Origin of the sequence: Pseudonocardia cypriaca (genome assembly GCF_006717045.1) — a bacterium.
In the GTDB taxonomy this organism is placed as follows: domain Bacteria; phylum Actinomycetota; class Actinomycetes; order Mycobacteriales; family Pseudonocardiaceae; genus Pseudonocardia; species Pseudonocardia cypriaca.
Window position 1 is genome coordinate 2,449,239 of the sequence record NZ_VFPH01000002.1, and the last position, 55,254, is coordinate 2,504,492.

General features: G+C 72.8%; 60 protein-coding genes (2 of these 60 running past the window's edge). 26 read left to right on the forward strand and 34 right to left on the reverse strand.

The genetic code is table 11. The features are described from left to right. A protein-coding gene (gene sigE / locus FB388_RS29260; RefSeq protein WP_142105327.1) for an RNA polymerase sigma factor SigE crosses the window boundary here: on the reverse strand, positions 1-459 show its 5' portion. Its footprint begins 141 nt before the window's first position; the window shows 459 of its 600 coding nt (coding positions 1-459); its start codon is at positions 457-459; the stop codon falls past the left edge of the window. A gap of 187 nt (positions 460-646) precedes the next feature. On the opposite strand from sigE, the gene FB388_RS29265 reads away from it, so the two are divergent. Then, a complete protein-coding gene (locus tag FB388_RS29265; RefSeq protein WP_142105328.1) occupies positions 647-1,297 on the forward strand; it encodes an O-methyltransferase in 651 nt (216 codons plus the stop codon). Between the two features lie 332 nt (positions 1,298-1,629). Here FB388_RS29265 and glgC read toward each other — a convergent pair whose 3' ends face one another. Continuing rightward, positions 1,630-2,889: a glucose-1-phosphate adenylyltransferase gene (glgC, locus tag FB388_RS29270; RefSeq protein WP_142105329.1), complete on the reverse strand. Its 1,260-nt coding sequence runs from the start codon at positions 2,887-2,889 to the stop codon at positions 1,630-1,632. A gap of 150 nt (positions 2,890-3,039) precedes the next feature. On the opposite strand from glgC, the gene glgA reads away from it, so the two are divergent. Further along, positions 3,040-4,197, forward strand: coding sequence for a glycogen synthase (gene glgA, locus FB388_RS29275; protein WP_142105330.1), 1,158 nt, complete (start codon positions 3,040-3,042; stop codon positions 4,195-4,197). Here the strand turns inward: glgA and FB388_RS29280 are convergent. Next, complete coding sequence (locus FB388_RS29280) at positions 4,179-4,733, reverse strand: CGNR zinc finger domain-containing protein (protein ID WP_142105331.1); 555 nt, start codon at positions 4,731-4,733, stop codon at positions 4,179-4,181. The two genes, glgA and FB388_RS29280, sit on opposite strands and share 19 nt — an antisense overlap. A 116-nt stretch (positions 4,734-4,849) precedes the next feature. Here FB388_RS29280 and FB388_RS39675 point away from each other — a divergent pair, with 116 nt between their 5' ends. After that, positions 4,850-4,996, forward strand: a complete 147-nt coding sequence (locus FB388_RS39675) for a hypothetical protein (protein ID WP_170225880.1) — start codon at positions 4,850-4,852, stop codon at positions 4,994-4,996. A gap of 772 nt (positions 4,997-5,768) precedes the next feature. Here FB388_RS39675 and FB388_RS29285 read toward each other — a convergent pair. The 8 genes from FB388_RS29285 to dapE form a co-directional block, all read right to left on the reverse strand. Next, a complete protein-coding gene (locus tag FB388_RS29285; RefSeq protein ID WP_084211001.1) occupies positions 5,769-5,936 on the reverse strand; it encodes a DUF3117 domain-containing protein in 168 nt (55 codons plus the stop codon). A 167-nt stretch (positions 5,937-6,103) separates the two neighbouring features. Then, complete coding sequence (locus tag FB388_RS29290) at positions 6,104-6,676, reverse strand: DNA-3-methyladenine glycosylase I (RefSeq protein WP_142105332.1); 573 nt, start codon at positions 6,674-6,676, stop codon at positions 6,104-6,106. Beyond that, positions 6,669-7,133, reverse strand: a complete 465-nt coding sequence (locus tag FB388_RS29295) for an SRPBCC family protein (protein WP_142105333.1) — start codon at positions 7,131-7,133, stop codon at positions 6,669-6,671. Before FB388_RS29295 ends, FB388_RS29290 begins: the two co-directional genes overlap by 8 nt. Beyond that, a complete protein-coding gene (locus FB388_RS29300) occupies positions 7,130-7,486 on the reverse strand; it encodes a DivIVA domain-containing protein (RefSeq protein ID WP_142105334.1) in 357 nt (118 codons plus the stop codon). Before FB388_RS29300 ends, FB388_RS29295 begins: the two co-directional genes overlap by 4 nt. 27 nt (positions 7,487-7,513) lie before the next feature. Beyond that, positions 7,514-8,443 carry a glucosyl-3-phosphoglycerate synthase gene (locus FB388_RS29305; RefSeq protein WP_142105335.1) on the reverse strand — a complete coding sequence of 310 codons (930 nt, stop codon included), beginning with the start codon at positions 8,441-8,443 and terminating at the stop codon, positions 7,514-7,516. Between the two features lie 112 nt (positions 8,444-8,555). Further along, positions 8,556-9,113, reverse strand: a complete 558-nt coding sequence (locus FB388_RS29310; protein WP_246122489.1) for an LOG family protein — start codon at positions 9,111-9,113, stop codon at positions 8,556-8,558. Further along, positions 9,110-9,874 carry an LOG family protein gene (locus FB388_RS29315; RefSeq protein ID WP_142105336.1) on the reverse strand — a complete coding sequence of 255 codons (765 nt, stop codon included), beginning with the start codon at positions 9,872-9,874 and terminating at the stop codon, positions 9,110-9,112. Before FB388_RS29315 ends, FB388_RS29310 begins: the two co-directional genes overlap by 4 nt. 25 nt (positions 9,875-9,899) lie before the next feature. After that, a complete protein-coding gene (gene dapE, locus FB388_RS29320) occupies positions 9,900-10,961 on the reverse strand; it encodes a succinyl-diaminopimelate desuccinylase (protein WP_142105337.1) in 1,062 nt (353 codons plus the stop codon). 141 nt (positions 10,962-11,102) lie between these two features. Here dapE and dapD point away from each other — a divergent pair, with 141 nt between their 5' ends. Further along, positions 11,103-12,038, forward strand: coding sequence for a 2,3,4,5-tetrahydropyridine-2,6-dicarboxylate N-succinyltransferase (dapD, locus tag FB388_RS29325; protein WP_246122490.1), 936 nt, complete (start codon positions 11,103-11,105; stop codon positions 12,036-12,038). 95 nt (positions 12,039-12,133) lie between these two features. Here dapD and dapC read toward each other — a convergent pair whose 3' ends face one another. Both dapC and fdxA read right to left on the reverse strand, forming a co-directional pair. Further along, a complete protein-coding gene (gene dapC, locus FB388_RS29330; RefSeq protein WP_142105338.1) occupies positions 12,134-13,216 on the reverse strand; it encodes a succinyldiaminopimelate transaminase in 1,083 nt (360 codons plus the stop codon). Then, positions 13,213-13,539: a ferredoxin gene (gene fdxA, locus FB388_RS29335; protein ID WP_142105339.1), complete on the reverse strand. Its 327-nt coding sequence runs from the start codon at positions 13,537-13,539 to the stop codon at positions 13,213-13,215. Before fdxA ends, dapC begins: the two co-directional genes overlap by 4 nt. Before the next feature lie 114 nt (positions 13,540-13,653). Between fdxA and FB388_RS29340 the strand changes: the two genes are divergently transcribed. After that, positions 13,654-14,610: a GNAT family N-acetyltransferase gene (locus FB388_RS29340; RefSeq protein ID WP_246122492.1), complete on the forward strand. Its 957-nt coding sequence runs from the start codon at positions 13,654-13,656 to the stop codon at positions 14,608-14,610. Between the two features lie 137 nt (positions 14,611-14,747). On the opposite strand, the gene FB388_RS29345 is transcribed toward FB388_RS29340, so the two are convergent. The 3 genes from FB388_RS29345 to mshB are packed head-to-tail and all read right to left on the reverse strand — an operon-like array spanning position 14,748 to position 16,804. Continuing rightward, the gene (locus tag FB388_RS29345; RefSeq protein ID WP_142105341.1) at positions 14,748-15,512 is read right to left on the reverse strand and encodes a hypothetical protein; all 765 of its coding nucleotides are present in this window, start codon (positions 15,510-15,512) and stop codon (positions 14,748-14,750) included. Next, the gene (locus tag FB388_RS29350; RefSeq protein WP_246122494.1) at positions 15,505-15,939 is read right to left on the reverse strand and encodes a hypothetical protein; all 435 of its coding nucleotides are present in this window, start codon (positions 15,937-15,939) and stop codon (positions 15,505-15,507) included. The genes FB388_RS29345 and FB388_RS29350 overlap by 8 nt, the downstream gene beginning before the upstream one ends. Then, positions 15,932-16,804: an N-acetyl-1-D-myo-inositol-2-amino-2-deoxy-alpha-D-glucopyranoside deacetylase gene (gene mshB, locus FB388_RS29355; protein WP_142106374.1), complete on the reverse strand. Its 873-nt coding sequence runs from the start codon at positions 16,802-16,804 to the stop codon at positions 15,932-15,934. The genes FB388_RS29350 and mshB overlap by 8 nt, the downstream gene beginning before the upstream one ends. A gap of 173 nt (positions 16,805-16,977) precedes the next feature. Between mshB and FB388_RS29360 the strand changes: the two genes are divergently transcribed. The 5 genes from FB388_RS29360 to FB388_RS29380 are packed head-to-tail and all read left to right on the forward strand — an operon-like array spanning position 16,978 to position 22,473. Then, positions 16,978-18,627: a peptide ABC transporter substrate-binding protein gene (locus FB388_RS29360; RefSeq protein WP_142105342.1), complete on the forward strand. Its 1,650-nt coding sequence runs from the start codon at positions 16,978-16,980 to the stop codon at positions 18,625-18,627. Further along, positions 18,627-19,553, forward strand: a complete 927-nt coding sequence (locus FB388_RS29365; RefSeq protein WP_142105343.1) for an ABC transporter permease — start codon at positions 18,627-18,629, stop codon at positions 19,551-19,553. Before FB388_RS29360 ends, FB388_RS29365 begins: the two co-directional genes overlap by 1 nt. After that, entirely contained in the window at positions 19,546-20,451 is a 906-nt protein-coding gene (locus tag FB388_RS29370; RefSeq protein WP_142105344.1) for an ABC transporter permease, read from the forward strand. The genes FB388_RS29365 and FB388_RS29370 overlap by 8 nt, the downstream gene beginning before the upstream one ends. Beyond that, entirely contained in the window at positions 20,451-21,434 is a 984-nt protein-coding gene (locus FB388_RS29375; RefSeq protein ID WP_142105345.1) for an ABC transporter ATP-binding protein, read from the forward strand. The genes FB388_RS29370 and FB388_RS29375 overlap by 1 nt, the downstream gene beginning before the upstream one ends. Positions 21,435-21,468: 34 nt before the next feature. Next, on the forward strand, positions 21,469-22,473 hold the full coding sequence (locus FB388_RS29380) for an ABC transporter ATP-binding protein (RefSeq protein WP_142105346.1): 1,005 nt from the start codon (positions 21,469-21,471) through the stop codon (positions 22,471-22,473). A gap of 16 nt (positions 22,474-22,489) precedes the next feature. On the opposite strand, the gene FB388_RS29385 is transcribed toward FB388_RS29380, so the two are convergent. The 9 genes from FB388_RS29385 to FB388_RS40960 all read right to left on the reverse strand — a co-directional run bounded on the left by FB388_RS29385 (position 22,490) and on the right by FB388_RS40960 (position 34,026). Then, positions 22,490-23,521, reverse strand: coding sequence for an ABC transporter ATP-binding protein (locus FB388_RS29385; RefSeq protein WP_142105347.1), 1,032 nt, complete (start codon positions 23,519-23,521; stop codon positions 22,490-22,492). Next, entirely contained in the window at positions 23,518-24,660 is a 1,143-nt protein-coding gene (locus FB388_RS29390) for an ABC transporter ATP-binding protein (protein ID WP_142105348.1), read from the reverse strand. The genes FB388_RS29385 and FB388_RS29390 overlap by 4 nt, the downstream gene beginning before the upstream one ends. Beyond that, a complete protein-coding gene (locus tag FB388_RS29395) occupies positions 24,657-25,595 on the reverse strand; it encodes an ABC transporter permease (protein ID WP_142105349.1) in 939 nt (312 codons plus the stop codon). The genes FB388_RS29390 and FB388_RS29395 overlap by 4 nt, the downstream gene beginning before the upstream one ends. Then, positions 25,588-26,568 (reverse strand): ABC transporter permease, encoded by a 981-nt coding sequence (locus FB388_RS29400; protein WP_142105350.1) that lies wholly within the window; start codon positions 26,566-26,568, stop codon positions 25,588-25,590. The genes FB388_RS29395 and FB388_RS29400 overlap by 8 nt, the downstream gene beginning before the upstream one ends. 98 nt (positions 26,569-26,666) lie before the next feature. After that, positions 26,667-28,418 (reverse strand): ABC transporter family substrate-binding protein, encoded by a 1,752-nt coding sequence (locus FB388_RS29405; RefSeq protein WP_142105351.1) that lies wholly within the window; start codon positions 28,416-28,418, stop codon positions 26,667-26,669. 219 nt (positions 28,419-28,637) lie between these two features. Continuing rightward, the gene (locus FB388_RS29410) at positions 28,638-30,461 is read right to left on the reverse strand and encodes an ABC transporter substrate-binding protein (RefSeq protein ID WP_211362262.1); all 1,824 of its coding nucleotides are present in this window, start codon (positions 30,459-30,461) and stop codon (positions 28,638-28,640) included. Between the two features lie 34 nt (positions 30,462-30,495). Beyond that, complete coding sequence (gene typA / locus FB388_RS29415; protein WP_142105352.1) at positions 30,496-32,424, reverse strand: translational GTPase TypA; 1,929 nt, start codon at positions 32,422-32,424, stop codon at positions 30,496-30,498. A gap of 53 nt (positions 32,425-32,477) precedes the next feature. Further along, positions 32,478-33,092: a type IV toxin-antitoxin system AbiEi family antitoxin domain-containing protein gene (locus FB388_RS29420; RefSeq protein WP_142105353.1), complete on the reverse strand. Its 615-nt coding sequence runs from the start codon at positions 33,090-33,092 to the stop codon at positions 32,478-32,480. A gap of 70 nt (positions 33,093-33,162) precedes the next feature. Next, positions 33,163-34,026 carry an NUDIX domain-containing protein gene (locus FB388_RS40960; RefSeq protein ID WP_281290490.1) on the reverse strand — a complete coding sequence of 288 codons (864 nt, stop codon included), beginning with the start codon at positions 34,024-34,026 and terminating at the stop codon, positions 33,163-33,165. 130 nt (positions 34,027-34,156) lie between these two features. On the opposite strand from FB388_RS40960, the gene FB388_RS29430 reads away from it, so the two are divergent. Next, on the forward strand, positions 34,157-35,530 hold the full coding sequence (locus tag FB388_RS29430; RefSeq protein WP_142105354.1) for a hypothetical protein: 1,374 nt from the start codon (positions 34,157-34,159) through the stop codon (positions 35,528-35,530). Between the two features lie 142 nt (positions 35,531-35,672). Here FB388_RS29430 and FB388_RS29435 read toward each other — a convergent pair whose 3' ends face one another. Both FB388_RS29435 and FB388_RS29440 read right to left on the reverse strand, forming a co-directional pair. Then, positions 35,673-36,944: a sensor histidine kinase gene (locus FB388_RS29435; protein WP_142105355.1), complete on the reverse strand. Its 1,272-nt coding sequence runs from the start codon at positions 36,942-36,944 to the stop codon at positions 35,673-35,675. 80 nt (positions 36,945-37,024) lie between these two features. Beyond that, positions 37,025-37,699, reverse strand: a complete 675-nt coding sequence (locus tag FB388_RS29440) for a response regulator transcription factor (protein WP_170225936.1) — start codon at positions 37,697-37,699, stop codon at positions 37,025-37,027. An 83-nt stretch (positions 37,700-37,782) separates the two neighbouring features. On the opposite strand from FB388_RS29440, the gene FB388_RS29445 reads away from it, so the two are divergent. Genes FB388_RS29445 through FB388_RS29455 form a run of 3 tightly spaced genes read left to right on the forward strand, consistent with a single transcriptional unit; the run spans position 37,783 to position 40,618 of the window. Next, the gene (locus FB388_RS29445; RefSeq protein WP_142105357.1) at positions 37,783-38,787 is read left to right on the forward strand and encodes a LolA family protein; all 1,005 of its coding nucleotides are present in this window, start codon (positions 37,783-37,785) and stop codon (positions 38,785-38,787) included. A gap of 5 nt (positions 38,788-38,792) precedes the next feature. Continuing rightward, a complete protein-coding gene (locus FB388_RS29450; RefSeq protein WP_246122619.1) occupies positions 38,793-39,773 on the forward strand; it encodes an ABC transporter ATP-binding protein in 981 nt (326 codons plus the stop codon). After that, positions 39,770-40,618, forward strand: coding sequence for an ABC transporter permease subunit (locus FB388_RS29455; RefSeq protein WP_142105359.1), 849 nt, complete (start codon positions 39,770-39,772; stop codon positions 40,616-40,618). Before FB388_RS29450 ends, FB388_RS29455 begins: the two co-directional genes overlap by 4 nt. Before the next feature lie 10 nt (positions 40,619-40,628). On the opposite strand, the gene FB388_RS29460 is transcribed toward FB388_RS29455, so the two are convergent. Continuing rightward, complete coding sequence (locus tag FB388_RS29460; RefSeq protein ID WP_142105360.1) at positions 40,629-41,492, reverse strand: alpha/beta fold hydrolase; 864 nt, start codon at positions 41,490-41,492, stop codon at positions 40,629-40,631. 29 nt (positions 41,493-41,521) lie between these two features. On the opposite strand from FB388_RS29460, the gene FB388_RS29465 reads away from it, so the two are divergent. Further along, on the forward strand, positions 41,522-41,818 hold the full coding sequence (locus FB388_RS29465; protein ID WP_142105361.1) for a 4a-hydroxytetrahydrobiopterin dehydratase: 297 nt from the start codon (positions 41,522-41,524) through the stop codon (positions 41,816-41,818). Between the two features lie 3 nt (positions 41,819-41,821). Here FB388_RS29465 and FB388_RS29470 read toward each other — a convergent pair whose 3' ends face one another. Continuing rightward, on the reverse strand, positions 41,822-42,982 hold the full coding sequence (locus FB388_RS29470; protein WP_142105362.1) for an MFS transporter: 1,161 nt from the start codon (positions 42,980-42,982) through the stop codon (positions 41,822-41,824). Positions 42,983-43,068: 86 nt separating this feature from the next. Between FB388_RS29470 and FB388_RS29475 the strand changes: the two genes are divergently transcribed. Then, positions 43,069-43,392 carry an ArsR/SmtB family transcription factor gene (locus FB388_RS29475; RefSeq protein ID WP_142105363.1) on the forward strand — a complete coding sequence of 108 codons (324 nt, stop codon included), beginning with the start codon at positions 43,069-43,071 and terminating at the stop codon, positions 43,390-43,392. 32 nt (positions 43,393-43,424) lie between these two features. Here the strand turns inward: FB388_RS29475 and FB388_RS29480 are convergent, their stop codons facing one another. After that, positions 43,425-44,213 carry a carbon-nitrogen hydrolase family protein gene (locus FB388_RS29480; protein ID WP_142105364.1) on the reverse strand — a complete coding sequence of 263 codons (789 nt, stop codon included), beginning with the start codon at positions 44,211-44,213 and terminating at the stop codon, positions 43,425-43,427. Between the two features lie 29 nt (positions 44,214-44,242). Between FB388_RS29480 and FB388_RS29485 the strand changes: the two genes are divergently transcribed. Then, the gene (locus tag FB388_RS29485; protein ID WP_142105365.1) at positions 44,243-44,881 is read left to right on the forward strand and encodes a GntR family transcriptional regulator; all 639 of its coding nucleotides are present in this window, start codon (positions 44,243-44,245) and stop codon (positions 44,879-44,881) included. Here the strand turns inward: FB388_RS29485 and FB388_RS29490 are convergent. Then, complete coding sequence (locus FB388_RS29490) at positions 44,853-46,172, reverse strand: MFS transporter (protein WP_246122496.1); 1,320 nt, start codon at positions 46,170-46,172, stop codon at positions 44,853-44,855. The two genes, FB388_RS29485 and FB388_RS29490, sit on opposite strands and share 29 nt — an antisense overlap. 68 nt (positions 46,173-46,240) lie before the next feature. On the opposite strand from FB388_RS29490, the gene FB388_RS29495 reads away from it, so the two are divergent. From FB388_RS29495 to FB388_RS29505, 3 genes are all read left to right on the forward strand, one after another. After that, positions 46,241-46,930, forward strand: coding sequence for a DUF2848 domain-containing protein (locus FB388_RS29495; protein WP_142106377.1), 690 nt, complete (start codon positions 46,241-46,243; stop codon positions 46,928-46,930). Then, a complete protein-coding gene (locus FB388_RS29500; protein WP_142105367.1) occupies positions 46,930-47,274 on the forward strand; it encodes a cupin domain-containing protein in 345 nt (114 codons plus the stop codon). The genes FB388_RS29495 and FB388_RS29500 overlap by 1 nt, the downstream gene beginning before the upstream one ends. A 170-nt stretch (positions 47,275-47,444) precedes the next feature. Then, positions 47,445-48,506 carry a 3-deoxy-7-phosphoheptulonate synthase gene (locus FB388_RS29505; RefSeq protein WP_142105368.1) on the forward strand — a complete coding sequence of 354 codons (1,062 nt, stop codon included), beginning with the start codon at positions 47,445-47,447 and terminating at the stop codon, positions 48,504-48,506. Positions 48,507-48,588: 82 nt separating this feature from the next. Here the strand turns inward: FB388_RS29505 and FB388_RS29510 are convergent, their stop codons facing one another. Together FB388_RS29510 and FB388_RS29515 are read right to left on the reverse strand one after the other, a co-directional pair. Next, a complete protein-coding gene (locus tag FB388_RS29510; RefSeq protein ID WP_142105369.1) occupies positions 48,589-49,815 on the reverse strand; it encodes an RNA polymerase sigma factor in 1,227 nt (408 codons plus the stop codon). After that, positions 49,812-50,156 carry a YciI family protein gene (locus FB388_RS29515; protein WP_142105370.1) on the reverse strand — a complete coding sequence of 115 codons (345 nt, stop codon included), beginning with the start codon at positions 50,154-50,156 and terminating at the stop codon, positions 49,812-49,814. The genes FB388_RS29510 and FB388_RS29515 overlap by 4 nt, the downstream gene beginning before the upstream one ends. A gap of 118 nt (positions 50,157-50,274) precedes the next feature. On the opposite strand from FB388_RS29515, the gene FB388_RS29520 reads away from it, so the two are divergent. The 4 genes from FB388_RS29520 (at position 50,275) to FB388_RS29535 (ending at position 52,777) form a co-directional block, all read left to right on the forward strand. After that, positions 50,275-50,553 (forward strand): ArsR/SmtB family transcription factor, encoded by a 279-nt coding sequence (locus FB388_RS29520; protein WP_142105371.1) that lies wholly within the window; start codon positions 50,275-50,277, stop codon positions 50,551-50,553. Between the two features lie 10 nt (positions 50,554-50,563). Then, positions 50,564-50,956 carry a VOC family protein gene (locus FB388_RS29525; RefSeq protein WP_142105372.1) on the forward strand — a complete coding sequence of 131 codons (393 nt, stop codon included), beginning with the start codon at positions 50,564-50,566 and terminating at the stop codon, positions 50,954-50,956. A 141-nt stretch (positions 50,957-51,097) separates the two neighbouring features. Beyond that, positions 51,098-51,406 carry a hypothetical protein gene (locus FB388_RS29530; RefSeq protein ID WP_142105373.1) on the forward strand — a complete coding sequence of 103 codons (309 nt, stop codon included), beginning with the start codon at positions 51,098-51,100 and terminating at the stop codon, positions 51,404-51,406. A 105-nt stretch (positions 51,407-51,511) separates the two neighbouring features. After that, a complete protein-coding gene (locus FB388_RS29535) occupies positions 51,512-52,777 on the forward strand; it encodes an MFS transporter (protein ID WP_142105374.1) in 1,266 nt (421 codons plus the stop codon). A gap of 26 nt (positions 52,778-52,803) precedes the next feature. Here the strand turns inward: FB388_RS29535 and FB388_RS40965 are convergent, their stop codons facing one another. Further along, positions 52,804-52,929, reverse strand: a complete 126-nt coding sequence (locus tag FB388_RS40965; RefSeq protein WP_281290491.1) for a hypothetical protein — start codon at positions 52,927-52,929, stop codon at positions 52,804-52,806. Positions 52,930-53,114: 185 nt separating this feature from the next. Here FB388_RS40965 and FB388_RS39680 point away from each other — a divergent pair, with 185 nt between their 5' ends. Both FB388_RS39680 and FB388_RS29545 read left to right on the forward strand, forming a co-directional pair. Beyond that, on the forward strand, positions 53,115-54,170 hold the full coding sequence (locus FB388_RS39680) for a hypothetical protein (RefSeq protein ID WP_170225881.1): 1,056 nt from the start codon (positions 53,115-53,117) through the stop codon (positions 54,168-54,170). Between the two features lie 94 nt (positions 54,171-54,264). Then, on the forward strand, positions 54,265-55,254 hold the 5' portion of the coding sequence (locus FB388_RS29545) for a dynamin family protein (RefSeq protein ID WP_142105375.1). The gene runs 816 nt beyond the window's last position; 990 of the gene's 1,806 nt are visible here — the first part of the coding sequence; it begins with the start codon at positions 54,265-54,267; its stop codon lies beyond the right edge, outside the window.

Consider the following 55,254-nt stretch of genomic DNA (forward strand, 5'->3'; position numbering starts at 1 on the left):
GTAGGACAGGCCCTCGACGTCGCACAGCACGACCGCGGCGCGGAACTCCGGCGGCAGCTCGTCGAGCGCGGCCTGCAGCTGGGGGTCGAGGTGCGTGTCGGAGAACACCTGCTCCGGCTGCGGCCCGGTGCCGGGGAGCCGGTCGGTGTCCTCGGGCAGCGCCTCCATCCGGATGCGGGAGCGGCGACGCACCATGTCCAGGAACAGGTTCGTGGTGATGCGGTGCAGCCAGCCCTCGAACGTGCCCGGCTTGTAGGAGGCGAGGGACCGGAACACCCGGACGAACGTCTCCTGCGTGAGGTCTTCCGCGTCGTGCGGGTTGCCGGTGAGCCGGTAGGCGAGGCGGTAGACCCGGTCCGCGTGCTCGCGGACGACGTCGTCCCAGCTCGGCGGCGTCCACTCGGCCCCATCGCCGGGCAGCACGGCGCTGCTCGCGATCGCGGCTGAGCTGTCGCTCATGGTCGGGTCGCACCTCCTGCGGCGGGTCGTGCCTCTGGCCAACGGAGCGCCGGACCTCTGAGTTCCCGGTACTCCCCCCGGCCGACGACCCCGACCGTTGGAACATACGGTGCCCGACGCCGGTGAAACAGTGGTGAGAACCGGCTGAGAGGAGCCTGATAGATCGAGGCAAGTAGCCTTGCGCATCATGTGGGTGCCGGACGCCGCCACGGATCTGTGGGCGCTGCGCGACCACGTCGAATCCTATCTCGCCGAGGACGACGTGCTCGCGTCCGCACGGGCGGCCGCCGCACGCTCGGGCTGCGTCCCCGTCGGCCCCGATGCGGGCGCCGGCCTGCGGTTCCTCGCCGCCTCGATCGGCGCGCGGGCCGTGGTGGAGATCGGCACCGGCACCGGCGTGAGCGGGCTGTGGCTCCTGCGCGGCATGGCGCCCGGCGGCACCCTCACCTCGATCGACATCGACCCCGAGCACCAGCGCGCCGCCCGGGGTGTGTTCCTCGCCGCAGGCTACGGCCCGGCCAGCCTCCGGCTCATCAACGGGATGGCGCTCGAGGTGCTGCCCCGGCTCACCGACGCCGGCTACGACCTGGTGTTCGTCGACGCGAGCCCGCCCGACTACCCGCGCTACCTCGAAGAGGCCGTCCGCCTGCTGCGCGACGGCGGCATCGTGGTGTTCGCCGGCGTGCTCGGCGCGGGCGTGGTGGATCCCGGCGCGTCCGACGCGAGCACGGCGGGCCTGCGCGAGGTGGCCCGCCAGGTGCGGGACGACGACCGCCTGGTGCCGGTGCTGCTCCCGCTGGGTGACGGCCTCCTGGCCGCGCTCAAGCCCGCTCCCTGACCGGCCTCTGACACCGGCTCATGACCACGAGCCTCCGGCCCCTTCCGAGGCGATGATCAGCGTTTCGGCGCGAAACCCGACGCCTCCCGTCGGGAAACGCACCCATCTGGCGATCATGCCCGGGAGACACCGCCTCCTGGCGGCGCCGCGCGCCAAGAGGGCAGGCCCCCGGCCTGCCCCGACGCTTGCCCGGAGGGGCCGCAGAGGCTCACAGGTCAGGGGTCGCGAAGCGATCGCGAAGCGACGCCGAAGGCGCCCTTGAGCTGTGAGGGGCGGCCCCGCACGATGCGCGGCGCCGCCAGGAGGCCCACCCGCCCGCCCTACAGCTGGATCTACAGGGCAGTTGCGCCCTTGCCCAGCACGACGACGCCGCCCTGGCTCACCGTGTAGCGAGCGCGGTCCAGGCCGAGGTCGACGCCGACCAGCGCGCCGTCCGGGATCACGACGTTCTTGTCGAGGATCGCGCCGCGAACCACCGCGCCGCGCCCGACCGTGGTGCCGGGTAGCACCACCGAGTCGGAGACCTCAGCACCGGCGTCGATGCGGACGTTCGGGCTGATCACCGATCGGCGGACGATGGCGCCGGAGATGATCGTGCCTGCGCCGACGATCGAGTCCTGCGCGATCCCGCCCTCCACGAACTTGGCGGGCGGCAGCGGCGGCGTCGCGGTGCGGATGGGCCAGCGCTGGTTGTACAGGTTGAAGATCGGGTGCACCGACACGAGATCGGTGTGGGCCTCGTAGTACGCGTCGATCGTGCCGACGTCCCGCCAGTAGCCGGCGTCGCGGTCGGTGGCGCCGGGCACGACGTTGTCGGCGAAGTCGTACACGGCGGCGTCACCCTGCCCGACCAGGCGCGGGATGATGTCGCCACCCATGTCGTGGTCGGAGTCGCCGTCCTCGGCGTCGGCCCGCAAGGCCTCGAGCAGCACCTCGGTGGTGAAGACGTAGTTGCCCATCGAGGCGAACGTGACGTCCGGGTCGTCGGGCACCGACGGCGGGTCGGACGGCTTCTCCAGGAAGTCGATGATCCGGCCGCCGGGATCGGAGTTGATCACCCCGAACGCCTTGGCCTCCGCCCGCGGCACCCGGATGCCCGCGACGGTGACACCGGCACCGCTCTCGATGTGGCGGGCGATCATCTGGCCCGGGTCCATCCGGTAGACGTGGTCGGCGCCGAACACCGCGATGTAGTCGGGCCGCTCGTCGTAGACGAGGTTGAGGCTCTGGAAGATCGCGTCGGCGCTGCCGGTGTACCAGCGCCTGCCGAGCCGCTGCTGCGCCGGGACCGTGGTGATGTACTGCCCGAGCACGCTGGACAGCCGCCACGTGGTGGAGATGTGGCGGTCCAGGGAGTGCGACTTGTACTGCGTGAGCACGCAGATGCGGTGCATCCCGGCGTTGACCAGGTTGGACAGCACGAAGTCGATCAGGCGGTAGTTGCCGCCGAACGGCACGGCCGGCTTCGCGCGGTCGGCGGTGAGCGGCCAGAGCCTCTTGCCCTCACCGCCGGCGAGCACCACTCCCAGGACGTTGGCCCCGAGCGCGACCGGCGCGCTGGGGGAGGCAAGGGACGCCCGCGCCCCCGTCATGGCGTCGCCCCGATCCGGGCCGGACCTACCGGCAGCGTCGTCACAAGTTCCGACCCTAGTGCCCAATCGGAGGACCGGGCCAGCGGAAGCGCGGGTAACACGTGTGATCCGCACGCCCCGCGCCGCCCGCGGATGGCCTACCGTTCGCCCGTGCGCATCGGCCTGCTCACCCGCGAGTACCCCCCGGACGTCTACGGCGGGGCCGGCGTGCACGTCGAGTACCTGGCTCCGGCGCTGCGCGAGCTGGTGGACGTCGACGTGCACTGCTTCGGCGAACCGCGGCAGGTGCCGGACACCTACGCCCACCAGCCGCCGCCGTCGCTCCGGGAGGCGAACCCGGCGCTGCAGACGCTCGGCGCGGACCTGTCGATGGTTGCCGCGCTCGGCGGGGTCGACCTCGCCCACTCCCACACCTGGTACGCGAACATGGCGGGGCACCTGGCGAAGGTGCTGCACGGGATACCGCACGTCGTCACCGCGCACTCGCTCGAACCGCGCAGGCCGTGGAAGGCCGAGCAGCTCGGCGGCGGGTACCGGCTCTCGTCGTGGGTGGAGCGCACCGCGTACGAGGCGGCGGACGCCGTGATCGCGGTGAGCGCAGGCATGCGCCGAGACGTACTGGAGTGCTACCCGGCCCTGGACACCGCCCGCGTCCACGTCGTGCACAACGGGATCGATACCGCCTTCTACCAGCCGGATCCGGCGCGGGACGCCGTTCGCGCCGCCGGCATCGACCCGGACCGTCCGAGCGTGGTCTTCGTCGGGCGGATCACCCGGCAGAAGGGGCTGTCCCACCTGATCGCGGCGGCCCACCACATCGACCGGGACGCGCAGATCGTCCTGTGCGCGGGCGCCCCGGACACCCCGGAGATCGCCGCCGAGACCGAGGCCGCCGTCGCCGAGCTCAGCGCCGCCCGCTCCGGCGTGGTGTGGGTGCGCGGCATGCTGCCCACCACGGCCGTGCGCCAGATCCTCTCCGCCGCCACCGTGTTCGTCTGCCCGTCGGTCTACGAGCCGCTCGGCATCGTCAACCTCGAGGCCATGGCGTGCGGCACCGCGGTGGTGGCCTCCGACGTCGGCGGGATCCCCGAGGTCGTCGCCGACGACGAGACCGGGCTGCTCGCCCACTTCGACGAGCACGAGGTGGACGCGTTCCGCGCCGATCTCGCCGAGGCCGTGAACGCGCTGCTCGCCGACCCGGACCGCGCCGCGGCGATGGGCGAGGCGGGGCGGGCGCGGGCGGAGCGGGAGTTCAGCTGGCAGCAGGCGGCCGCCCGGACCGTGGAGATCTACCGGGCGCTCGCCTGAGACCGGGCCCGGACGCGGGCGCGGTGGGCCGCCACCGCGGAGCGGTTGGCGCAGGCCGACGAGCAGTAGCGGCGCGCGGCGTTGCGCGAGGTGTCGGCGAACACCTTCGCGCAGCCGTCCGCCGCACAGCGGCCGTGGCGGGTGACGCCGTACTCGGACACGAGCATCGCCAGCGCGAACGCGGTGGTGGCCCGGATCCGGTCGACGAGCCCGGCCTCCGGGGGCGTGTAGTGCAGGTGCCAGCCCTCGCCGTCGTGGTTGGTGAGGTGCGGCTCGATCCGGACGTCGACGAGCAGGGCGTTGACCGCGGCAGCCGCCTCGTCGTCGCTGGTGACGTCGAAGACGGTGCGTAGCCGCCGGGCCCAGGCCCGCAGCGCCGGCTCGACGCTGTCCGGGGCATCGATGGCGCGGTACGAGTGCGCGACCAGCACCGCCCGCAGCTGGTCGGGCACCCGGCCCTCGGGGTCCTCGATCACGCTGTTCACCAGGTCGACGGCGGCGCCGAGGGCGTCGCTGCGGTAACCGATGAAGTCCATTGGGTTATTACTACCACAGGCCTCCCATGTAAGATGTGAAGCGACGACGGTTATTACCGAGGGGAGGCGCGACCATGCGGTGCGCGCGCTGTGGGTGGCCGAGCGAGGAGGCGACGGTGCTGTCGACGCACCACACCTCGCAGGGATGGGTGCGGTACCGACGGTGCGTGTGCGGGGACGTCACGATCCAGCTCGTGACGCTCGGCCAGGCCGCGGGCACGCAGGTGGAGCCGGTGCGCGAACCGGCGGAGAGCGCGCTCTAGCGCGGCGCTCGTACGAGGCCTCCCAGCGGCATCGCGCACGCTTCAGGCCCGCTCCCACCAGGCCTTCAGTGGCGCCACGCATCGTCCAGGCCAACCTCCACCAGGCCTTCGGTGGCGCCGCGCATCGTGCGGGGCCGCTTCGCGGGCAGGCCCACGAGCCTGCCCCTTTCGGCGCGCGGCACCACCGAAGGCAGGCCTCCCCACCATGATCAAGGCTTCGGCGCGAAAACGGCCGAACAAGCCGGAAATGCGCCGAACCGCCGATCTTGGAGCGGGACCAGGTCGCGGGCCAGGCTGATCGGCCCGAGGAGCACGCCAGGGTCGCGGGCGAGGCCGTTGTGTACTGCTCGGGGCTGACCCGCACCGTTCTCGGCCCACGCTGCCCGTCGACCGGCAGCGTGGACCGACGAGGAATGCGAGAGCACCAACCCGGTGCGCGAAGGCAACCAGATGCCCGATACCGGCCTCCTGGCGGCGCCGCGCACCAAGAGGGCAGGCCCCTGGCCTGCCCGCACTGCTTGCCCTCAGGGGCCGCAGAGGCTCGCAGGTCAAGGGTCGCGAAGCGATCGCGGAGCGACGCCGCAGACGCCCTTGAGCTGTGAGGAGCGGCCCGCACAATGCGCGGCGCCGCCAGGAGGCCCTGGAAAGGCAGACCTTGTGACAGGAGGCCCCTCGCGTCCCACCCAAAGCCGAACGGCACCGACGGGCGGCGGGTGCCGTCCGTCGGTGCCGTTGGTAGGTACCGACTGCCCCGGAGCAGGGGCGGGTGCGCTCAGCCGGAGGCGGCCTTGAGAGCGTCGCCGAGGTCGCTGGCTTCCTCTGCGGACATCTCGACGACCAGGCGGCCGCCACCCTCGAGGGGGACGCGCATCACGATGCCCCGACCCTCCTTGGTCACCTCCAGGGGACCATCGCCGGTCCGGGGCTTCATCGCCGCCATCTCCTGCCTCCTCCGTCGTCGTTAGTGGCCAGAGCCGTTGGCATCGCGGGTTTCGTGCCGCTGCGCGGGCGTAGCGCGCGGCGAGGATGCTGGGAACATCTTTCCTCATCCAACGGACAGGGGTGCAACCGGAGCGATCAACCAGGCAGGTCGTTCACCCTCTGCAATCAGGGTGTCGCTGCCCGCCAGCAGTCTGCGACGTGATCGTCCACCAGCCCCGCGGCCTGCATCAGCGCGTAGCACGTGGTGGGGCCGACGAAGCGGAGACCGTGCCGCTTGAGGGCGCGGGCCATCGCCACCGACTCGGGGGTGGTGGCCGGTACGTCGGCGAGCGTGGCCGGTCGCGGACGGGCGGCCGGGTGGGGCGCGAACGACCAGAGCAGCTCGTCGAGCGGCTCGTCGAGCGCCAGCACACGGCGGGCGTTGTGGATCGTGGCCTCGATCTTCGCCCGGTTGCGCACGATCCCGGCGTCGCCCATCAGCCGCTGCACGTCGGAGTCGTCGAAGGCGGCCACCGCGGCGGGGTCGAACCCGGCGAAGGCGGCGCGGAACGCCGGACGTTTGCGCAGGATGACCAGCCAGGACAGCCCGGACTGGAACCCTTCGAGGCACAACCGCTCGAACATCGCGGTTACCCCGTGTAGCGGGCGGCCCCACTCGTCGTCGTGGTACGCGACGTACTCGGGCGCGGAACCGGCCCAGCCGCAGCGGGCTCGATCGTCGGTGTCGATCTCAGGCACGCGATTGGTATACAGCCTCGCACCGACGCTTCATGCGCCGCAGCGAGAACGCCACCCCGGCCCGGAACGCCGGCCGCACCAGCGGCCAGCCGAGCGCACCGACCCGCCCGAGCGGGAGGTCGAGCAGCTCCGACCACAGGAACCGGGCGCGCTCCGGCCCGAGGGGCAGCACCTCGAACACACCCTCCCCGCGCACCACCTTCCCGAGGTGGCGCACCACGCACCGCCGCGGCGGCGTCCACTCGACGACCTCCATGCGGTCGGTCACCCCGAGCGGGCCGACGCCGGTGACCGCCTCGAGGGTGGCCCCGAGCCGCCTGCCGTCGCCTCCGCTCGTGGGCCGGACGCGGGTGCCGAGCATCCACTCCCCCTGGTTCGCCCAGTCGGTCACCACGTCCCAGAGCACCTCGGCGGGCGCCGCCACGTCCACGGGTTCGGTGAGCTCGATCCGTGTCACAGTTCGCCCTCCGCTCGCACCCCGTCGGCGGGCGCAGCTGCCGCGAGCGCCGACTCCAGCTCGGCCACCTTCGCGAGCAGGCCGTCCCGCTGCGCGCCCGCACGGTCGAGCTGGTCGGCGAGCCGGTCGAGCACCCAGTCCACCTCGTCCATCCGGTAGCCGCGCAGCGCCTGCTGGAAACGCAGCTCCCGCACGTCGTCGCCGTCGATCTCACCCGCGGGCAACCGGGTGGGCGTAGCGCCCGGCGGCAGTGGCGCCAACTCCTCGCCCCGCCCGAACACGAGCGCGGCCAGGCCGAACAACGCGGCCCCGACTGCCGCGACGACCAAGAGGTAGATCAGCGCGGTCCCCACCCCGCCGATCCCATCACGCGCGCAAGATCAACGCACGAGCACCTCTCGAATCGGGGGTCGATCCGCCACACCGACCGGGGTGACCGAGGGCAGCCACTCCCCCTCGACCTGCACGAACTGGGTGAGCGCTCCACCCGCGTCCGGCACGTCGCAGCGGACGAGCGCCGCGGAGAGGATCTCGCGGGCCATCACCCCCAGCTGCAGCAGCGACCGGTTGCGGTGCTTGCGCACGCCGAGGTTGACCTGGGCGAGCCCGTCCAGTCCGAACAGCGCGTACGTGTCGAGCAGCAGCCCGATCTCCACCCCGTACCCCGGGGCGAACGGCACCGACTCGAGCAGCTCCCGCGTGCCGGCGTACTCGCCGCCGAGCGGTTGCACGATCCCGGCGAGCTCGGGACGCAGCGCGGCGAGCAGCGGACGCACGAGGAGCTCCGTGACGCGGCCGCCGCCGGTGTCGGCCACCGTGGTCTCCAGGCGCAGCGGGCGCCGGTAGAAGCCCTTCACGAGGGTGACCCCGGGCTCGGTGAGCAGCGGGCCGAGCAGGGACGGCACGAAGCCGGGATCGAAGTCGACGAGGTCGGAGTCGAGGTAGCAGACGAGGTCGCCGGTGGTGGCCGCCAGCGAGCGCCACAGCACCTCCCCCTTGCCCGGCACGGGCGGGAGCTCGGGCAGGACGTCGGTGCGCAGCACCACCCGTGCGCCGGCGGCCGCCGCCACCTCTACGGTGCGGTCGGTCGAGCCGGAGTCGACGACGACCAGCTCGTCGACGAGCGGATCCGGGCCGCTGGTCAGGGGCAGGATCGCGGCCACGATCGCACCGACCGTGGCCTCCTCGTCGAGCGCAGGCAGCACCACCGACACCCGGCGGCCCATCTTCGCCGCCACCAGCTCCTCGACGCTCCAGCGGGGGTCCTGCCACGTCCGCCGGGCGAACCACTCCTCGATGACCGGATCCACGGGCCTCACTCCTTCACGGGCGGGTCCTCACAACGCCTCCGGCGCGCCTGCCGGTCCTCGTGTACCCGGAAGATGCCGTCGAGAGGCGCGACCGGCACCACCGCGGCGCACGTCAGCTGTCGACGGGCTTCGCGCACGCGTCGAGGGCCTCGGACACGTCGGTGGCGACCACGAGCCGCTCGATCGCCTCCGGGCGGACGAACCCCCGCTCACCCAGCCCGCGGACCCACTCCAGCAGCCCCGCGTAGTGGCCGTCGGGGTCGAGCAGCACCACCGGCTTGCTGTGCATGCGCAGGTAGCCCGCCGTCCACACCTCGAACAGCTCCTCGCAAGTGCCCACTCCGCCGGGCAAGGCCAGGAACGCGTCGGCGTGCGCCTCCATCAGGGCCTTGCGCTCGCGCATCGTCTCGACGACCAGCAGCTCGTCGGACTCGTGGTCGGCCCACTCCAGGTCGACGAGCGCCTGCGGGATCACCCCCGTGGTGCGGGCCCCGCCCGCGCGAGCCGCTGAGCCGAGGGTGCCCATCATCGCCGCCCGGCCACCGCCGGAGACGAGCTGCCAGCCGCGGGCCGCGATCTCGCTCCCGACGTCGGCGGCGAGGCGCAAGTAGCGCTCCGGCAGCCCCTCTATCGACCCGCAGTAGACGCAGACGGCCAAAGACCTGGTCAATGCGCTTCCTCCCACGCCCGCCACGCCTCCTGCACGATCTTCACCGCGTCGTCGACGTCGTCGGTGAGGTGCAGGAGCGCGAGGTCCTTCTCGCCGACCTTGCCGCTGCTGAGCACCGTGTTCGCGATCCAGTCGTAGAGCCCGCCCCAGTACTCGGTGCCCAGAAGCACCACCGGGAACTTCGTGACCTTCTTGGTCTGCACCAGCGTGAGCGCCTCGAACAGCTCGTCGAGGGTGCCGAAACCGCCGGGCAGGCAGACGAACGCCTGCGAGTACTTCACGAACATGGTCTTGCGGGCGAAGAAGTAGCGGAAGTTGATGCCCAGGTCGACCCAGTCGTTGAGGCCCTGCTCGAACGGCAGCTCGATACCCAGCCCCACGGAGAGCCCGCCCGCCTCGGAGCAGCCCTTGTTGGCCGCCTCCATCGCGCCGGGCCCACCGCCGGTGATCACCGCGAAGCCGGCCTCGGCCAGCGCCGTGCCCAGCGCCCGGCCCTGCGCGTACTCGATGTGGTCACGGGACGTGCGCGCCGAGCCGAACACGGTGACCGCCCGGGGCAGCTCCGCGAGCATCCCGAAGCCCTCGACGAACTCGGCCTGGATGCGCATCACCCGCCACGGGTCGGTGTGCACCCAGTCGCTCGGGCCGCGGGAGTCGAGCAGCCGCTGGTCGGTGGTGGTCGACTCGTTGCGCCTCTCGCGGCGCAGCACCACCGGGCCCCGCTGCTTCTCGTCGGGACGCCCTTCCGAGCTCATGGTCATGCGGCAAGGGTAATGAGCGCGCGTGTCAGCCGAGGAAACGGCGGAGGACGTCCACGGCCTCGGTGATGCGGCGGGGGTCGACGTGCTCGTCACGGGTGTGGGCGAGGTTCGGGTCGCCGGGGCCGTAGTTGAGCGCCGGAATGCCGAGCGCGGCGAACCGCGCCACGTCGGTCCAGCCGAGCTTGGCGGTGGGCACCGTGCCGGTGGCGGCGAGGAACTCCTGGGCGGCGGGCTCGCCGAGACCGGGCAGCGCGCCCGGCGAGAGATCGGTGAGCGTGACCTCGAAGCCGTCGAACACCTCGCGCACGTGCTTCTCGGCCGCCGCGGCGTCCCGGTCGGGCGCGAACCGGAAGTTGACGCCGACCACGCACGCGTCGGGCACCACGTTGCCTGCCACCCCGCCCGCGATCCGCACCGCCTGCAGGCCCTCCCGGTAGCGGCAGCCGTCGATGTCGACCTCGCGGGCCGTGTAGGTGGCGAGCCGGTGCAGCACGGCCTCTGCCTTGTGCACCGCGTTGTCCCCGAGCCACGACCGTGCGGAGTGCGCCCGCTGCCCGCGGACCGTGACGTCCACCCGCAGCGTGCCCTGGCAGCCCGCCTCGACCGCGCCGTTCGTGGGCTCGCCGAGGATCGCGAGGTCGGCGGCGAGCCAGCCGCGGTGCTCGCGCTCGATCCGGCCGAGCCCGTTGCGCACCGCCTCCACCTCCTCGCAGTCGTAGAAGACGAACGTGAGGTCGTGGCGCGGGCCCGGCAACGCGGCCGCGAGGTGGGCGAACACCGCGTCGCCCGCCTTCATGTCCGAGGTGCCGCAGCCGTGGAGCAGGCCCCCGTCGCGGCGGCTGGGGACGTTGTCGGCGATCGGCACGGTGTCGATGTGCCCGGCGAGCAGCACCCGCTTGTCCCGGCCCAGCTCGGTGCGGGCCAGCACGGCGTGGCCGGACCGCTGCACCACGAGGTGCGGCGCCTGCGCGCGCAGGGCCGCCTCGAGCGCATCGGCGAGCTCCCCTTCGTCCCCGGAGACGCTGGGCACGTCGACGAGAGCGGCACAGAGCTCGACGGGATCACCGGCAAGGTCGAAGGAACGCACGGCACGGACGCTACTTGCCGCACTTCACAGACCGCGTACGGACTTCACACGGGGCCCGCCCTGTGTGAAGTCGGTGCTCGCTCTGTGAAGTCGCTCCGCCCCTGTCTTCCGACGGGGTCGAGGGCCGTTAGCGTTGGGGCCGTGAGCAGCGCACTTCGCATCGAGGGGGCCTCCGGCACCGGGCTGGCCACCGTCACCGCAGATGGCACCGTCCTGGACACCTGGTACCCCAGCCCCGCACTCGGGCCGGACGCCCCGGACGTCACGGCGGACCTGGAGCCGCTCGTCGGCACCGACGACGCGCGCGGTGTCCGCACCGTCGTGGTCAGCACCGCGATCGCGTCGCTCGCCGACCCGCCCGCCGACGCCCACGACGCCTACCTGCGGCTGCACCTGCTCAGCCACCGGTTGGTCGCACCGCGCGAGGTCAACCTGGACGGCGTGTTCGGCGTGCTCGCCAACGTCGTGTGGACCAGCCAGGGCCCGTGCCCCGTGCCGGGCTTCGAGCTCATCCGCGCCCGGCTGCGCACCCGCGCTCCCCTGGCCGTGTACGGCGTGGACAAGTTCCCCCGGATGGTCGACTACGCGCTCCCGGAGGGCGTCCGCATCGCCGACGCCGACCGCGTCCGGCTCGGCGCCCACCTCGCCGCCGGCACCACCGTGATGCACGAGGGCTTCGTGAACTACAACGCCGGCACGCTCGGTGCGTCGATGGTCGAAGGGCGCATCTCCGCCGGGGTCGTCGTCGGCGACGGGTCGGACGTCGGCGGCGGCGCCTCGATCATGGGGACGCTCTCCGGCGGCGGCAAGGAGGTGATCTCCGTGGGCGAGCGGTGCCTGATCGGCGCCAACGCCGGCATCGGGATCTCCCTCGGCGACGACTGCGTGGTCGAGGCGGGCCTGTACGTCACCGCTGGCACGAAGGTCACGCTGCCGGACGGGAGCACGACCGCCGCCCGCACCCTCTCCGGTCAGAACGGCATCCTGCTGCGCCGCAACTCGCTCACGGGCGCCGTGGAGGCCCTGCCCCGCACGGGCGAGGGCATCGCGCTGAACGAGGCGCTGCACGCGAACTGAGGGCCGGACCGACCCGTCCCCGGGCGTCAGCAAAGTGGCTTTGCTGACGCCTGGCGTCGTGAAAGTGGCTTTGCTGACACGCCGGTGGCGCACTCTCAGGCCTTCAGGCGCTCCACCGCGGCCTCGATCCGCTCGTCCGTGGCCGTGAGGGCCACCCGAACGTGCCGGGCACCGAGCGGGCCGTAGAAGTCGCCCGGGGCCACCAGGATTCCGGCCTCGGCCAGCCGGCGGACCGTCGCGCGGCCCGGTTCGCCTGCCGTGGCCCAGAGGTAGAGGCCCGCCTCGGAGTGTTCGATCCGGTAGGCGGCCGCCTCCAACGCGGCGCGCAGCCGCACCCGGCGCCGGGCGTAGACCTGCACCTGCTCGGCGACGTGCGCGTCGTCCGACGCGGCCGCCTCCATCGCCGCCTGCACGGGCCGCGGCACGATCATCCCCGCGTGCTTGCGCACCTCGAGCAGGTCGGCGACGAGCCGGGGGTCGCCGGTGACGAACCCGGCCCGGTAGCCGGCGAGGCTGGAGGACTTCGACATCGAGTGGACGGCGAGCAGCCCCTCGTGCGAGCCGCCGCAGACGTCCGGGTGCAGCACCGAGGGGGCGCCGTCGGAAAGGGACAGGTAGCACTCGTCGGAGGCGACGACGGCACCCCGCTCGCGCGCCCAGTCGACGACCTTGCGCAGGTGCTCGGCCGGCAGCACCCGGCCCGTCGGGTTCGACGGCGAGTTCAGCCACACCAGCGCGACGCGGCGCGGCCCGAGGGCAGCGGTGGAGTCGGACCGGACGAGCTGCGCCCCGGCGAGCCGGACCCCGACCTCGTAGGTGGGGTAGGCGAGCTCCGGGATGACGACCGTCTGCTCGGCGCCGAGCCCGAGCAGGGTGGGCAGCCAGGCGACGAGCTCCTTCGACCCGATGGTCGGCAGCACCGCGACCGGGTCGACCGTGACACCGAACCGGCGGTCGAGCGAACCCGCGATCGACTCGCGCAGCGATGCGGGACCGTGGGTGGTCGGGTAGCCCGGGACGTCGGCGGCCGGGCCGGCGAGCGCGGCGCGCACGACGGCGGGAACGGGGTCCACCGGGGTGCCGACGGACAGGTCGACGATCCCGCCGGGATGGGCGGCAGCGAGCGCCTTGTCCTCGGCGAGGCTGTCCCAGGGGAAGTCCGGGAGGGAGAACCTCACTCGTCGTGCTGCTGGGGCGGCAGGCTCAGAGCGGGCTCGACGTCCCGGTTGATCTTGCCGACCTTGGAGGCACCGCCGGGCGAGCCCAGCTCGTCGAAGAAGTCGACGTTGGCCTTGGTGTAGGCGGCCCACTGCTCGGGGACGTCGTCCTCGTAGTAGATCGCCTCGACGGGGCAGACCGGCTCACAAGCACCGCAGTCGACGCACTCGTCGGGGTGGATGTAGAGCATCCGCCCGCCCTCGTAGATGCAGTCCACCGGGCACTCTTCGATGCACGCCTTGTCGAGCAGGTCGACGCAGGGCTCGGCGATCACATACGTCACGGGTGGTCCTCCACGCGGGCGAACAGGAACTTACCCAGTATGTATCGCGCTCCACCCGCTGTGGGAGCCGGGGCAGGTGTGAGTCCCGCCGTAGGACCCCGCACGATGGGTGGCGTGGAGATCCCGGAAGAGCTGGTCGGTGCGCGGGTGGCGCTGCGCCACCGCATCGGCGACCGCGACGGCCGGCCGCTCTTCACCGACGCGGTCGGCGAGCTCTCCGCGGAGGGCTCGGGTGCCGTGGTGGTGCACACCCGGCGGGGGCCGGTGCGCGTCGAGCGCTCCGCCGTCGTCGCGGTGCGTGCCGTCCCGCCCGCACCGCCGCGGCGCGCGCCGCTCGCCGCGATCGTCCGCCTCGAAGGGCTGTGCGCCGACGCCTGGCCCGCCCAAGTCGACCGGCCGCTGGGGGCGTGGCGCCTGCGCGCCGCGGGTGGCTACACCGGGCGCGCCAACGGCGCCCTCGCGCTGGGCGACCCCGGCCTGCCGATGCCGTCGGCCCTCGACGGGGTGCGCCGCTTCGCCCGGGAGCACGGCGTGCCGGCCCGCGTCCAGGTGCCGGTCGGCTCGCCGTGGGACCGCGCCGTGGCGGCCGAGGGCTGGGTGCTGGACGTCGGCCACGCGAAGGGCGCAGAGGTGTCGGTGCTGGTGGCGCCGGTCGCGGATGCCGAACCGCCGCTCGGTGCGCACATCGAGCTGCCCTCCGGCCCGTCGGACGAGTGGTGGCAGCTCGCCGTCGGCGGGCCACCAACACCGGCACAGCACCAGGTGCTCGCGGGCGCGCCGGACTCCGCGTTCGGCGTGCTCCGCGACCCGGACGGCGCAGTTCTCGGGCAGGTGCGCGCCACCGTCGTCGACGACCACGTGCACATCTCGATGCTCGAGGTCGTGCCCGCGGCCCGCAGGCGCGGCCACGCCACCGCCCTGCTCACCGCCGCCGGGTCATGGGGCCGCGAGCGCGGAGCGAGGTGGGCGGTTCTGCAGGTGGCTCTGAAGAACGACGGAGCGAGGGCGCTCTACGACCGCCTCGGCTACGTCGAGCACCACCGCTACCGCTACCTGGTGCCGCCCACCTGACCCTGCGACGCAGTCCTTCGACGCTGACGCGACCCATCGACGGGTCGCGTGGACCGACCAGTAACCGGAGGCCCAGAGGCGGAGGCCCGTCGACGCCCCGCGCCACCGCACAACCCGTGCGCCCGAAACCAAGCGCGTCAGTGACCGCGGTTCGCGAGCCGCTTCTCGGCCTCGCGGGCCGCCTTCTTCAGTCCGGACCACTCGCCGAGGTACTTCCCCACCGCCCCGACCACCGGGAGCATGCCGAGGCCCTCGTGCAGGAGGTTGCCGTGCGGGCGCTTGTCGAGCTCGTCCTCCACCGCGAAGAGTGCGCGGCCCAGCCGCCACACCGCCCGTCCGACCTTGGTCATGGTGGGGGTGGTGGAGTGCTTCGCGAGGTCCCCGGTGAGCTCGGCCGCGCGGGCGTCTGCCGCCGCGTCCTCGGTGCCGGTGGCCGCCGACACGGCGAGCTCGCGGCGGAAGAGCACCGCCCCGAGCAGGTTGACCAGCTCGTCCTCGTCGCGGACGCCGTGCTCGCCCGCGATGGCCACCAGCAGCAGGCCCTGCCCGGCCGCGCCGACGGCCTTCGAGACGGGAAGCCGGTTCGCGAGCGCGCCGCCCAGCCCGGGCACCGCGGCGATCAGCGTGGTGAAGCGGCCGACCCGGCGCACCCACCAGCGCGTACGGGCCGGCACGTCCATCGCCGCCCACGCGGCCGTGCCCGGGACCTCGACGGAGGCCAGCGCGTCGAGCACCTTGTCCTGCAGTCCCCGCTCCTCGGCGGGCAGCTCCTCGCCGCCCGCCGCCCGGGACCGGAGGCCGAACGGGTCGGCATCCCGCAGCCCGTCGAGCACGGGACGGGTGGCCCGGACGAACGGCCGGAGGAGCGCGACGATCACCGCGTCCGGGATGGCGTCACCCACCGCTGCTCCCGCGGTACTCCCGCTCCGTCACCGCTCGCAGTCCCCACAGTCCGGCGCCGATCCCGCCGACCGGGAGCGCGAGCGACTGCCAGTCGGCCAGCAGCATCACGTCGCCGCCCGGGCCGAAGAGCCCGAGCACGCAGACGACCGCCCCCCACGCGATGAGCGGTGCCCCTGCCACCGCGGGACGCGTGTCGATCTCACCGGCCTGTCGTACGAGCCACGGCAGCACCAGGATCGACAGGACGACGCCCATCGGCACCGGGATGCCGTTCGTGTAAAGCGGGGTGAACATCAGCCCGAACGCCCCGAGCAGCAGCCCGTCGGCGACGAGGAGCGCGAGCAGCACGCTGTCGGGCACGAGCGGCTGCTGCGGGTCCGGGGCCAGGATCTCCTCGGCGGTGTCGTCCACGGTCTTCTCAGGCATCCACGGTCTCCTGGAACAGGTCGCCCGCCGCGGCGCCTGCCCCGTCGGCGGGTACGTACTCCTCGACGTCGAGGAGGGGCTGCGCGACGAAGTTGCTCACCGCGAACGCCGTGACCTCGTCATCCGACCACACCGCCACCTGGGTGGCGTGCGCACGCATGGCCGCGACGCGCGCCGCGCGCTGTCCGGTGACGTCGACGCGTACGCGGATCGTCTCGTCCGGCACGCTTGGCAGCTCGTCCGGCTCGGGCACCCGGAACGGCAGGCCGTCGCGGCCGGCCAGCTTCGAGAGCCCGGCGTCGAGGGTGGACCGGCCGACGACCGTGCAGAACATCCGCGCGGGTACCCGGCGCACGGCGGCGGCAGTGATCCCGTGCGCGCGCACGTGGTCGGGGTGGCCGTACCCGCCGTCGGGCCCGTAGGTGACGACGACCTGCGGGCGCACCTCCTCCAGCACGGCCACGAGCTGGTCGACCTGCTCGTCGAACGCGTCCGGCCGGGCGAGTGCGCGCGGGTGCAGCCGCTCCGGCATGGCCGCGCGCACCCCGTGACCGGCGAGTGCCATCCCCGAGTCGCGCCAGCGGCCGATCCCACCGAGGTAGCGGTGGTCGCGGACGCCCAGCGCGGCACACGCGGCGGCGAGCTCACCGGCGCGGTAGCCGCCGAGCTGGTCGCCCCGCTCGGGTGCGAGCTCCGCGAGCTCGGCCGGGATCACCTCGCCCTGCTCCCCGAGCGTGCAGGTGACGAGCGTGACGGACGTGTCCGGGGCGGCCGCGTAGTGCGCGATCGTGCCGCCCGTGGAGAGCGTCTCGTCGTCGGGGTGGGCGTGCACGAGGAGCAGCCTCCGCCGGGCCGGGGGTGGCATCACGATCGCACTCTACGTGCGAGGTGCCGGTGGCATCGAACCGTGCACGCAACCCATTTGTGATCTCGAGGAGGTCAACGGACACGATCCGGCCGGATACTGTCCGTCCCCAACATCACCCGAACTGCGACGGACGCGTCACCCGCGTCCGCCGTTCGGCGGATTGGGGGGACATGCGCGCACGACGAGCAGCTGCCTGGACGGCCGGGTTGCTGTCCATCGCCCTGGTGACCACCGCGTGCGGCGGAGGTGGCGGCGAGCCGGGTGGGGGCGCGGCGACCCCGAGCGGCGCCACCATCACCGTGAACGGCACGGAGCCGGAGAACCCGCTCGTGCCCGGCAACACGAACGAGACCGGTGGCGGCAAGGTCATCGACGCGCTGTTCAGCTCGCTCGTCGAGTACGACCCGGTGACGGCACAGCCCGCCAACATGGTGGCGGAGTCGATCGACACCACCGACTCGCGGGTGTACACGATCCGGCTGAAGGACGGCTGGACGTTCCACGACGGCTCGCCGGTCACCGCGCAGAGCTTCGTCCGCTCGTGGAACTACACCGCGTACTCCCCCAACGGCCAGCAGAACGCCTCCTTCTTCTCCAAGATCCAGGGCTACGACCAGGTCCACACCGAGGACCCGGACGGCACCGCGGGCCCGCAGACGGCGCCGCAGCCGGCCGCGCAGGAGATGTCCGGCCTGCGGGTGGTGGACGACCGGACCTTCGAGGTGACCCTGTCCGCGCCGTTCGTGGTGTTCCCGACCATCCTGGGTTACCGGGCGTTCGCGCCGCTCCCCGAGCTGTTCTTCACCGACCGGGCGGCGTTCGAGGCAGTGCCTATCGGCAACGGGCCGTTCCGCTTCGTCTCCCGCCAGCCGGGTGTCAACGTCGTCGTCGAGCGCTACGAGCAGTGGCCCGGCGCGCCCAAGCCGAGCGTGGCCGGGGTGGAGTTCCGCTTCTACGAGTCCGCCGAGGCGGCCTACGCCGACGTCGTGGCGAACAACCTCGACTTCATCGAGGTCATCCCGCCGTCCGGGCTGGCCGGCAACCTCTACCAGACCGACCTCGCCGACCGCAGCGTGTCGCGGACCTTCCTCGGCGTGCAGCGCCTCGGCTTCCCGCTTTACGACGCGCGCTACCAGAACCCGCAGCTGCGGCAGGCCATCTCGATGGCCATCGACCGGGAGCAGATCAACCAGCGGATCTTCGGCGGCACCCGGCCCCCCGCCGACGGGCTCGTCGCGCCCGACGTGCCCGGCCGCATCCCGAACCAGTGCGGCGAGCTGTGCACGTACCAGCCTGATCGCGCGCGGCAGATGTTCCAGGCCAGCGGGTTCCAGGGCCCGATCGAGCTGACCTCGAACGCCGACTCCGGCAACGCCGAGTGGATCCAGGCCACCTGCGTCTCGATCAGCAACGCGCTCGGCGTGCAGTGCACGTTCGTGCCGGTGCCCACGTTCGGCGAGCACCGCTCGGCGATCAACGCGCGGCAGCTGAGCCGGCTGTACCGCACCAGCTGGGTGGCGGACTACCCGTCGATCGAGAACTTCCTCAACCCGCTGTACCGCACCGGCGGGTCGACCAATGACGGCGAGTACTCCAGCCCGGCCGTCGACGAGCTCCTCGCCCGCGCGGACGCGGCCCCGTCCGTCGAGGAGGGCAACGCGCTCTACCAGGAGGCCGAGCGCATGATCATCCAGGACATGCCCGCGATCCCGGTGTACTTCCAGTCGTTCCAGGCGGGCTGGTCGGAGCGGCTCCAGAACGTCACGGTCACGCCGTTCCGCGAGCTCGACCTGGAGAGCGTCACGGTCTCGGACAACTAGTGGGGCGCTACGTCCTCCGAAGGCTCCTCCAGCTCGTACCGGTCTTCGTCGGGACGACCTTCCTCATCTACCTGCTCGTCTGGGCGTTGCCGGGCGACCCGTTCGCCGGCAAGTGCGGCGAGCGGGCCTGCCCCGACGCCTACGTCGCCCGGATGCGCGAGGAGTTCCACCTCGACGAGAACGTCGTCGGGCAGTACCTGCGCTACGTCGGCAACCTGCTGCAGGGCGACTTCGGCCAGACGTTCTCCGGGACGTCGGTCGGCCAGCTGATCGCGGCCGCCTACCCGGTCACGCTGCGGCTGGCGATCGTCGCGCTGCTGATCGAGGCCGTCATCGGGGTGGTCGCCGGTGTCCTCACCGGCCTGCGCTCCGGTGGCTTCCTCGACAACGTCGTGCTGGTCTCGACCCTCTTCCTGATCTCAATCCCGGTGTTCGTCACCGGCTACGTCCTGCAGACCGTGCTGGGCCTGCGGCTCGGGATCATCGCCCCGACGGTCTCGGCCGACGCGAGCTTCGGGGAGCTGATCGTGCCCGGCTTCGTGCTCGCCAGCCTGTCGATGGCCTACGTCACCCGCCTGACCCGGACCTCCATCGCGGAGAACCGGCGCTCCGACTACGTCCGCACCGCGGTGGCGAAGGGCCTCGAACCGCGCCGGGTGGTCGGCGTGCACCTGCTGCGCAACTCGCTGATCCCGGTCGTCACCTTCCTCGGTGTCGACCTGGGCTCGCTCATGAGCGGCGCGATCGTCACCGAGGGAATCTTCAACATCCGCGGCATCGGTGGGCTGATCTTCCGTTCGATCGCCCTGCGGGAAGGCGCCACCGTCACGGGGGTGGTCGTCCTGCTCGTGATCATCTACCTGTTGATGAACCTGCTGGTGGACGTGGTCTACGCCGTTCTCGACCCGAGGATCCGCTATGTCTGACCCCAGCGTGCTGGCTGCCGCCGGGCCGGACCGGGCACGCAGCCTCGTCTCGGACGCATGGCACGACCTGCGCAGGCGCCCGCTGTTCCTGATCTCGGTGGCGCTCATCGCGTTACTGCTGGTGCTCTCGGCCTTCCCCCAGCTGTTCACCTCAGTCGATCCGAACGCGGGCGACCTCGCCCGCAGCCGGCAGCCGCCGTCGGCGCAGGCCTGGTTCGGCTACGACCTGCTCGGCCGCGACGTGTTCGCCCGCGCGATCTACGGCACCCGCGTGTCGATCGTCGTCGGGGTGCTCGCCACGACGTTCACCGTGCTCGTCGGCGGCGCGCTCGGCATGGTCGCCGGCTACTACGGAGGATGGCTCGACAACCTGGTCTCCCGGCTCACCGACATCATCTTCGGCCTACCGTTCGTGCTCGGTGCGATCGTGATCCTCTCCAGCTTCCGCGAGACCGTCGGGGAGGGGGCCGTCGGGATCACCGCGCTCGTGGTGCTGACGATGGGCGCGCTCTCGTGGCCGGTGTCGATGCGCATCACGCGGTCGGCGGCGATCGCGGCCCGCGACCAGGACTACGTCCGCGCCGCCCGCGCGCTCGGCGCGAGCCCGGCACGGGTGATCTGGCGCCACATGCTGCCGAACTGCCTCGCTCCCGTGCTGGTGTACGCCACGATCGCGCTCGGCGCCTTCATCGGCATCGAGGCCACGCTGTCGTTCCTCGGCATCGGGCTGCGCGAGCCCGTCGTGTCGTGGGGCGTGATGATCAGCGAGGCGCGGGACTACCTGCGCGTCGCACCGTTCCTGCTGCTGTTCCCGGCCGCGTTCCTCGCCGTCACGGTGCTCGCCTTCGTGATGCTGGGCGACGCGGTCCGCGAGGCGTTCGACCCGAAGGGCCGCTGATGTCGAGTCCGTTGCTGGAGGTGGATGGCCTCCGGGTGGAGTTCCGCACCCGCGACGGGGTGGCGCACGTGCTCAACGGCGTCGACTACCACGTGGACGCCGGGGAGACCCTCGCCGTGCTCGGCGAGTCCGGTTCGGGCAAGAGCGTCACGGCCAACACGATCATGGGGATCCTGCCGATGCCGCCTGCGGTCGTCACCGGCGGCGCGGTGCGCTACCGCGGGGAGGAGCTGCTCGGCGCAACGGACTCGCGGCGCCGGGAGCTGCGCGGCGAGCACATCGCGATGGTCTTCCAGGACGCGCTCTCAGCGCTGAACCCGGTGTTCACCGTCGGGTTCCAGATCGGCGAACAGCTGCGCACCAGGCGTGGGATGAGCCGCCGCGACGCCGAGAAGCGCGCCGTCGAGCTGCTGGACCTGGTCGGCATCCCGGCCGCCCGGCAGCGGGTGCGCGACCACCCGCACCAGTTCTCGGGCGGGATGCGGCAGCGCGTCATGATCGCGATGTCGCTCGCCCTCGACCCGGACGTCCTCATCGCGGACGAGCCCACCACGGCGCTCGACGTCACCGTGCAGGCCCAGATCATGGACCTGCTCGCCGAGATCCAGGCCGAACGGCACATGGGCCTGATCCTCATCACGCACGACCTGGGCGTGGTCGCGGAGGTGGCCGACCGGATCGCGGTGATGTACGCGGGCCGGATCGTCGAGCACGCGGACGTGCACTCCCTCTACGCCAACCCGTGCCACCCGTACACCCGGTCGCTCCTGGAGTCGATCCCGCGCATCGACACGAAGGGCACGGCGCTGAAGGCCATCCGCGGGCTGCCGCCCAGCCTCACCCGCATCCCGCCCGGATGCCCGTTCCACCCGCGCTGCCCGATGGCCGCCGACGTGTGCACGGAGGCGGTCCCGCCGCTCGAGATCCTGCCCGGCGGGCGGTCGTCCGCGTGCCTGTTCGCCGAGGAGCTGGTGGCGCGATGACCGCCCAGGTACCCGGGCCCGCGGAGGCGGGGTCATGACAGCGATCCTCGAGGTCGAGGACCTCGTCAAGCACTTCCCCGTGCAGGTGGGGATCCTGTTCAAGCGCACCGTGGGGCAGGTGCGGGCGGTCGACGGCCTGTCGTTCGAGCTGCGCAGGGGCGAGACGCTCGGCGTGGTCGGCGAGTCCGGCTGCGGGAAGTCGACGCTGGCGCAGGTGCTGATGCGGCTGGAGCCGCCCACGTCGGGGCGGGTCCGGTTCCACGGGGAGGACGTCTTCGCGAAACGGGGGAAGGCGCTGCAGGCGCTCCGCCGGTCGATCCAGATCGTGCTGCAGGACCCGTACACGTCGCTGAACCCCCGCATGACCGTGGGCGACATCGTCGGCGAGCCGTTCGACATCCACCCCGACGTCGCCCCGAAGGGCGCGCGCCGCAAGAAGGTGCAGGAGCTGCTCGACGTCGTCGGGCTCAACCCCGAGCACATCAACCGCTACCCGCACCAGTTCTCCGGCGGCCAGCGCCAGCGGATCGGGATCGCCCGCGCGCTCGCCCTCAAACCGGAGATCATCATCTGCGACGAGCCGGTGTCCGCGCTCGACGTGTCGATCCAGGCCCAGGTGATGAACCTGCTGGGCGATCTGCAGCGCGAGTTCGGGCTCTCCTACCTGTTCATCGCCCACGACCTGTCCGTCGTGCGCCACCTGTCGGACCGGGTGGCCGTCATGTACCTGGGCAAGATCGTCGAGATCGGGCCGGAGTACGAGATCTACAACCGCCCGTCCCACCCGTACACGCAGGCGCTGCTGTCGGCGGTCCCGGTGCCCGACCCGGCCGTACGAGCCGCGCGCGCCCGGATCCGGCTCACAGGCGACGTCCCGAGCCCGGTGAACCCGCCCAGCGGCTGCCGCTTCCGCACGCGGTGCTGGAAGGCAACTGAGATCTGCGCGGACGAGGAACCGGCCCTTGTCGTCCGGGCGGGCGGCCACCACTCGAGCGCCTGCCACCACGCGGAGGAACAGCACCTGCTCCCGTCGACCTGAGCGGACGGCAGGGCACTTACAGGAGGGCCCTGCGCTCCGCGTAGTGGCAGGCCGCCGGGTGGCCGTGACCCCGGTCGACCAGCTCCGGCGGCTGCTCGATGCAGGCCGTGCGTTCGGACTCCGTCAGCTCGTTCGCGAACTTCGGGCAGCGGGTGCGGAAGCGGCAGCCGCTCGGCGGATCGGCCGGGCTGGGCACGTCGCCGACCACGGTGATCCGCTCGCGGGCCCGTTCCTTGCGCGGGTCGGGCAACGGGATCGCGGAGATCAGCGCCTGCGTGTAGGGGTGGGCCGGGCCCTCGAACAGCTCCTGGGACGTGCCCGTCTCGACGATCGTGCCCAGGTACATCACAGCGATGCGGTCGGCGATGTGGCGCACCACCGACAGGTCGTGCGAGACGAACAGGTAGGACAGGCCCAGCTCGGACTGCAGCTCGTCGAGCAGGTTCAGCACGCCGGCCTGGATGGAGACGTCCAGCGCGGACACCGGCTCGTCGAGCACAAGGACCTTGGGGCGCAGCGCGAGCGCCCGCGCGACGCCGATGCGCTGGCGCTGGCCGCCGGAGAACTCGTGGGGGAACCGGTTGCCGTGCTCCGGCTTGAGCCCGACCGTGCGCAGCAGGTCGCGCACGACGGTGCGGCCCTCGTCGCCGTAGAGGCCGTGGATGCGCAGCGGCTCGGCGATGATCTCGTTGACCGGCATCCGCGGGTCGAGCGACGCGTACGGGTCCTGGAACACGATCTGCAGGTCGCGACGCAGCGCTCGCATCTGCGATCGCGAGAGCGACGTGAGCTCGCGGCCCTGGTAGAACACCTCGCCCGAGGTGGCGGGCTGCAGGTTCAGCAGCACGCGGGCGGTGGTGCTCTTGCCGCACCCCGACTCACCGACGAGGCCGAGGGTCTCGCGCTCCGCGAGGTCGAACGAGACACCGCAGACGGCGTGCACCTCCCCGACCTGGCGGCGCAGCAGGCCGCGGGAGCGCACCGGGAAGTGCTTGACGAGGTTGCGGACGCTCAGCACCGGCGGTGCGGCGACGGGGGCTGCAGTCATGACAGGTCGTCCTGGGGTTCGAGGTCGGCAGTCTCGCGCACGAACTCCGCGAGCGCCGCGGTGTCGGCGACCCTCGTGCCGAACAGCTGCCCCGCCTCGGCTCCCACGAGCTCCTCGGAGAAGTGGCACGCGGCCGTGTGGTCCGGGCTGGTGGTGGGCTCCAGCGAAGGCTCCACCTCGTCGCAAATCCCCCGGGCCAGCGGGCATCGTGGGGTGAACGGGCACCCGGACGGCATGTTGACCAGCGACGGCGGTGCGCCGGGGATCGGGGTGAGCCGCTCGGACGGGCGGTCGAGCCGCGGGAGGCTGCCCAGCAGCCCGAGGGCGTACGGCATGCGCGGGGTGTAGAAGACGTCCTCGGCGCTGCCGCTCTCCACGAGCTTGCCCGCGTACATCACGAGGACGCGGTCGGCCCGCCCGGCGATCACGCCGAGGTCGTGGGTGATCAGCACCATGGCGGCGCCGGTCTCCTCGCGGGCGGTGTCGAGCGCGTCCAGGATCTGCGCCTGCACGGTGACGTCGAGCGCCGTGGTCGGCTCGTCGGCGATGATCACGTCGGGGTCGTTCGCCATCGCGATCGCGATCACGACCCGTTGCCGCATGCCGCCCGAGAGCTCGTGCGGGTAGCTGGCCAGCCGCGCCTTCGCGTTGGGGATGCGCACGATCTCCAGCAGCTCCGCGGCCCGCTTCAACGCCGCGTCCTTGCTCACGTCGTGGTGGGCGCGCACCGCCTCCGCGATCTGGTAGCCGATCGTGTACACCGGGTTCAGCGACGTCATCGGGTCCTGGAAGATCATCGCGATGCGCCGGCCGCGGACCTTCGCCAGCTCCGCGTCCGGGGCGCCGACCAGCTCCTTTCCGCCGAACCGCACGGAGCCGGCCACCCGTGCCGTGCCGGGCAGGAGCCCCATCACGGCCATCGACGTGACCGACTTCCCCGAGCCCGACTCGCCGACGATGCCGAGCACCTCACCCCGGCGCAGCTGGTAGCTCACGCCGCGCACGGCCTGGACCAGCCCGTCGTCGGTGGGGAACCCGACGGTGAGCCCGTCGACCTCCAGGACGACGTCGCGGGACGCTCGCGCGACCTCGCCCTCGGTCTGGGCCACCGCCAGCAGGTCCTCCTCGGGCGGGGTCATGCGCGCACCTTCGTCTGCTGCGGGTCGAGCGCGTCCCGCAGGCCGTCGCCGATGAAGTTGATGGTCAGGGCGATCAGGATGATGAACAGGCCGGGGAAGTAGAACAGCCACGGCCGCGTGGTGAGCGCCGTCTGCGCCTCGCTGACGAGGATGCCGAGCGACGTGTCCGGCGGGCGCACCCCGAAGCCCAGGTAGGACAGCGACGTCTCCAGCAGGATCGCGAGCGCCACGAGGACCGTGGCGTTGACGATGATCGATCCGAGCGCGTTGGGCACCAGGTGCCGGAAGATGATCCGCGCGTCGCTCGCGCCCAGTGCCTTCGCCGCCTCGATGAACTCCTTCTCCCGCAGCGACAGCACGACGCCCCTGGCCACCCGGGAGACGTACGCCCAGTACAGCCCGGCGATGACCACCGAGATGAGCCACCACGAGCCGCCGAAGTTGTGCGCCAGCATGGCCGCGACCGCCAGCAGCGGCAGCGTGAGGACGAGGTCGGAGACCCGCATGAGGATCGTGTCGACGACCCCGCCGAAGTACCCGGCGACCGCACCCCACACCGTGCCGACGACCGTGGAGAAGAGCGCCACCAGCACGGCGATCTGCAGCGAGATCTGGGTGCCGCGCAGCACCTGCGCGAACTGGTCCTTGCCGGCGGCATCGGTGCCGAACGGGTGGTCGAGCGACGGCGCGTCGGACTTGTCCGGGGTGAACTGGCCGAAGTCGTACTTCCACAGCGCGCCGCCGACGTAGGCCAGCAGGACCAGCAGCACGAGCACGACGAGGCTGCCCACGGCGAGCCGGTGCTGCATGAACCGGCGCAGCACGAGCTGGAACTGGCTGCGCTCCGCGATGGTGAACTCGCGGTCGGGAGCCCGGGTGCCGGGCCCGGTCTCCGGCGCCGCCACCGGCGTCTCGGGCGCTACGGGCTCAGGCATAGCGGATCCTGGGGTCGAGGACGGCGTAGAGCAGGTCGGCCAGCAGGTTGAACACGATCACCACAGTGGCGGTGACCAGCAGCCACGCCATTACCACGTACACGTCGTCGCTGTGGATGGCGTTGAGCAGCAGGTCGCCCATCCCGCGCCACTGGAACACGGCCTCGGTGAGCACGGCGCCGCTGATGATCGAGGCCAGGTCGAGTGCCGTGACCGTGGTGAGCGGGATCAGCGCGTTGCGCAGGGCGTGCTTGACCATGACGCGCCGCCGCGACAGGCCCTTCGCCCTGGCCAGCCGCACGTAGTCGCTGTTCATCACCTCGAGCATCGCGGAGCGCTGGTAGCGGCTCCACGCGGCGTACGAGATCAGGGCCAGCGAGATCGTGGGCAGGATCATGTGCCCGGCGATGTCGGCGACCTGGGCCCCGAAGCCCTCCGGTAGTGGCACCGACGCGTCGCCGATCGTGTAGACGACCTGCTCGTCGACGGCGTTGTTGAAGTCGATCCCCGCCTGCTTGAGCAGGATCGCGAGCCAGAACGCCGGCATCGCGAGGAACAGGAAGCCGAGGAAGGTGGCCGTGTAGTCGGTCTTCGAGTACTGCTTCACCGCGCTGATCACGCCGATCACGACGGCGAGCACGAGCGCGAGGATCATCGCGACGGCGATCAGGCGGATCGTGACCATGAACCGGCCCGCGACCTCGGAGCCGATGTTCAGGTTCGACTGGACCGACGGCCCGAAGTCACCCCGGAAGAGCCCGGTGAGCCACATCCAGTACCGCTCGAGCAGCGGATGGTCCAGGCGCAGCCGCTCGGCCTCGAGAGCGATCGTCTCGGGCGGCGGGGGCGGGTTGCGCGTCAGCAGCGGCGACAGCGGGTTCCCCGACAGCGACGCGAGCATGAAGACGATGAACGTCGAGATCAGCAGGATCGGGAGCGACACCGCGATCCGCCGCACGGCGAAGGCAAGCATGGGGGATCTTCCGGATGGTCGGTTCGGCCCGTTTTCGGGAGGCTACGCCGCCCTCGGGGTGGCCGCTGCGGAAGCGCGGCCACCCCGGGAGTGGGAACTCAGCCTGCCGGGCGCAGGCCCCATTCCTCGACGTTGTAGGTGGGGCCGTCGAGCGAGGAGTTGTTCCGGACGTTCGCCACGTCGTCCTGGGCCGCGATGATCGTCGGCTTCTGGTACAGCGGCAGCACGTAGGAGTCCTCGGCGAGGATCCGGCCGGCCTCGTTGAGCGTGTCGCGGGCCGCGGCGAGGTCGGTCGAGGTGGCCGCCTCGTGCATCAGGCGGTCGACCTCGGGGTTGTTGTACTTGCCGTAGTTGCTGGACGAGGTGCTGTTCCAGGTCTGCTCGGCGTTGCTGAACGACGCGGGCGTCTGCACCCAGGCGAAGACGATCAGGTCGTAGTCACCGCTGCTGGTGGTGCCGCCGAGGTCGTCGGTGGGCACGATGTCCAGGGTGATGCCCAGCGGGCGCACCTGCGCCTGGATGAGCTCCACGGTGGTCTGCCGGATCGCGTTGCCGACGGTGTAGCGGATGCGCAGCGGCGGCACGGCGCGGCCGTCCGGCCTCGTCAGCTGCTGGCCCTCGGCCACGTTCGTGTAGCCGGCATCGCTGAGGATCTTGCGGGCGGCCTCGACGTTGCCGCTGCCCTGCTCGGGCGGCAGGTAGTCCTCGTAGCCGTCGATGCCCGGCACGAACATGTGGCTCTTGAGCGGCGTGACGTCCTCGTTGAACTGGCCGACGGTCGAGTCGATGATCGACTGGACGTTCGTGGCCGCGAAGATGGCATCGCGCAGCGGCTCGTCGGCCAGGTACTCGTTGGCCAGGTTCAGGTCGAGGTGCTCCCAGGTGAGCCCGAGCCCCTGGAACTGCGACACGCCAGGGATGTTCTGCACCTGCTGGACGAGGTCGACCTGCGGCTGCGGGTAGATGACCTGCACCTCGTCGTTCTGCAGCGCCACCGGCTCCTGCGACGCCTCCGTGATCACGCGCATGATCAGCTGCTGCAGCGGGGGCTTCGTCGCGCCGTACCACTTCGGGTTGGGCGTGAGGGTCAGCGCGACGTTGTCCTGCCAGTTCGACACCTGGAAGGGCCCGCCGCTGTAGGTCGGCACGGTGGCGCCGAACCACTTCCACGCGGCCGCCAGGCCTGCGGGGGTGTTCAGGTCACCTTGCTGCGCAGCGATGTGCGCCGGGTACAGCGGCGTGCCCGACGCGAAGAGGTTCTTCCAGTCGGCGTACGGCGTGGCGAACACCAGCGTGACGGTCTTGCCGCCGTCCGAGCCGGTGAGGGAGGAGATCTGGTTGTAGCCCGCATTCTGGGCCGCGGCGCACTCCGGGCAGTCCTTGCCGTTCATCGTCTTCCACTGGAAGACGAAGTCGTCGGCGGTGATCGGTGTGCCGTCGCTCCAGACCGCCTCTGGCTTGATCTTGTAGACGATCGTCTGCGGGTTCGTGCTGGTCTGCTCGGCCGAGACGAGGAGGTTCTCGTTGAGCACCTGCTTGAGGTCCGGCGTGGTGGTGAAGGTCCAGGGCAGGAACGTCTTGACCGCCAGACCGGTCTCGAAGACGTTGCCCTCCGAGGAGTTCAGGTTCCAGTTCGGGAGGTTCTTCTCGATCGCGAACGTGAGCGAGCCACCCTGCTGCAGCTGCGCGGCCGGCACCGCGTTGCAGGTGGTCGGGCTGGCCTTGCAGTCCTGGTAGACCCCGCCCTCCGAGGCGTCGCCATCCTCGCCGCCGCCCCCGCCGCAGGCCGCGAGCACCAGTGTCGCCACCGCCGCGACCGCGGCGAGCGATGCAGCCCTCGATCTCCTCATCGGTCTTCCTGACCTCTCTCTGCTGGACCACCCCGATCGGGCGTCCCCGTCACCAGCTCGGCGAAGCCCGGCCCATGTCACGAACCGGCGCACCGACCCAGGGCACGGTAGGAAGCGCGTCTGCGCCCGTCATCCGCCGCCACTCGATCGTGACCAAAGGGTGACCAGAGCCGTACTGAGCGACAACATTCCATTACCTCGCGGTAACTTACTCCGCGGTCACCGCGCCGGGGCGCGCCACCTCTGGGCCCCGGTCACCGGTCCGGACGCGAGCGGTCCCGGCCCGATGCCCGTCGCGGCCTCGCCCGCCGGGGTGCTCACCACGAGGTTCACGGGCTGGAACAGCGGGAGGAACGGCAGCTGCGCCCACAGCACCTGTTCGACGGCGCCCGCCGTCTCCGGGCGAGGGCTGGCCGACACGAGCTCGTCCAGCGCGGGGCGCAGTGCCGGGAAGCAGAACCCCGCGGGCGGGCGCGGCGGCTCGGGCACCAGCGCGGTGGGGGCGGGGCAGCCGTAGTCGGAGGCGAGCTCGCTGCCCAGGTCGCCGCCGACGGTGCGCGGTAGCACCATCAGGTCGACCTCCACGCCGCCCGGCGTGGCGGGCAGCGCCGACGTCGTGGTGGCCGGCGTCGTCGGCGTGGTGGGTGGAGCACCCGGGGTCTGCGCCGGCTGGGCCGGGGTGGTGACCGGGGCTTCCGGCTGGGCCGTCGGCGAGGGCGTCGGGCTCGGGCTCGGCGGGACCGCGGGCACCGCGGCCTGCCCGAACAGGTCAACGGCCGACGGGCCGACCAGTGTGACCTCGATGCCCGCGGCGTCGAGCTGCTCCGCGACGGCGCGGGCCACGTCGACGTCCTCCAGCCGCTCGTTCGCGGCTCCGATCACGAGGGACACCGGACCGCCCGCGACCGCCCACCGGCCCGTCGTGAGATCCCGGCTCCAGCCGGCGCTCGCGAGCAGCTGGGCCGCGGCGGCCGGGTCGTGGCGCAGCGGCGCGTCCGGCGGTGCGGTCGACGCGTACCCCGGCTGCGACGGCGCGAGGCCGAACGCGTCGGCGGCCAGCGACTCGGGGGCCACCGCGGTGCGGATCGCCTCCCGGTCGAGCAGCATCGCGATCCCGCGCCGGACCCTGGCGTCCGCCAGCGGCCCGCCGTCGGCGCGCATCCCGAGCTGCGTGACGATCGGCTTCGGCGCCAGCTGCAGCTCGGGGGCCGGTTGCAGACCGCCGAGCGCGGTGCGGATCGTCGGCTCGGCTTCCGGAAGGGCCACGTCGACGTCCCCCGCGGCCAGCGCGGGAGCCAGCTCCTGCGGCCCGAACCTGCGGAGCAGGAGCTGGTCGAGCACGGTCGGGGTGTCCCAGTACAGGTCGTTGCGGGCGAGCATGACCTCCCCGCGGGCCCGGTCGACCGCGGTCACCCGGAACGGCCCGCCGGACGCGGGAACGCCGTCGGTGAGCGCACCCGTCCACGAGCCGGGGGCGTCCTTGAGGATGTGCGCGGGCAGGAGGTCGGAGAACAGGTGCTGCCACGCCGGGTAGGGGTGGGAGAACACGACGTCGACCGCCTTGCCGCCGGCCCGCGACCGCACCTGGGTGATGAGCTGGTAGCCGGCGGCGTCGGTGACGCCCGGCTGGCTGCGCATCTGCTCCCAGAGGTAGACGAAGTCCTCGGCGGCGATCGGCGCGTTCGTCGACCAGGAGGCCTCCAGGTTGAGCTCGTAGCTCACCGTGAAGGGCTCGGTGGCCGTGACCTCGGCGCTCGTCGCGATCGTCGGGTCGAGGCGCATCGTGCCGTCCGCGTCGGGGCGGAACACCGACGGGAGCACGAGCGTGGCGAGCGCCGTGGTGACCGGCGACTGGTGGGCGATCAGGTGCGGGTTGAAGCCCGCCCCCATGTCGTCCACCCCCACCACGAGCCGCGTGGGCTCGGACTGCGGGGTGGGGATCGGTGCGGGCGGTGGCGGCGGGACCGGCTCGTTCGAGCAGGCCGCCAGCGCCACGACGAGCGCCAGGACCAGCGCGGCACAGCCCGACACCCGCATCCTCATGCCCTCCACCGTATGGAGGGCCCGTCGCGTTCGATCAGCGGGGGTTGCGCGCCCTGGCCCGCTGCCGCGCACGGGTGTGCGAGTCCAGCTCGACCTTGCGGATCCGCACCGACTCCGGCGTGACCTCGACGCACTCGTCGGTGGCGCAGAACTCCAGCGCCTGCTCCAGGTTGAGCACGGTGGGCGGCGTCAGCTTCACCAGCTCGTCGCCGGTGGACGAGCGCATGTTGGTGAGCTTCTTCTCGCGCGTGATGTTGACCTCGAGGTCCTCGTTGCGCGTGTACTCGCCGATCACCATGCCGTTGTAGACCTGGGTGCCCGGCCCGACGAACAGCACGCCTCGGTCGGCGAGCTGGTCGACCGCGTACGCGGTGACCGGCCCCGAGCGGTCGGACACCAGGGAACCGCGCTGGCGGGTGCGCAGCTCGCCCACCCAGGGGCCGTAGCCGTCGAAGACGTGGCTCGCGATGCCCGCGCCGCGCGTGATCGTGAGGAACTCGGTGCGGAACCCGATCAGCCCGCGCGCGGGCACCCGGTAGTCCATCCGCACCCGGGACTCGCCGTGGACCATCTGCCCCAGCTCGCCCTTGCGCGCCGCCACCAGCTGCGTGACGGCACCGAGGTGCTCAGTGGGCACGTCGACCGACAGCTGCTCGAACGGCTCGTGCAGCCTGCCGTCGATCATGCGCGTGACGACCTCCGGCTTGCCGACGGTGAGCTCGAAGCCCTCCCGGCGCATGGTCTCCACGAGCACGGCGAGGGCCAGCTCGCCGCGGCCCTGCACCTCCCACGCGTCAGGGCGCTCGGTGGGCAGCACGCGCAGCGACACGTTGCCGACCAGCTCGGCGTCGAGACGGCCCTTCACCTGGCGGGCGGTGAGCTTGGTGCCCGGGTGCTCGTCGCGCCCGACGAGCGGTGAGGTGTTGATCCCGACCGTGACGGCGATCGCCGGCTCGTCGACGTGGATGCGCGGGAGCGGCACCGGGTTCTCGGGGTCGGCGAGGGTGTCGCCGATCATGACGTCGGCGATGCCGGCCACGGCCACGAGGTCGCCCGCGCTCGCCGACTCGGCGGGCACGCGCTCGAGGGCCTCGGTGCGCAGCAGCTCGGTGATCTTGACCCGGGTGGTCGACCCGTCGGCCTGGCACCACGCGACCTGCTGGCCCCTGCGGATCACGCCCGCCCGGACCCGGCACAGCGCGATGCGGCCGAGGAAGCTCGTGGCGTCGAGGTTGGTGACGTGGGCCTGCAGAGGCGCGTCCGGGTCGTCGGCGGGCGGCGGCACGGTCTCGGCGATCACGTCGAACAGCGCCTCGAGACCGGGGTCGACAGGCAGGTCACCGTCGGCGGGGCGGGTGCGGGAGGCGCGCCCGGCGCGACCGCTCGCGTAGACGACGGGCAGGTCGAGCAGCTGGCCGGTGGTGTCCTCGTCGAGCTCCAGCTCGTCGGCCAGCTCCAGGAGCAGCTCGAGGCTCTCGTCGACGACCTCGGCGCAGCGGGCGTCCGGCCGGTCGGTCTTGTTGACCACCAGGACGACCGGCAGGCCTGCGGCGAGGGTCTTGCGCAGCACGAAGCGCGTCTGCGGGAGCGGACCCTCGCTCGCGTCGACGAGCAGCACGACGCCGTCGACCATGGACAGGCCGCGCTCGACCTCGCCGCCGAAGTCGGCGTGACCCGGCGTGTCGACGACGTTCAGCGTCATGCCGTGCCAGTCGATCGCCGTGTGCTTGGCGAGGATCGTGATGCCCTTCTCACGCTCCAGGTCGCCGGAGTCCATGATCCGGTCGACCACGGCGGCGCGCTCGCCGAACGCGCCGGAGGCGCGGAGCATGGCGTCGACGAGGGTGGTCTTGCCGTGGTCGACGTGCGCGACGATGGCGACGTTCCGCAGCCGGCCGCCCGGTTCGCGGGACGCGCCGGACCGCTGCGCGGGGGCCGCGAGGGTGGATGCTGCTGTGCTCACACTTCACGGTAGCCCGCCGCACCGCCACCCCTGCGCTGGGAGTGAGGACAGCCTCACCTCCACCTCCCGGTGGAGGGCCCGATCCGGGCGCAGAGGTGGTGGAGATCACGCTGCGCGCAAGCTCGGGAGGCGGCTGCCGACAGGAGCGCCTTGCCGGCGAGCGTGGGGTTGCGCCGGTGTGCGGCGAGCACCTCGGCCCAGCCGATCTCCGGCAGGGCGCGCCGGAGCAGCAGCTCGCCCGCCGGTCCGCCGAGCTCCGCGGCGGCCTCCAGCACGGTGAGCCCGACGGCGGTGACCGGAAGGCCGCGGCGCTCGGCGCGGTCGGCTGCGTGGAGCCGCCCGCACCGCACGGCGACGCCCGGCCGCGCCGGCCGGCGCGTCGCGGCGATCACCCCCAGCGTCGGTGGCGCTTCGGCGAGCAGCCCGTGCCACCACGCGGCCGCGGCCCCCGACAGCACCGAGCCGGCACCCGCCCACAGCACGGCCGCCCGGGCCCGCGCCTCGTCGCCGGGTTCGTACCCCGTCACGAGGTAGACGCGCGGGTGCAGGGGCCGCCAGCGCCGCGTCCGCACCAACCGGTCGACCTCCGCCGCACCGAGACCGCTCCGCAGCGCCTGCTCGCGGGAGATCACACCGGCCTGCCGGGAGAGGAGGGGCTCCAAACGCATGCCGGCATGGACGGAACCGGTAGCCGCCCGGTTCCACCTCGTTCACGGTTGCGAACGGCCGCGCCGGGGCTCAGCGGACCCCGGAGCAGCCGGGGGCCTCATCCCGGAGCAGGGCCACCAGGTCGGCGGCCACCGCGCGGTCGGCGGGCACCCAGTCGAGCTCGGGCACACCGGCCGCGTCGACCCACTGCAGCGCCGCGTGCTCGAGCGGCTCCGGCTCGGGGCTGCCCGGGGCCAGCTCGGCGGTGTGCACGCGAAGCAGGACGTCGGCGAGCGGCAGGTCCGTGCCGAGCCGACCGGTGGCGCGGACCTCGGCACCCAGCTCCTCCCGCAGCTCACGGACGACGGCGTCGGACTCGGTCTCCCCCCGCTCCACACGCCCACCCGGCAGCTCCCAGCGTCCCGCGAGCTCGGGGGGCCGGGTGCGCTGGGCGGCGAGCACGGCCCCGTCGCGCAGCAGGGCGGTGGCGACGACCACCGGCCGGGCGGTGACCTCCGCCGCCCGCTCGACCAGCGCATCCGCGCGCGCGGCCAGCAGCCGCAGCACGAGGCTGCGCCCGAGCACCACGTCGCCGAGGCGCCCGAGCGGGCCCAGCGGTGACGTCCAGCTCAGCTCGTCGAGCAGGAGAGTGCCCGCTGCGGTCTCCGTGAGGGTGGAGCGGTGCCGCAAGGCGCGCAGCGGCCCGGAGACCAGCACCGACTCCAGCCCCGAATGCGACACGGCCGTGATCCGCGTGCGCAGCGGCACCCGGACCCCGGGGGCCAGGCGCACCTGGATCCGGACGGTCTCGCCGAGGCACACCAGCCGGCCGGCCATCGCGAACCGGTGACCGCAGCGGCGCATCGCCTCCGCCGACACCTCGGCGTCGCGCAACAGCCCCGCGACGGTGCGCCGCGGGGCGTCGATCAGCACGGTTGACCGCAGTACGGGCACCTCCCGATCGTGTCAGCGACCGCCGAAGATCACTGCGGGGGGCGACATCGCGACCTCACCTCGCCACGACCAGGTGAAATAGCCGTGGGACTGGCGACCGCTGCCGCACCCCGCTCGTACCGTGATCCACATGGCTCCAGCCGAGCAGCCGCCGATCGCCACCCCCGCGTTCGCCGTAGTACGCCGCGGTTACGACCCGGATCAGGTGGCGTACCACCTCAGCCGGGTCGACGCCGAGATGACGATCCTCGCCGCCGACCGCGCCGCCGCCGCCGAGCAGGCTTCCCAACTCGGTCAGCAGCTCGCGGCGTGCCGCAAGGAGCTGGGCTCGGCGCACGCCGAGATCGAGCGCCTGCGCACGGAGCTGCGGGCGCTGGCAGGCCCTCCGGACACGATCGACAGCATGAACGAACGCCTGCAGGTGATGCTGCGCCTCGCCAAGGAGGAGTTCACCACCCTGCGGGCCGACGCGTCCGCCCATGCCGCCGCCCACGCCGCCGAGATCATCGCCGCCGTCGGCGCCGAGGCGGGCGACCTGGGCGGCTTCGGCTTCGACGAGGCGGAGCTGCGCGGCCCCCGCGACGAGGAGGAGCTCGAGCGGATGCGCCGCGAGGCCGCCGCCGAGCGCACCCGCCTCGACGAGGAGGCCGCCGCCCGGCGCGCCGCGGCCGAGGAGGAGTTCCGCCAGATCCTCGCGCTCCGCTGCCGGGAGGCGATGGCGCAGCTGGCGAAGCTGCAGACGGAGGCGATGCGCAGCGCCCGCCGCGTCATCGAGGACGCCGACGAGCAGGCCCGCGCCGCCCTCGTCGACGCGAAGGAGGCGGTGCGGCAGACCGTCGAGGACGCCCAGCGCGAGGTCGACGACCTGCAGAGGCTGCGGCTGCACCTCGCCGCCCAGCTCGACACGAGCCGTCAGCTGCTCGACCGGGCCATTCCCGAGGGTCGCGCCGCAGGCGGCGGTGATGCGGGCTCCGCGAACGGTTCCGGCCAGCGCTCGACGCCGGCGGCCCAGCACACGCCCGCCCAGCAACCACCGAGCCAGCAGCCGGCACCCGAGCAGGCCGCATCCCAGCAGGCGGCGCCCCAGCAAGCGGCACAGCCGGTCGATGGAGATTCGCCCGGGTCGGCCCCCGCCCAAGCCGAGTCCCCGGCGGCCCCGGCGATGGCCGGCGCGGAGCCCGGCGGCCGGCACGAGGCCGAGCAACCCCTCCCCCCGCCCGTGCTCCCCGCGCTCGCGGTGCCGCCGGGATGGCCGGTCCAGCCCGGCTCGATCCCGGTCGCCCAGCTGGCGAGCCCCGAGCTGGTGCGCCACGTGGACGCCGGGTCCGCGCTCGAGCAGCCGCGGTCCGGGCTGGCCGAACTGGGGCTCATCACAGACACCCCCCGGGCACAGCCGATGCGGATCCCGCCGCGCGACCTGGAGAGCTCGGACGTGCCCGGACCCTCCCGCATCCCGGCCGAGGAGCAGGACCAGCAGGTCGCACCGCCGCGCCGCTACCCCTGAGGCGCCGGAACGCCGGGGTCGCCGAGCAGGACGTCGGACTCGCGGGTGTCGGGCGGAGTCCAGCCCGAACACGGCGGGTCCGACACCTCGGCACGGCGAGTCGGGCGGGGCGGCGCCGTGAGTCCGGCACAGCGGCCGGCAGCTACGTCGTCCGGCTGCTCAGCGCGGGCCAGCGCACCTCGATGCGCCCGCCGCCGGTGGGCGTCGCGCCTGCGGAGACCACGCCACCGCGGCCGTGCACGAGGGCCGCGACCAGTGCCAGCCCGAGGCCGGCCCCGCCCCCGGCTCCTGCCTCGGGGGAGAGCCGCACGAACCGGTCGAAGATCCGCTCGCGGTCGGCGGCCGGGATGCCCGGCCCGTCGTCCTCGACCAGCAGCCGGACCACCCGGCCCGCCGGCAGGATGCTGATCCGCACGAGCGAACGGGCGTAGCGGCGCGCGTTGGTGATGAGGTTGTCCAGCACCAGCGCCACCTCCGACGGGCTGGCGCCGACCTCGGCGGGGGTGGGCGCCACGAGCTGCAGGACCGGATCGTCGAGGCGGTTGCACCGGGACCCGCCCCCGGCCCGGTCGATCGCGGCCTGCGCGGCGGCCACGAGGTCGACCGGTTTGGCGGGCGGGCGCTGCCCCGCGTCGGCACGGGCCAGTGCGAGCAGGTCGGAGAGCATCGTGGTGAGCCGCGTGGCCTCGTCGACGACGGCGCGCAACGTCTCGTCGGTGAGGTCCGGGTCCGGGTGGGCGACGGCGACCTCCGCCTGGGCCCGGATCGCGGCCACCGGGGAGCGCAGCTCGTGGGCGGCGTCGCCGGTGAACCGCTCGAGCCGGGCCACCGCCTCGTCGCGCCGGGCGAGCAGGGCGTTGAACTCCTCGGCGAGCGCGCGCAGCTCGTCCTGCGCCAGCGGCACCGGCAGGCGCTCACCGGGTGGGAGCGCCGCCGCCGCGACGCGCATCCGATCGACGGGACGCAGCGCGGCCCGGGTGGCCGCCCAGGCCGCTAGCGCGACGACGATGGCCACGATCAGCGCGCCGAGGACGAACCCGACGGCCGCGTTCGCCAGCAGGATGGCGCCGCCCACCAGGTCGGACGTCACGACGACGAGCCGCGGTGAGCCGTCCGGCATCACGGCGGGGACGGCGAGCCAGCGGCGCAGCTCCCTGAAGTCCCCGACGACGAACGGGTCGCCCGCCGCGAGCGCGCGGGTCTGGTCGGGCCGCAGCGGCAGCGCCGGGCCACCGTCGACGGGCACCCCGGACATGTCAACGACCCGCAGCTCGAACCGCCGGACCTGGGCGGGCGGGGTCCCGGCGGCCAGCTGCTCGGCGACGGCGCGGGCGTCGGTGCGCAGCTCGGCGTCGGCCGCGCCGAGCATCGTCTCGTAGAGCAGGCTGACGCCGAGCCGGCTCAGCGCGAGCATGCCGAACAGTGCGACGCACCCGACCACGAGCGTAATGCGCAGCCGCAGCGGCCGACCCGACCACCACCTGCGAAACCTCGTCACGGCGACTCGACGATGTACCCGTAGCCGCGGACGGTCTTCAGCACGTGCCCGGCGCCCACCGCCTCGAGCTTGCGCCGCACGTACCCGACGTAGACCTCCACGACGTTGCGGCTGGCGGCCTGCTCGTCGCCCCACACGAGGCGCAGGAGCTCGTCCTTCGCGACCGCCGTGTCCGGGCGGCTGGCGAGCGCGTGCAGCAGGGCGAACTCGCGGGGCGACAGCTCGACGACGTCGCCGTGCCAGCTCACCGAACGCGCGGCCGGGTCGACGAGCAGCGGCCCGAGCCGGACGCGCTGACCGGTGCGGCCGAGTGCCGCGTCGCGGCGGCGCAGCATGGCCCGCAGCTGGGCCACGAGCACCACGAACGCGAACGGCTTGACGAGGTAGCCGTCGGCCCCGAGGTCGAGTCCGTCGGCCTGGTCGAACTCGCCGTCCTTCGCCGAGAGCAGCAGCACCGGCGTGTCGACACCGGCAGCCCGCAGCTGTTCGAGCACCCGGTACCCGGAGAGCCTGGGGAGGATGATGTCGAGCACGACGGCGTCGAAGCTCCCGGTGAGGGCGGCCTCCAACCCCGAGAGGCCGTCGCCGACGGCGACCACCTCCATGCCCTCGGCCGTGAGGCCGCGTGCGACTGCCGTCCGAATGCCCGGCTCGTCGTCCACCACCAGCACGCGTGCCACGCGGCGGACGCTACCCGCAGCCGCGTTCGCACACCTCAGAACACTCTCAGCGCCCGTCAGTCACGCTATGCCTCATGGCCACCGCGCGCAGCAACAGGATTGGACGCACGGCCGCCGCCGGGATCGCAGTGGCGGGGGCCGTGGGGCTGGGTCTGCTGGCGGTTCCGGCGGGGGCAGGCGCACAGCCGGCGCTCCCGCCCGTCGACCCGGAAGAGCTGGTCCGGTCGGTGCTGGCCGCCGATCCGCAGCCGCTCGCGGGCGTCGCCGAGCTGGACAACGGGCTCGGGTTGCCTGCGTTGCCCGGCGTGCCGCAGGCCGCGAACGGCACGAGCACGGCACGGATCTGGTCCGACGGCGACCGCCGGGGCCGCGTCCAACTTCCCACCGAGTCGGGTGAACGCACGCTCGTGTCGGACGGCGAGACGTTCTGGTCGTGGAACTCCGAGGACCGCACCGTGCGCCGGATGCCCGAGGGCGAGCACGAGCGCGACTCCGCCAACGCCGACCCGGGCGCCGCGGCGGCCGAGGCCCTCGCGAAGCTGCGGCCCACGAGCGTGATCAGCGTCGACGGCACGTCCGATGTCGCAGGCCGCCCGGCCTACGACCTCGTCCTCGCGCCGGCCTCGACGGAGCGCACGCTCCTGCGGGAGGTCCGGGTCGCGGTGGACGCCGAGCACCGCATCCCGCTGCGGCTCACCGTGCTGGCCACCGGGTCGACCGATCCCGCGCTGCAGATCGGGTTCACCGACATCGAGTTCGGCCCACAGGACCCGGAGCTGTTCCGGTTCACGCCTCCGCCGGGGGCGAAGATCGAGGACGCACGGCCGGGGGAGCACGGGGAACGCGACGCCGAACCGACGATGGTCGGCGACGGCTGGGACACTGTCCTGGTGGCCGCCGCTCCCGAACCGGACGCCGAGCGTCCCGAGCTCGCCCAGCTGGGCCGGCCGGTCACCGGGCCGTGGGGCAGCGGGCGGCTGATCACGAGCGCGGTGGCGAGCGTCATCGTCACCGACGACGACCGGATCGCGATCGGCGCCGTTCCCGAGCAGGTCCTCACCGAGGCGCTGGCCCGGTGACGGTCGTGCCATCGGTCGACGCGGCGCCCGCTCCGGCGGGCGCCGCTCCCGTCGGGGCGGTCGCGGCACGCGCGATCGGGTTGCGGAAGGAGTTCGGCCGCACCGTCGCCGTGGACGGCATCGACCTGGAGGTCCCCGCGGGCTCCGTCCTCGGGATGCTCGGGCCGAACGGCTCGGGCAAGACCACGCTGATCCGGATGCTGCTCGGCCTCACGCGGCCCACCGCGGGCTCCGCCGAGCTCCTCGGGGAGCCGGTACCTGAGGGCATCGACCGCGCACTCCCCCACGTCGGTGCGCTCGTCGAGGGCCCCGGCTTCCACTCGTTCCTGTCCGGGCGGGAGAACCTCTGCCGGGTGGCGACCATGGAGCCGCTGCTCGGCAGGCGCGAGATCCGGAACGCCGTGGACGTGGCGTTGAAGCGGGTCGGGCTCGCCGACGCCGCCGACCGCAGGTACCGGGGCTACTCGCTCGGCATGAAGCAGCGCCTGGGGCTGGCCGCGGTGCTGCTGCTGCCGCGCAAGCTGGTCGTGCTCGACGAGCCGACCAACGGGCTGGACCCCGCCGGCACCCGCGACGTCCGGCGGATCATCGCCGAGCTGCACGCAGCGGGCACCACGGTGATCGTGTCCTCGCACCTGCTCGCCGAGGTCGAGGCCACGTGCACGCACGTCGCCGTCCTGCAGGCCGGTTCGCTCGTCGCGGCGGGCGAGCTGCGCTCGCTGCTGGCCGCGGGCGCCACCGGGCTCGTGATCACCACCCCGCACATCGACCTCGCCCTGCGCACGCTGCGCGGTGCGGGTGCCACGGCCTACCGCGCGGAACGGACCAGTTCGGAGGAGCAAGCCGTGGTGGTCGCCGACGACGGCCCGCCGGCGCCCGAGCTGATCGAGCTGCTGGTACAGGCCGGCGTGGCCGTGCACGAGGCCCGCCGCAGCCGCACCAACCTGGAAGAGCTCTTCGCCCGGTTGACCGAGGAGCCCGCGTGACGACCGCCGTCCTCCCCCGCACCGAGTCACCGCGCAGCGTCCCGGTGAGCCGGCTGCTCGGCGCCGAGCTGCGCTGGGTGCTGCGCCGTCCGCGGACGCTCGTGCTGCTCGGGGTGTTCGCGCTCGTCCCCGTGCTGATCTCGATCGGGGTGACGGTGGCGGGCGACGGGCCGGGCCACGGCCTGATCGGCGCTGTCGCCGGCAACGGGCTCATGCTGCCGGTCGTCGCGATCACGGTCTCCCTCGCGCTGCTGCTGCCGCTGGCCGTCGCGATGGTGGCCGCCGACGCGATCGCGGGCGAGGCCGCGCAGGGCACCCTGCGCGGGCTGCTGCTCGCGCCGGTCGGGCGGCTGCGGCTGGTGGCCATGAAGGCGTTCGGCGTGCTCGTGGTCGCCACCCTCGCCGTGCTCGCGCTGGCCGTCGTGGGCGTCGTCGCGGGGATGGTGGTCGTGGGCCGCCCGGAGGGCCACCTCGTCACCCTGTCCGGCACCACCCTCGGCGTGGGAGACGCCCTGGGACGGGTCGCACTGGTCGTGGCCTGGACGATCGGTCAGCTGGCCGCGGTCGGCGCGGTGGCACTGGCCATCTCCGCGTTCACCGAGCACCCGTCGGTGGTCGTCGCCTCCGTGCTCGGCGGGCTGATCGTGTGCGGCGTGCTGTCCGCCATCCCCGCGCTGGAGTGGCTGCAGCCCTACCTGCTCATCACCGGCTGGAGCGCGAGCGCCGACGTGCTGCGCGACCCGATGCCCCTCGCCGACCTGGTCACGAGCACCCTGCGCGCCCTCTGCTACCTCGCGGTCGGTGCCGGACTCACGGTGTTCCGGATGCTGCGCCACGACGCGTAGCGCCGGTCGTTCAGCTGCTGCGCTCGAGGATCGCCGCGACGAACGCGTCCGGGGCCTCCAGCGGCAGGAAGTGACCCACACCGTCGACCGGGCGGACCTCGACGTCCGAGTAGTGCTGCCCGACCCGGTCGGACCACTCGCGCGGGAACAGCGAGTCCTGCTCGGGCCACAGCACGGTCGTCGGCACGGCGACCCTGTCCTCCGGCGCCGGGGTCCGCTCCGTCAACGACCGCGCGACGGTGCCCGCTCCGGCGCGGTACCAGCTGATCGACGCGACGAACGCGCCCGGCCGGGCATAGGCGTCGGCGAGCCGGTCGAGCTGGGCCGGATCGGGGGTGTAGTCCGGACCGGACCAGTGCGACCAGAAGTGCTCCAGGTACGCGTGCACGGCGTCGCGGCGCCCGTCGATCAGCCGCTCGGCGAGGTCGAGCTGGTGGAAGGCCTGGTACCAGTACTCGCGATGGGCGAGCGGGGAGAGCACCCGCTCCCCCACGCCGGGCACCGGCGGCGACACCACGAGCGCGCGCACGAGGTCGGGCCGGGACCGCGCGGCGACCTGCGCCGTGCGTGATCCCACGTCGTAGCCGGCGAGGACCACCGGCCCGAGGCCCAGCTCCTCGACCAGTGCCAGCACGCTGCGCGCCTGCTCCTCGGCGCCGTACGCCTGCGGCGGGGCGTCGGCCGGCCCTTCGGACTCGCCGAACCCGCGCAGGTCCGGCACCACGAGCCGGTGCCGTCCACGAAGGCGCGCCACGACCTCCCGCAGGTCGTGCCGGTCACCCGGCCAGCCGTGCAGCAGTACGACCGGGTCTCCGGCACCTGGGTGATCGTCGTAGGCGAGGCGGAACCCGTCGACCGGGGAGCTGATCGGCACATCCGCACAGTAAGCGGCAGGATGGCGCCATGCCCAGGCTGCTGGACGACGACGAGATCACTGCCGCTCTCGGGGATCTCCCCGGCTGGGAGCGCGAGGACGACGCCCTGGTGCGCACGGCTGCACTACCGTCGTTCCCCGCCGCGATCGCGGTGGTGGACCGGGTCGCCGCGATCGCCGAGGAGCGCGACCACCACCCGGACATCGACATCCGGTGGAACACGCTGACGTTCCGCTGCTCCACGCACTCCGCGGGCGGCATCACGCGGCTGGACGTGGAGTTGGCCACGTCGATCTCGCAGGAGATCGACGCGGCCAACTCCTGACGGTCAGTCGGCGGCGAGGGCGGGCGTGCGGCGCACGCCTGCCCGCAGCGCGAACATCAGGCCGACGACCACCAGCCCGAGCAGGGCGCCGACCTCCGGGAGGGCGAGCACCCCGGCCGTGTCGATCACGGCGCCGCCGAGCACGCCCGCGAGCCCCATGCCGAGGTAGATCGCCGACGCGTTGAGCGAGAGGACCAGCCCGCCTGCCGGTGCCAGCTCCAGCAGCAGGCTCTGCACCGGCGGGTTGAACGACCAGGTGAACACGCTCCACACGAACAGGGCGATCGCCGCGCCCACGGCGGTCGTCGCGGTCAGCGGCAGCGTCGCGATCATGATGATGAAGCCGGCGATCGTGGCGAGGAGCGTCGGGATGCTCCCGAACCGGTCGGTGGCCCGCCCGCCCCACGCGTTGCCGACGATCGCGCCGAGGCCGTAGGCGAGCAGCAGGCCGCCGATGGTGGAGCCGGCGAGCCCGGTCGTGACGGTCAACAGCGGTACGACGTAGATGTAGACGCTCATCGTGGCGACGACGCCGAACACGGTGATCGCCAGCAGCGTGAGCACGCGGCGGTCGGCCGCGACGGCGAACCGCTCGCGCAGCGCGACGGTTGGCGAGCCGGCCATCATCGGCAGCTGCATCCGCACGGCCAGTGCCGTGACCAGGCTGACGGCCGCGACCACGGCGAACACGCCCCGGTAACCGATGCTGCCGGCGAGCAGGGAGCCGATCGGCACGCCGAGCGCCAGTGCGACGGTCAGGCCGCCGAACACGATGGCGACGGCCCGGCCCCGTTCGGCGGGCGGGCGCAGCGCGGTGGCGAAGAGCGTGGCGGCAGGAGTGAAGGCGGCAGCGCCGAGCGCGGCGACGATGCGTCCGCCGAGCAGCAGCGGATAGGTCGTGGCGACCGCGGAGATCGCGTTGCCGAGCGCTGCCACCAGGAGGGCGGCCAGGAGGAGCCGCCTGCGCTCCCAGCGCGCGGTGACCGTGGCGAGCAGCGGGGCGCTCACCGCGTAGGCGAGCGCGAAGGCGGTGGTCAGCTGGCCGGCAGCGGTGACGGAGACGTCCAGCTCGGCGCTGACCGCGGGCAGCACGCCGGAGACCACGTAGGCACTCGTGCCGACGGCGAACGCGCCGGCGGCGAGCAGGTAGGTGCGTGCGGACATCGATGCGCCTTCCCAGCGGGAACTAGTACGACGGCCACCGTACTACGAGACTGGTCGAACTTCGATAGCCGTCGTACTATTTCTCCATGCACACCGTCGAACGGCAGGCCGAGCTCCCGCAGCCGGCCCGCGAGGAGATCCGGATCGAGCAGGTACTCGCCGCGCTCGGCGACCCGGTTCGCCTGCTGTACGTACGGGAGCTCGCGAAGCAGACCGACGGCGTGGCGTGCGGCACCATCCCGCTCCCCGTCACGAAGTCGACCCGCACGCACCACCTGCGGATCCTGCGCGAGGCCGGCGTGATCAGCATGCGCGCCGAGGGCACGCGCCGGATCGCATGGCTGCGCCGCGACGACCTGGACGCGCTGTACCCGGGGCTCCTGGACGGCATCCTCGGAGCGAGGCACTAGCGGCGGCGCGGGCGAGGCGACCGGCTGCCCGGCTAGAAGCGACGGTTCGCGAGCACCGGCACCGCGGCGCGGGCCTTCTCGACGGCGTCCAGATCCAGGTCGGCGACCAGCAGGTCGGGGGCGGCGTCCAGCTGGGCCTGGATGCTCCCCAGCGGGCCGACCACCGCGCTCGCGCCGATACCGGTGGGCGCCTTGCCCGCCTCGCGACCCACGGTCGTCGGGTCGGCCTGGTCGCACGCGGCCACGAAGGCCGTGCTGTCCAGTGCCCGCGCGCGCACCAGCAGGTCCCACTGCTCGCGCTTGCCCGGCCCGGCGCCCCACGAGGCCGGCACCACCACGAGGGCGGCCCCGCTCCCGGCGAGCGTCTGGAACAGGCCGGGGAACCGCAGGTCGTAACAGGTGGCGAGGCCGACGGTGACACCGCAGACGACGATGGTCACCGGCTTGCTCCCGGCCGCGACCGTGCGCGACTCGGCGAAGCCGAACGCGTCGAAGAGGTGGATCTTGTCGTAGCTCGCCTCGACGCCCCCGCCGGTGGCGAGCAGGGTGTTGTGGACGCGGCCGTGGGTGGCCGGCGTGAACATCCCGGCGACGACGGTGAGACCCGCACCGGTGGCGATCTCCCGCACGCGCTGGGCCCACGGTCCGGAGATCGGTTCGGCGATCGCGCCGAGGGGATTGCCGAAGGCGCACATGGTGGCCTCGGGGAAGACGACGAGGTCAGCACCGGCCGTTGCGGCCCGCTGCGCCCCGTCGGCGATCAGGTCGAGGTTCTCGGCCGGGTCGGCCGTGGCAGCGATCTGGGCGAGGACGATCCGCACGAAACCTCCAGTTAATGTATACCTGTTGCATGCAGCACGTCTCCGGCCGCGAGCGCGCCTACCGCCACTTGCGGGAGACCGTGCTGATCGATCCTGCGGTACAAGGAACCTTCCTCAACGAGGTCGACCTCGCCCAGGACATCGGCGTGTCCCGCACCCCGGTGCGGGAGGCCCTGCTCCTGCTCGTCGCCGAGGGCCTGATCGAGATGGTGCCCAAGCGGGGAGCCTACGTGCCTCCGCTGTCCGGGCGGCAGATCCGCGAGCTGATGGAGCTGCGAACGCTGCTCGAACAGCACGCTGCGTCCGTCACGCTCGCGCAGGAGGCGGTCCCCCTCGATGCGATGCGGGCCGCGCTCGCCGAGCAGCAGCGCCTGCTGACCGCCGAGCCGTGCGACGCGCGGGAGTTCATCGAGTGGGACCGCCGGTTCCACCAGTCCCTCGTCGACGCGGCCGGCAACGAGCTGATCGCCCGCACCTACGCCGGCCTGCGGACGCGGCAGGTGCGCGTCGGGGTCGCCGCGCTGTTCCGGGCGATCGACCGCCAGCGGGCCGTCTGCGCCGAGCACGGCCGCATCGTCGACGCGCTGGAGTCCGGCGACGAGGCGGCCGCGCACGCGGCGATCTCCGAGCACCTGCGGATCACGCAGCAGCTCTTCCTCCAAGCGTGACGAGGTACTCCTCGTCCTCGGCGGGGTCGGGCTCGCGGCCGAGCGCCAGCCCGGCCAGGGTGAGCAGCGACGCCACGACCACGTAGAAGGCCACCGGCACCCACGTCGCCCACGCGCCCAGCAGTGCCGTGAAGGCCAGCGGGGCGACCGCTCCGCCGAACACGCCCGCGATCGTGTACGCGAGCGAACTGCCGGTGTAGCGCAGGCGGGGGCTGAACTGCTCGGTGATGAACGCGGCCTGCGGCCCGTACATGAACGAGTGCAGCGCGAGCCCGACCACGACGCCGACGACGAGCATCGCCGTCGAACCGCTCCCGATCGCAGGGAAGAACACGAACGGCCAGATCGCGGCGCCCGCGGCCGCGATCCCGTACACGGCACGCCGGTTCACGCGGTCGGACACGGCCCCGGCCAGTGGGATCAGGCCGAGCTGACAGGCCGACCCGACGAGGATCGCGGTGAGCACCTGGCCGCGGCTCATCCCGACCGCGGTGGTGGCGTAGGTGATCACGAAGACCGTGAAGAGCGCGTAGGTGACGTCCGGGCCGATCCGGCAGAGCACCCCGGCCAGCAGGCCGCGGCCCTGCGTGCGGAACACGTCGCCGATCGGGGCCGCCGGCTGCTCGCCGCGCTCCTGAATGGCGCGGAACACCGGCGTGTCCTCCAGCCGCAGCCGGATCCAGAGCCCGAACGCCACCAGCACCGCCGACAGCAGGAACGCCACGCGCCAGCCCCAGCCGAGGAACGCCTCGTCCGTCAGCACGGCGCTGAGCAGCGCCAGCACGGCGTTGGAGAGCAGGTTGCCCGCGGGCGGCCCGACCTGCGCCGCCGACGACCAGAAGCCCCGCTTGTTCGGGTCGCCGTACTCGCTCGAGAGCAGCACGGCGCCGCCCCACTCGCCGCCCACGCCGACGCCCTGGGCGAAGCGCAGCAGCACCAGGATGACCGGCGCGGCCACGCCGATCGTCCCGTACGTGGGGAGCAGGCCGATCAGGAAGGTCGCGACCCCGATCAGCAGCAACGTCAGCACGAGCACCTGCTTGCGCCCGATGACGTCGCCGAGGCGCCCGAACACGAACCCGCCGAGCGGGCGCGAGACGTAGCCGACGGCGTAGGTCGAGAAGGCCAGCAGGGAGCCGGTCAGCGGGTCCGAGTCGGGGAAGAACAGCTGTGGGAAGACCAGCGCGGCGGCTGCGGAGTAGACCGCGAAATCGTACCACTCGAGTGACGTGCCGGTGAGGCTCGCCGTGAAGGCCTTGACCAGGGAGCGCCGGTCGATGTCCGGGGGCATGCGGTCCTCCTGTCCGGTGGCGGATCGCGTCATACTTCATGTATACAAGCCGCATGCGCAAGTCCTGGATGAGCGAACTCGCCTTCGAGCTGCCCGACGGGTCCTCCGTCCCGGTCACCGTCACGCGCCTGCTCAACGCCGGCTATGCCGGGCGCGAGCAGGACGAGGTGGCCGCGCACGTGGCCGAGCTCGCCGAGCTGGGCGTGCCCGCGCCGACGGTGACGCCTGCCCTGTACCCGGTGGCGCCCTACCTCGCCGCCCAGACCGACGCCGTGCCGGTGCAGCACGAACGCACGTCCGGCGAGGCCGAGTGGGCGCTGGTCGTGGCAGGTCCGGAGCCATCGGACCTGCTGCTCACGGTCGCCTGCGACCACACCGACCGGGCCCTCGAGGTGCACGGCGTCGCGTGGAGCAAGAACGCGGGGCTCGACGTGCTGGGCCGTGGCGCGTGGCGGCTCGTCGACGTCGAGGACCACCTCGACCAGCTGCGCCTGCGGGCGTGGGTGGCCCACGACGGCGGCCCCGAGCAGCTGATCCAGGACTCCCCGCTCGCCGCGTTGCTGCCGCCGCGGTACTGGCTCGACGAGATCCCCGAGCTGCTGGACCCTGGCACCGTGCTGCTCTCGGGGACGGTCGCGATGCTGCCGGGCGTCGACCAGTTCGCCGACCGGTGGCGCGTGGAGATCGCCGACCCCGTCACGGGGCACACCCTCGATCTCGCCTACGGCGTGCAGCGCATGCCGGCGCCCATCGGCTGATGGAGACCGATGACCCGCGGTCGTGGCCGCTCCTGACGAACGTCGAGGGCCTGCCGCTGCTCGGCGGGCACGGCCACGTGCGCATCCGGTTGCGCGAGAACCACGGCGTGCTGTTCGAGATCTTCTACCCCGCCGGCGTCGCGTCCCCGGAACACCGCCACGCGCACGACAGCTTCGTCCACCTGCTCAGCGGGCGACTGATCGGCACGGCCGGCGGGGAGCCGGCACAGCTCGAACCCGGAGAGTGCCTCGCCCACCCCGAGGGCGTCCTCCACACCGTGGAGGCCGTCGTGGACAGCCGGTGGCTGGAGTTCAAGTCCCCGCCCCAGGCCGGTTGGCGGTGACGTCGGCTAGAGTCGTCGACGTGCAGCGGTACTACTACTGGTTTAGCCGACCGGCCCGGGAGGGGTCGGCGGGCGAACCGCTGCGCTGACCCTCCACCCCGAGCCGGATCCCGAGCCGGCTCGGCGGGTTTCTCGACGGGCGCGGCTCGCCTGAAGCAGAGAGCGCCCTCATGACCCTCACCGCCGTCCCCGCGCTGGACGAGCACCGCACCACCCGGATCAGCCCGCTGCTGTCCCCTTCCCTGCTGCGTCACGAGCTCCCCGTCGACGCAACGGTGGCGGATACGGTCACCCGGGCGAGAGCCGAGGTCGTCGACATCCTCGACGGCCGGGACGATCGGCTCGTGGTCGTCGTCGGACCGTGCTCCATCCACGACCCCGACGCCGCGATGGACTACGCACGCCTGCTGGCCGCCCACACGGAGCGCGTGTCGGGCGAGCTGCGCGTCGTCATGCGCGCCTACTTCGAGAAGCCGCGCTCCACCGTCGGCTGGAAGGGCCTGATCAACGATCCCGGCCTGGACGGCACCTACGACGTCAACCGCGGCCTGCGCACCGCGCGCCGGCTGCTGCTGGACGTCTCGGCGCTCGGCCTCCCCGTCGGCTGCGAGTTCCTCGACCCGATCACCCCGCAGTTCCTCGCCGACGTCGTGAGCTGGGGGGCGATCGGCGCCCGCACGGCCGCGAGCCAGGTGCACCGCCAGCTCTGCAGCGCCCTCTCGATGCCCGTCGGGATCAAGAACCCGACCGACGGCGACGTGCAGGTCGCGATCGACGGCGTCCGCGCCGCCGCGGCCAGCCACGTGTTCATGGGCATCAACCCCGACGGCCTGGCCGCCCTGATCACCACCGCAGGCAACCCGGACTGCCACGTCATCCTCCGCGGCAGCACCAGCGGCCCCAACCACGACGCCGCCTCGGTGGCCGCGGCGCTGGACCGGCTCCGGGCGGGCGGGCTGCCCGCGCGCGTGATCGTCGACGCGAGCCACGGCAACAGCGGCAAGGACCACGTCCGGCAGGCGGGCGTCGTGCAGGAGCTCGCCGAGCGGATCGGCGCCGGGGAGGAGGGCATCGCAGGCGTGATGCTGGAGAGCTTCCTGGTGGCGGGCCGCCAGGACCTGGGCCCGTCGATGACCAGGGGCCAGAGCATCACGGATGCGTGCATGGACTGGGACACGACGGCGGCGCTCCTGGACGAGCTGGCAGCGGCGGTCGCGACGAGGCGCGGCTGAGCGTGGACTTCACAAACCCAGTGCGGGCTTCACACAGGGCCGGCCCTGTGTGAAGTCGGCACCGGGTGTGTGAAGTCGCCTTTCAGCCGCCCACCTCGGCCAGCCGGCGGGTCAGGAAGCGGCGTTCCGCCTCCGACTCCGTCATCGCCAGTGCCTGCCGGTACGCCTCCGCCGCCTCCACGTGCCGCCCCAGCCTCCGGAGGAGGTCGGCGCGCGTCGCGGGAACGTGCCGGTAGCCGGCCAGCTCGTCGCCCAGCTCGTCGACCAGCGCCAGGCCGGCCTCCGGGCCCACCGCCATCGCCACGGCGACGGCCCGGTTGAGCCGCACCACGGGGGACGGGGTGAGCTGGGCGAGTCGGCCGTAGAGCGCGGCGATCTGCGGCCAGTCGGTGTCGGACGCACGCTCGGCGCGGGCGTGGCAGGCGGCGATCGCCGCCTGCACCTGGTACGGCCCCGGCTCGCGACGGCGCAGCGCAGCGTCGAGCACGGCGAGCCCCTCGGCGATCTCGTCGCGGTCCCAGCGGCTGCGGTCCTGGTCCTCGAGGGTCACCGGTTCGCCGTCGGCGTCGACCCGCGCCGCTCGCCGCGAGTACTGCAGGAGCAGTAGCGCCGTCAGGCCGAGCACCTCGGGGTCGTCCGGCATCAGCGCGGAGAGGAGGCGGGCGAGGCGGATCGCCTCCCCGCAGAGGTCGTGCCGCATCAGGTCGGCCCCAACCGCGGCCGAGTAGCCCTCGTTGAACAGCAGGTACACGACGCCGAGCACACCGACGAGCCGGTCGGGCAGCAGGTGGTCGGGCGGCACCCGGTACGGGATCCCGGCCTGGCGGATCTTGCGCTTCGCCCGCACCAGCCGCTGCGCCATGGTCGCCTCCGGCACGAGGAACGCCCGCGCGATCTCCGGCGTGGTCAGCCCGGCGAGCGTGCGCAGGGTGAGCGCCACCCGGCCCTCGAGGGGGAGCGCCGGGTGGCAGCAGGTGAAGATCAGTCGCAGGCGGTCGTCCTGCACGGTGCTGTCGTCGCCGGTGTCCTCTTGTCCGACCGGCATCGCCGCCACCTCCCTCAGTTTCTCCGCCTCGATCTTGCTGCGCTTGAGCCGGTTGAGCGCCGTGTTGCGCGCGGTGGTCGTGAGCCATGCGCCCGGGTTGCGCGGGACTCCGTCGCGGGGCCAGCGGGCCAGCGCCTGCGCGACGGCGTCCTGCGCGCACTCCTCCGCGAGGTCCCAGTCGCCGGTCATCCGGATGAGGGTGGCGACGACACGGCCCCACTCGTCGCGGAACGCTCCGGCGACCGCGGCCTCGACGTCGGTCATTCCTGGCCGAGGGGCCAGACCGGCCGGATCTCCATGACCCCGTGCCGGGCGTTCGGGTGCTTGGACGCCACCTCGATGGCCTCGTCGAGGTCGGCGCACTCCAGCAGGTCGAAGCCGAACATCTGCTCCTTGGTCTCCGCGAACGGGCCGTCGGAGACCAGTACCTCGCCGCCGCGGATGCGCACGGTGGTGCTGTCGGTCGGCGGCCGCAGGCGGTTGCCGACCAGCCGGACACCGCGACCGTCCATCTCGGTCACCCAGTCCTCGATGGTGTAGCCCGTCTGGTCCTCCGGCGCCACCTCGTCGCCGTCGTAACCGCAGATCAAGAGCATGTACTGCATCTCGGGTCCCTCCTCGTCCTTCTCGGTCGGTCACCACTACGACAACCGGCATCGGCCCGGATCGACAACCCGCCGGAGAAATCTTGACAGGCAAGTGGTCGCTTGCCTATAAAGGCTCGTGCCCGAGCCCGATCCGCTCTTCAAGGCGCTCGCCGACCCGACGAGGCGGGCGATCCTCGACGAGCTCACCGACCGGGACGGCCAGACACTGTTCGAGATATGCACGCGGCTGACGATGAAGCACGGGCTCGGCTCGTCGCGGCAGGCCATCTCGCAGCACCTGGCCGTGCTCGAGGAGGCCGGGCTCGTCAGCACCCGGCGCGAGGGCCGCTACAAGTTCCACCACCTCGACACCACCCCCCTGCGCTCGATCGTCGAGCGCTGGCCGATCGAATAGAGGAGCAGCGATGCTCACGATCAACGTCACGAGTGTCTACGTCGACGACCAGGCCAAGGCGCTGGCCTTCTACACGGACGTGCTCGGCTTCGTGAAGAAGACCGACGTGCCGGCAGGCGGCGCGCGCTGGCTCACCGTCGTGTCCCCCGCCCACCCGGACGGTGTCGAGCTCCTGCTCGAGCCCACGGGCCACCCGGCTGCGCAGGTGTACAAGGAGGCACTCGTCGCCGACGGCATCCCGTTCACGTCCTTCGCGGTCGAGGACGCGCAGGCCGAGTACGAGCGGCTGAGCGCAGCGGGCGTCAAGTTCGTGCAGGAGCCCACGGACCTCGGCCCGGTTGTGACGGCGGTGTTCGACGACACCTGCGGCAACCTGATCCAGATCGCCGCCGAGAAGGGGTAGTCCCCCGGTGCGGTTCGCCTCCGGCTGCCGGCACCGCTCCTCCCGGTCCGGGTCGAACCCGTCTCCAGCGAGGTGCAGCCCCTTCGCCCCGAGCGACCGGAAGCCTTCTGGGAGTGGCGGGTCATCGCGGACGAGCCCGGGATGCACCGCCTCTCGATCGTCGCGAGTGTCATCGACCCGGACGGCGGAGAGGTCGTCATCGAGAACCGCCAGGTCGAACTGCGCCTGCACGTCGAAGGAACGGTCGGCTACTACGCAGGCCGGGCGTGGAACGGCCTGATGGCGTTCGTGATGAACGCGCAGGGCCTCGTCGCGGGGATCGCGGCCGTCGCGAGCGTGCTGGCCGGCACCTGGCTCACCCGCCGTCGTCGCGCCCGCTCCCGGCGAGCGCTCGAGGTGGAGTCGGAGGGTGCGGCGGGCCGAGATCGCGATCGCTCCGGCTACCTCTGATCCGCGGCTGGAGGCAGACCGCACTAGCCTGACGCCAGCACGCGGGACAGGTTCGCGCCAGGTGGCAGGGTAGGCGCGTCTCCTCGACATGTCCGGAGACGCCTCGTGTCCTACCGCGAGCTCGTGCGCGCCGTTCCGCTGCCGTTCCTCCTCCTCGGCCTGATCGCCCGGCTGCCCTATGCGATCACGCCCCTCGCCACCCTCACCCTCCTGCACGCCGCCACCGGCAGCTACACGTTCGCCGGTACCGCGACGGCCGTGCAGAGCCTCGCCTCCGCCGCGGGCGGGATCGGCGTCGGCGCCCTGGCCGACCATTTCGGCCCTCGCTGGGTCGGCGTCACCGCCGCAGCCGCCCATGCTGGGTGCGCGGGCGCGCTGGTCGCCGCTACCGGTGCCGATCGGCCGGCGATGGCGGCCGCCGCGCTCGCCGTCGGGCTCACGCAGCCCGCGGTCGGCCCGCTGGCCCGCATCCACTGGGCCCGGCGGCTGCGCGCGGGGGGACGCGCCGGCCTGCTGCCGACCGCGCTGTCCTACGAGACCGCTGCCGACGAGCTCGGCTTCGTCGCGGGGCCGGCGCTCGCCGGACTCCTCACCGCGTCATTCGGCCCCGTCGCGCCGCTCTCCGCGGTGGTGCTCCTCACCGCGGGCGCGGCCGCGCCCTTCGCGTTGTTCTACGCCCGCACGGCGCCCTCCCGCCGACCGGCCGCGGCCGCGCGGCCCCGGCGCGGTCCGCTCGTCGCGATGGCGCTGGCGGCGGCCGCGCTGGGCGCCGTGTTCGGGTCCGTGCAGACCGGCGTCACCAGCCATGCCGCGGAGCACGCCGATCCGGGGAGCGCGGGTCTCCTGTACGCCCTGCTCGCGGTGGGGAGCTCGGTCGCGGGCGTCGCGTACGCGTGGGTGCCGTCGCGCGTACGCGACACCCACCGGTACCTGGGCGCCGCGACGGGTCTGCTGCTCGGCACGGCCGGGCTGGCCGCCGGCCACGCGTCGCTACCCGTCGCCATCACCGTCGCGGGCTTCTCGATCGCCCCGTACATGATCTCCGCGTACGCCCTCACGGAACGCCTGTCCGGTGGCCGCGGCACGGCCACCGCCCTGATGGCGGTCAACGCAGGCGGCCCGATCGGCACAGCTGCCGCGCAAGCCGTGGCGGGCCGCGCCGCCGACGCGGGCGGGAGCGCCGCTGCCTTCCTGGTGGCCCCGGCCGCAGCGGGCGTCGCGCTCCTGGTGGCCGTCGGCGTGCTCGTCAAGGAGTGCGCAGAACCGCGAACTGGTAGTGCAGTTCGGACGCGGTCCCGAACGTCTCCCAGCGCTCGAGGTCGCCGTGCCGCCCCAGCGCCGCCCGCACCTTCTCGTCCGACCGGAAGCTGAAGAACCGCGCAGGCCCGTACGCGGCCTCACCGCGTGGTCCCTCGGAGGTCCAGGCCGCCCCACAACCCCACCGCGAGTGGCGCGGCCGGCCGCAGGACCCGCACGATCTCCGCGAGGTCGCCCTCCCGCTGCGTCCGGCCCGTGTCGGTCACGCCCGCAGCGTGCCACGCCGAGGGGCGGCAGATCCCCCAATCCCTCATCCCCCAACGACCCGCTGACCCCACAATCCCGCCGGTCGTGCGCTCGCCCGATCCCGGATGTCCAGGGGCTCGCGGACTCCTAGCTTTTCCTTACATCGCCGGAGCGCGAATCGGAAAACAGATCGAGGAGACATCACATGACTGCAGGAATCACGGACCTCGGCGGGCTGCTCGAGGCTCTGCGCGAGTGGCTGCTCGCGAACCCGGGTGCGGACGTCCAGGACTTCGCCGCCGAGCACGACACCACGCCGCAGGAGCTGGCCGAGGGCTGGAACACCTACTTCGCGCAGGCCGACTTCAGCCGCAACTACAACCTGGACACCGCGCAGTCCGGCTCCCAGGGTGCCACGCAGGCCGCCACGCAGGCCGCCGCGACCTCCGCACCGGTGTACGTGCCCTCCTCGCCGCCGCCCTACGACGCGAGCCCCGAGGAGTACGTGCAGTACCTCACCCAGGAAGTGAACAACTACCAGGAATTCACGACGATCAACAACATCGAGGACAACTCGATCAACCAGAACATCCAGGCCGGTGGCGACGTCGTCCAGGACTTCGACATCGACAACAGCGAGCAGACCGCCACCGACGGCGGCGTGATCATCGACGACAGCAACCTCGACGACGTCGACCTCAACACCGGCGACATCGGTGACGGCGGCGTGCTGCAGCAGGGCGACGACAACCAGGCCGCCACGGGCAACGAGAACGTGCTGCAGGACGGCGAGGGCAACATCGGCAACACCGGCGACATCGACGCCAACGACGGCAGCTCGGTCAGCGTCGGCGGCAACGCCTCCTCGGTCGGCAGCGGGAACGACAACTTCGGCAGCGGCCAGAACGCCGTCAACGCCTCCACGGGCGACAACGCCAAGCAGGTCAACCAGCAGCAGGACAACGACTCGGAGGTCACCGTCGGCAACACGACCGGCGGGTCGGCGAGCGCCGACGGCGGCGACGCCACGGGCGGCGCCGGTACCGGTGGCGACGGCGGCGCAGGGGGCGACGGCGGCGACGGCGGCGACGACCTCGACAGCTTCCCGTTCGACGAGGGCGGCGACGGTGGCGACGGCGGCGCTGGTGGAGCGGGTGGCGCCGGTACCGGCGGCAGCGCGACCGGTGGCGACGGCGGCGACGCGGACGCGAGCGCGGACGTCGACATCGACACGGGCAGCGACCAGAACGTCGACTTCTGATCGGCCCATCGGGTAACACCCGGCACCCACCGGACCGACTCAGCACCTCTGAGAGGTGCTGAGTCGGTCGTTCGTTCCGGCACGAGGGGGAAACGTGACGGTGTCCGATGCCATTCAGCTCATCGACGTCGCTCGCAAGGCGACCGAGGCCTACGGGCGGCCGGATCTCAAGGCCAAGCTGACCCGCACGAAGGAGCGGTTGTCCGACCCGAGCGTGCGGGTGCTCGTCGTCGGGGAGTTCAAGCAGGGCAAGAGCCTGCTGGTCAACTCGCTCGTGTCGGCGTCGGTGTGCCCGGTGGACGACGACGTCGCCACCGCGGTGCCGACGATGGTGCGGCACGCAGCCGCGCCGACGGCCACCCTGGTCCGGGAGCCGGCCGGCGGTGGGGAACCGGAACGGACCCAGATCCCGATCGGGGAGCTGGCCAAGCACGTCTCCGAGTCCGGTAACCCGGACAACCGCCAGCGGATCTCGTACGCGGAGGTGGGGCTGCCCCGCTCGCTGCTCGCCGGCGGGCTGGTGCTCGTCGACACGCCGGGCGTCGGCGGTCTCGGGTCGGCGCACGGCGCCGCGACGATGGCGGCGATCGCGGGTGCCGACGCCGTGGTGCTGGTGTCCGACGCGGCGCAGGAGTACACGAAGCCGGAGCTCGACTTCCTGGCGACCGCGATGCAGATGTGCCCGAACGTCGTCGCGGTGCTCACCAAGATCGACCTGTACCCGGCGTGGCGGCGGATCGCCGACCTCGACCGGGCCCACCTCGCCGCGGCCGGCGTCACCACCGAGCTGATCCCGATCTCCTCGGCGGTCCGCCAGCTCGCGTTGCGCACGAAGAACAAGGAGCTGAACGAGGAGTCCGGCTACCCCGTGCTCGTCAGCTACCTGCGCGATCGGGTGCTCGGCCAGGCCGAGCAGCTCGCCCGCCGTTCCACCGGCCAGGACATCTCCTCCGTCTGCGAGCAGCTGAGCACGACGATGCGCGCCGAGCTCAGCGCGCAGGAGAACCCGGAGAAAGCCCACGAGCTGGTGGCCCGGCTGGAGAAGGCGCGGACCGCAGCCACCGGGCTCAAGGAGCGCACAGCG

Coding starts and splice junctions, on each gene's coding strand:
- FB388_RS29265 (WP_142105328.1), top strand. CDS start 647: ATGTGGGTGCCGGACGCCGCCACGGATCTGTGGGCGCTGCGCGACCAC.
- glgC (WP_142105329.1), bottom strand. CDS start 2,889: ATGACGGGGGCGCGGGCGTCCCTTGCCTCCCCCAGCGCGCCGGTCGCG.
- FB388_RS29280 (WP_142105331.1), bottom strand. CDS start 4,733: ATGGACTTCATCGGTTACCGCAGCGACGCCCTCGGCGCCGCCGTCGAC.
- FB388_RS29285 (WP_084211001.1), bottom strand. CDS start 5,936: ATGGCGGCGATGAAGCCCCGGACCGGCGATGGTCCCCTGGAGGTGACC.
- FB388_RS29315 (WP_142105336.1), bottom strand. CDS start 9,874: ATGACCATGAGCTCGGAAGGGCGTCCCGACGAGAAGCAGCGGGGCCCG.
- FB388_RS29350 (WP_246122494.1), bottom strand. CDS start 15,939: ATGCCTGAGAAGACCGTGGACGACACCGCCGAGGAGATCCTGGCCCCG.
- mshB (WP_142106374.1), bottom strand. CDS start 16,804: ATGCCACCCCCGGCCCGGCGGAGGCTGCTCCTCGTGCACGCCCACCCC.
- FB388_RS29360 (WP_142105342.1), top strand. CDS start 16,978: ATGCGCGCACGACGAGCAGCTGCCTGGACGGCCGGGTTGCTGTCCATC.
- FB388_RS29370 (WP_142105344.1), top strand. CDS start 19,546: ATGTCTGACCCCAGCGTGCTGGCTGCCGCCGGGCCGGACCGGGCACGC.
- FB388_RS29375 (WP_142105345.1), top strand. CDS start 20,451: ATGTCGAGTCCGTTGCTGGAGGTGGATGGCCTCCGGGTGGAGTTCCGC.
- FB388_RS29380 (WP_142105346.1), top strand. CDS start 21,469: ATGACAGCGATCCTCGAGGTCGAGGACCTCGTCAAGCACTTCCCCGTG.
- FB388_RS29385 (WP_142105347.1), bottom strand. CDS start 23,521: ATGACTGCAGCCCCCGTCGCCGCACCGCCGGTGCTGAGCGTCCGCAAC.
- FB388_RS29390 (WP_142105348.1), bottom strand. CDS start 24,660: ATGACCCCGCCCGAGGAGGACCTGCTGGCGGTGGCCCAGACCGAGGGC.
- FB388_RS29395 (WP_142105349.1), bottom strand. CDS start 25,595: ATGCCTGAGCCCGTAGCGCCCGAGACGCCGGTGGCGGCGCCGGAGACC.
- FB388_RS29400 (WP_142105350.1), bottom strand. CDS start 26,568: ATGCTTGCCTTCGCCGTGCGGCGGATCGCGGTGTCGCTCCCGATCCTG.
- FB388_RS29405 (WP_142105351.1), bottom strand. CDS start 28,418: ATGAGGAGATCGAGGGCTGCATCGCTCGCCGCGGTCGCGGCGGTGGCG.
- FB388_RS29410 (WP_211362262.1), bottom strand. CDS start 30,461: ATGAGGATGCGGGTGTCGGGCTGTGCCGCGCTGGTCCTGGCGCTCGTC.
- FB388_RS29420 (WP_142105353.1), bottom strand. CDS start 33,092: ATGCGTTTGGAGCCCCTCCTCTCCCGGCAGGCCGGTGTGATCTCCCGC.
- FB388_RS29430 (WP_142105354.1), top strand. CDS start 34,157: ATGGCTCCAGCCGAGCAGCCGCCGATCGCCACCCCCGCGTTCGCCGTA.
- FB388_RS29435 (WP_142105355.1), bottom strand. CDS start 36,944: ATGCTCGCGCTGAGCCGGCTCGGCGTCAGCCTGCTCTACGAGACGATG.
- FB388_RS29445 (WP_142105357.1), top strand. CDS start 37,783: ATGGCCACCGCGCGCAGCAACAGGATTGGACGCACGGCCGCCGCCGGG.
- FB388_RS29465 (WP_142105361.1), top strand. CDS start 41,522: ATGCCCAGGCTGCTGGACGACGACGAGATCACTGCCGCTCTCGGGGAT.
- FB388_RS29470 (WP_142105362.1), bottom strand. CDS start 42,982: ATGTCCGCACGCACCTACCTGCTCGCCGCCGGCGCGTTCGCCGTCGGC.
- FB388_RS29475 (WP_142105363.1), top strand. CDS start 43,069: ATGCACACCGTCGAACGGCAGGCCGAGCTCCCGCAGCCGGCCCGCGAG.
- FB388_RS29485 (WP_142105365.1), top strand. CDS start 44,243: ATGCAGCACGTCTCCGGCCGCGAGCGCGCCTACCGCCACTTGCGGGAG.
- FB388_RS29490 (WP_246122496.1), bottom strand. CDS start 46,172: ATGCCCCCGGACATCGACCGGCGCTCCCTGGTCAAGGCCTTCACGGCG.
- FB388_RS29495 (WP_142106377.1), top strand. CDS start 46,241: ATGAGCGAACTCGCCTTCGAGCTGCCCGACGGGTCCTCCGTCCCGGTC.
- FB388_RS29500 (WP_142105367.1), top strand. CDS start 46,930: ATGGAGACCGATGACCCGCGGTCGTGGCCGCTCCTGACGAACGTCGAG.
- FB388_RS29505 (WP_142105368.1), top strand. CDS start 47,445: ATGACCCTCACCGCCGTCCCCGCGCTGGACGAGCACCGCACCACCCGG.
- FB388_RS29510 (WP_142105369.1), bottom strand. CDS start 49,815: ATGACCGACGTCGAGGCCGCGGTCGCCGGAGCGTTCCGCGACGAGTGG.
- FB388_RS29515 (WP_142105370.1), bottom strand. CDS start 50,156: ATGCAGTACATGCTCTTGATCTGCGGTTACGACGGCGACGAGGTGGCG.
- FB388_RS29525 (WP_142105372.1), top strand. CDS start 50,564: ATGCTCACGATCAACGTCACGAGTGTCTACGTCGACGACCAGGCCAAG.
- FB388_RS29530 (WP_142105373.1), top strand. CDS start 51,098: ATGCACCGCCTCTCGATCGTCGCGAGTGTCATCGACCCGGACGGCGGA.
- FB388_RS39680 (WP_170225881.1), top strand. CDS start 53,115: ATGACTGCAGGAATCACGGACCTCGGCGGGCTGCTCGAGGCTCTGCGC.